At 40.2% G+C, this 57,671-nt stretch carries 56 protein-coding genes and 3 pseudogenes (1 of these 59 running past the window's edge); 12 read left to right on the top strand and 47 right to left on the bottom strand.

Features of this window, described 5'->3' with window-relative positions; translation table 11 throughout:
- The 5 genes in view from hisH to M3206_RS07490 are tightly spaced (each overlapping or abutting the next) and all read right to left on the bottom strand, a layout consistent with a single transcriptional unit that may run on beyond the window.
- Positions 1-406, bottom strand: partial view of an imidazole glycerol phosphate synthase subunit HisH gene (hisH, locus tag M3206_RS07510; protein ID WP_251311901.1) — the 5' portion only. The gene continues 236 nt to the left of window position 1, outside the view; 406 of the gene's 642 nt are visible here — the first part of the coding sequence; its start codon is at positions 404-406; its stop codon lies beyond the left edge, outside the window.
- Positions 407-1,000 (bottom strand): imidazoleglycerol-phosphate dehydratase HisB, encoded by a 594-nt coding sequence (hisB, locus tag M3206_RS07505; protein WP_251311900.1) that lies wholly within the window; start codon positions 998-1,000, stop codon positions 407-409.
- Positions 1,001-2,272 carry a histidinol dehydrogenase gene (gene hisD, locus M3206_RS07500; RefSeq protein WP_251311899.1) on the bottom strand — a complete coding sequence of 424 codons (1,272 nt, stop codon included), beginning with the start codon at positions 2,270-2,272 and terminating at the stop codon, positions 1,001-1,003.
- Entirely contained in the window at positions 2,269-2,913 is a 645-nt protein-coding gene (gene hisG / locus M3206_RS07495; RefSeq protein WP_251311898.1) for an ATP phosphoribosyltransferase, read from the bottom strand. The genes hisD and hisG overlap by 4 nt, the downstream gene beginning before the upstream one ends.
- Entirely contained in the window at positions 2,913-4,094 is a 1,182-nt protein-coding gene (locus M3206_RS07490) for an ATP phosphoribosyltransferase regulatory subunit (protein WP_251311897.1), read from the bottom strand. The genes hisG and M3206_RS07490 overlap by 1 nt, the downstream gene beginning before the upstream one ends.
- Before the next feature lie 256 nt (positions 4,095-4,350).
- On the opposite strand from M3206_RS07490, the gene cax reads away from it, so the two are divergent.
- Together cax and M3206_RS07480 are read left to right on the top strand one after the other, a co-directional pair.
- On the top strand, positions 4,351-5,406 hold the full coding sequence (gene cax / locus M3206_RS07485) for a calcium/proton exchanger (protein WP_251311896.1): 1,056 nt from the start codon (positions 4,351-4,353) through the stop codon (positions 5,404-5,406).
- Positions 5,407-5,529: 123 nt separating this feature from the next.
- Complete coding sequence (locus M3206_RS07480) at positions 5,530-6,552, top strand: peroxiredoxin family protein (protein WP_251311895.1); 1,023 nt, start codon at positions 5,530-5,532, stop codon at positions 6,550-6,552.
- A 418-nt stretch (positions 6,553-6,970) separates the two neighbouring features.
- Here the strand turns inward: M3206_RS07480 and M3206_RS07475 are convergent, their stop codons facing one another.
- The 16 genes and pseudogenes from M3206_RS07475 to M3206_RS07405 form a co-directional block, all read right to left on the bottom strand.
- Positions 6,971-7,279 carry a hypothetical protein gene (locus M3206_RS07475; protein WP_251311894.1) on the bottom strand — a complete coding sequence of 103 codons (309 nt, stop codon included), beginning with the start codon at positions 7,277-7,279 and terminating at the stop codon, positions 6,971-6,973.
- Positions 7,280-7,393: 114 nt separating this feature from the next.
- Positions 7,394-8,866, bottom strand: coding sequence for a sodium/proline symporter PutP (gene putP / locus M3206_RS07470; RefSeq protein ID WP_251311893.1), 1,473 nt, complete (start codon positions 8,864-8,866; stop codon positions 7,394-7,396).
- A gap of 249 nt (positions 8,867-9,115) precedes the next feature.
- Positions 9,116-9,706, bottom strand: coding sequence for a hypothetical protein (locus M3206_RS07465; RefSeq protein WP_251311892.1), 591 nt, complete (start codon positions 9,704-9,706; stop codon positions 9,116-9,118).
- An 86-nt stretch (positions 9,707-9,792) separates the two neighbouring features.
- Complete coding sequence (locus M3206_RS07460; protein ID WP_251311891.1) at positions 9,793-10,308, bottom strand: acyltransferase; 516 nt, start codon at positions 10,306-10,308, stop codon at positions 9,793-9,795.
- The gene (ppaX, locus tag M3206_RS07455) at positions 10,309-10,950 is read right to left on the bottom strand and encodes a pyrophosphatase PpaX (protein ID WP_251311890.1); all 642 of its coding nucleotides are present in this window, start codon (positions 10,948-10,950) and stop codon (positions 10,309-10,311) included. It abuts the gene before it with no gap.
- On the bottom strand, positions 10,925-11,893 hold the full coding sequence (locus M3206_RS07450) for a nucleoside recognition domain-containing protein (RefSeq protein WP_251311889.1): 969 nt from the start codon (positions 11,891-11,893) through the stop codon (positions 10,925-10,927). The genes ppaX and M3206_RS07450 overlap by 26 nt, the downstream gene beginning before the upstream one ends.
- 16 nt (positions 11,894-11,909) lie before the next feature.
- The gene (lgt, locus tag M3206_RS07445) at positions 11,910-12,725 is read right to left on the bottom strand and encodes a prolipoprotein diacylglyceryl transferase (protein ID WP_251311888.1); all 816 of its coding nucleotides are present in this window, start codon (positions 12,723-12,725) and stop codon (positions 11,910-11,912) included.
- A gap of 22 nt (positions 12,726-12,747) precedes the next feature.
- On the bottom strand, positions 12,748-13,683 hold the full coding sequence (gene hprK / locus M3206_RS07440) for an HPr(Ser) kinase/phosphatase (protein WP_251311887.1): 936 nt from the start codon (positions 13,681-13,683) through the stop codon (positions 12,748-12,750).
- 80 nt (positions 13,684-13,763) lie between these two features.
- A complete protein-coding gene (locus M3206_RS07435) occupies positions 13,764-14,267 on the bottom strand; it encodes a GNAT family N-acetyltransferase (RefSeq protein WP_251311886.1) in 504 nt (167 codons plus the stop codon).
- 59 nt (positions 14,268-14,326) lie between these two features.
- Positions 14,327-14,830 carry a cytoplasmic protein gene (locus M3206_RS07430; protein ID WP_251311885.1) on the bottom strand — a complete coding sequence of 168 codons (504 nt, stop codon included), beginning with the start codon at positions 14,828-14,830 and terminating at the stop codon, positions 14,327-14,329.
- Positions 14,831-15,183: 353 nt separating this feature from the next.
- Positions 15,184-15,630: a hypothetical protein gene (locus M3206_RS19070; protein WP_349774004.1), complete on the bottom strand. Its 447-nt coding sequence runs from the start codon at positions 15,628-15,630 to the stop codon at positions 15,184-15,186.
- Between the two features lie 117 nt (positions 15,631-15,747).
- Positions 15,748-17,486: pseudogene (locus tag M3206_RS07425) on the bottom strand (immune inhibitor A domain-containing protein); the annotation flags it as partial.
- Between the two features lie 291 nt (positions 17,487-17,777).
- Positions 17,778-18,152, bottom strand: coding sequence for a phage holin family protein (locus M3206_RS07420; protein WP_251311884.1), 375 nt, complete (start codon positions 18,150-18,152; stop codon positions 17,778-17,780).
- Position 18,153: 1 nt separating this feature from the next.
- Positions 18,154-18,345 carry a PspC domain-containing protein gene (locus M3206_RS07415; RefSeq protein ID WP_251311883.1) on the bottom strand — a complete coding sequence of 64 codons (192 nt, stop codon included), beginning with the start codon at positions 18,343-18,345 and terminating at the stop codon, positions 18,154-18,156.
- A gap of 15 nt (positions 18,346-18,360) precedes the next feature.
- On the bottom strand, positions 18,361-19,440 hold the full coding sequence (locus tag M3206_RS07410) for a DUF4097 family beta strand repeat-containing protein (RefSeq protein ID WP_251311882.1): 1,080 nt from the start codon (positions 19,438-19,440) through the stop codon (positions 18,361-18,363).
- An 84-nt stretch (positions 19,441-19,524) separates the two neighbouring features.
- The gene (locus tag M3206_RS07405) at positions 19,525-19,827 is read right to left on the bottom strand and encodes a hypothetical protein (protein WP_251311881.1); all 303 of its coding nucleotides are present in this window, start codon (positions 19,825-19,827) and stop codon (positions 19,525-19,527) included.
- A 229-nt stretch (positions 19,828-20,056) separates the two neighbouring features.
- On the opposite strand from M3206_RS07405, the gene M3206_RS07400 reads away from it, so the two are divergent.
- Complete coding sequence (locus M3206_RS07400) at positions 20,057-20,206, top strand: hypothetical protein (protein ID WP_251311880.1); 150 nt, start codon at positions 20,057-20,059, stop codon at positions 20,204-20,206.
- A 107-nt stretch (positions 20,207-20,313) separates the two neighbouring features.
- Positions 20,314-20,517 carry a hypothetical protein gene (locus M3206_RS07395; RefSeq protein ID WP_251311879.1) on the top strand — a complete coding sequence of 68 codons (204 nt, stop codon included), beginning with the start codon at positions 20,314-20,316 and terminating at the stop codon, positions 20,515-20,517.
- A 122-nt stretch (positions 20,518-20,639) separates the two neighbouring features.
- On the opposite strand, the gene uvrA is transcribed toward M3206_RS07395, so the two are convergent.
- Complete coding sequence (gene uvrA / locus M3206_RS07390; protein WP_251311878.1) at positions 20,640-23,513, bottom strand: excinuclease ABC subunit UvrA; 2,874 nt, start codon at positions 23,511-23,513, stop codon at positions 20,640-20,642.
- 6 nt (positions 23,514-23,519) lie between these two features.
- On the bottom strand, positions 23,520-25,511 hold the full coding sequence (gene uvrB / locus M3206_RS07385; RefSeq protein WP_251311877.1) for an excinuclease ABC subunit UvrB: 1,992 nt from the start codon (positions 25,509-25,511) through the stop codon (positions 23,520-23,522).
- Positions 25,512-25,754: 243 nt separating this feature from the next.
- On the opposite strand from uvrB, the gene M3206_RS07380 reads away from it, so the two are divergent.
- Positions 25,755-26,630: a sulfite exporter TauE/SafE family protein gene (locus M3206_RS07380; RefSeq protein ID WP_251311876.1), complete on the top strand. Its 876-nt coding sequence runs from the start codon at positions 25,755-25,757 to the stop codon at positions 26,628-26,630.
- A 15-nt stretch (positions 26,631-26,645) separates the two neighbouring features.
- On the opposite strand, the gene M3206_RS07375 is transcribed toward M3206_RS07380, so the two are convergent.
- The 10 genes from M3206_RS07375 to moaA form a co-directional block, all read right to left on the bottom strand.
- Positions 26,646-26,876 carry a DUF2198 family protein gene (locus tag M3206_RS07375; RefSeq protein ID WP_251311875.1) on the bottom strand — a complete coding sequence of 77 codons (231 nt, stop codon included), beginning with the start codon at positions 26,874-26,876 and terminating at the stop codon, positions 26,646-26,648.
- A gap of 194 nt (positions 26,877-27,070) precedes the next feature.
- The gene (locus M3206_RS07370) at positions 27,071-28,480 is read right to left on the bottom strand and encodes a DUF2254 domain-containing protein (protein WP_251311874.1); all 1,410 of its coding nucleotides are present in this window, start codon (positions 28,478-28,480) and stop codon (positions 27,071-27,073) included.
- A 246-nt stretch (positions 28,481-28,726) separates the two neighbouring features.
- Positions 28,727-29,044, bottom strand: coding sequence for an MGMT family protein (locus tag M3206_RS07365; RefSeq protein ID WP_349774003.1), 318 nt, complete (start codon positions 29,042-29,044; stop codon positions 28,727-28,729).
- Between the two features lie 71 nt (positions 29,045-29,115).
- Positions 29,116-30,735, bottom strand: coding sequence for an ABC-F family ATP-binding cassette domain-containing protein (locus tag M3206_RS07360; protein WP_251311873.1), 1,620 nt, complete (start codon positions 30,733-30,735; stop codon positions 29,116-29,118).
- Between the two features lie 165 nt (positions 30,736-30,900).
- Positions 30,901-31,335, bottom strand: coding sequence for a Dps family protein (locus M3206_RS07355; RefSeq protein WP_251311872.1), 435 nt, complete (start codon positions 31,333-31,335; stop codon positions 30,901-30,903).
- Positions 31,336-31,346: 11 nt separating this feature from the next.
- A complete protein-coding gene (locus tag M3206_RS07350) occupies positions 31,347-31,796 on the bottom strand; it encodes a TlpA family protein disulfide reductase (RefSeq protein ID WP_251311871.1) in 450 nt (149 codons plus the stop codon).
- Positions 31,797-31,879: 83 nt separating this feature from the next.
- Positions 31,880-32,422 carry a peroxiredoxin gene (locus M3206_RS07345; protein ID WP_251311870.1) on the bottom strand — a complete coding sequence of 181 codons (543 nt, stop codon included), beginning with the start codon at positions 32,420-32,422 and terminating at the stop codon, positions 31,880-31,882.
- Between the two features lie 296 nt (positions 32,423-32,718).
- Positions 32,719-33,393 (bottom strand): TVP38/TMEM64 family protein, encoded by a 675-nt coding sequence (locus tag M3206_RS07340; protein WP_251311869.1) that lies wholly within the window; start codon positions 33,391-33,393, stop codon positions 32,719-32,721.
- An 83-nt stretch (positions 33,394-33,476) separates the two neighbouring features.
- Positions 33,477-34,331: a VOC family protein gene (locus M3206_RS07335; RefSeq protein ID WP_251311868.1), complete on the bottom strand. Its 855-nt coding sequence runs from the start codon at positions 34,329-34,331 to the stop codon at positions 33,477-33,479.
- 100 nt (positions 34,332-34,431) lie between these two features.
- Positions 34,432-35,448: a GTP 3',8-cyclase MoaA gene (moaA, locus tag M3206_RS07330; protein WP_251311867.1), complete on the bottom strand. Its 1,017-nt coding sequence runs from the start codon at positions 35,446-35,448 to the stop codon at positions 34,432-34,434.
- A gap of 382 nt (positions 35,449-35,830) precedes the next feature.
- Here moaA and M3206_RS07325 point away from each other — a divergent pair, with 382 nt between their 5' ends.
- Positions 35,831-36,031, top strand: coding sequence for a cold-shock protein (locus tag M3206_RS07325; RefSeq protein WP_066292711.1), 201 nt, complete (start codon positions 35,831-35,833; stop codon positions 36,029-36,031).
- 216 nt (positions 36,032-36,247) lie between these two features.
- Positions 36,248-37,108: an STAS domain-containing protein gene (locus M3206_RS07320; RefSeq protein WP_251311866.1), complete on the top strand. Its 861-nt coding sequence runs from the start codon at positions 36,248-36,250 to the stop codon at positions 37,106-37,108.
- A 39-nt stretch (positions 37,109-37,147) separates the two neighbouring features.
- Here M3206_RS07320 and M3206_RS07315 read toward each other — a convergent pair whose 3' ends face one another.
- The 3 genes from M3206_RS07315 to M3206_RS07305 form a co-directional block, all read right to left on the bottom strand.
- The gene (locus M3206_RS07315) at positions 37,148-37,771 is read right to left on the bottom strand and encodes a methanogen output domain 1-containing protein (RefSeq protein WP_251311865.1); all 624 of its coding nucleotides are present in this window, start codon (positions 37,769-37,771) and stop codon (positions 37,148-37,150) included.
- A gap of 183 nt (positions 37,772-37,954) precedes the next feature.
- Positions 37,955-39,364 carry an amino acid transporter gene (locus M3206_RS07310; RefSeq protein WP_251311864.1) on the bottom strand — a complete coding sequence of 470 codons (1,410 nt, stop codon included), beginning with the start codon at positions 39,362-39,364 and terminating at the stop codon, positions 37,955-37,957.
- Between the two features lie 224 nt (positions 39,365-39,588).
- The gene (locus M3206_RS07305) at positions 39,589-40,512 is read right to left on the bottom strand and encodes a DMT family transporter (RefSeq protein WP_251311863.1); all 924 of its coding nucleotides are present in this window, start codon (positions 40,510-40,512) and stop codon (positions 39,589-39,591) included.
- Between the two features lie 210 nt (positions 40,513-40,722).
- On the opposite strand from M3206_RS07305, the gene M3206_RS07300 reads away from it, so the two are divergent.
- A complete protein-coding gene (locus M3206_RS07300) occupies positions 40,723-41,625 on the top strand; it encodes a LysR family transcriptional regulator (protein ID WP_251311862.1) in 903 nt (300 codons plus the stop codon).
- On the opposite strand, the gene M3206_RS19180 is transcribed toward M3206_RS07300, so the two are convergent.
- The 5 genes from M3206_RS19180 to M3206_RS07280 all read right to left on the bottom strand — a co-directional run bounded on the left by M3206_RS19180 (position 41,620) and on the right by M3206_RS07280 (position 47,031).
- Entirely contained in the window at positions 41,620-41,799 is a 180-nt protein-coding gene (locus M3206_RS19180) for an aspartyl-phosphate phosphatase Spo0E family protein (RefSeq protein WP_425590715.1), read from the bottom strand. The genes M3206_RS07300 and M3206_RS19180 overlap by 6 nt on opposite strands.
- Positions 41,800-42,269: 470 nt before the next feature.
- A complete protein-coding gene (locus M3206_RS07295) occupies positions 42,270-43,175 on the bottom strand; it encodes an AEC family transporter (RefSeq protein WP_251311861.1) in 906 nt (301 codons plus the stop codon).
- Between the two features lie 230 nt (positions 43,176-43,405).
- On the bottom strand, positions 43,406-44,674 hold the full coding sequence (locus tag M3206_RS07290) for a PTS ascorbate transporter subunit IIC (protein WP_251311860.1): 1,269 nt from the start codon (positions 44,672-44,674) through the stop codon (positions 43,406-43,408).
- A gap of 27 nt (positions 44,675-44,701) precedes the next feature.
- Complete coding sequence (locus M3206_RS07285) at positions 44,702-44,965, bottom strand: PTS sugar transporter subunit IIB (RefSeq protein ID WP_251311859.1); 264 nt, start codon at positions 44,963-44,965, stop codon at positions 44,702-44,704.
- Positions 44,962-47,031 carry a BglG family transcription antiterminator gene (locus tag M3206_RS07280; RefSeq protein ID WP_251311858.1) on the bottom strand — a complete coding sequence of 690 codons (2,070 nt, stop codon included), beginning with the start codon at positions 47,029-47,031 and terminating at the stop codon, positions 44,962-44,964. Before M3206_RS07280 ends, M3206_RS07285 begins: the two co-directional genes overlap by 4 nt.
- 378 nt (positions 47,032-47,409) lie before the next feature.
- On the opposite strand from M3206_RS07280, the gene M3206_RS07275 reads away from it, so the two are divergent.
- Positions 47,410-47,889: an NUDIX domain-containing protein gene (locus M3206_RS07275; RefSeq protein WP_251311857.1), complete on the top strand. Its 480-nt coding sequence runs from the start codon at positions 47,410-47,412 to the stop codon at positions 47,887-47,889.
- Positions 47,890-47,922: 33 nt separating this feature from the next.
- On the opposite strand, the gene M3206_RS07270 is transcribed toward M3206_RS07275, so the two are convergent.
- From M3206_RS07270 to M3206_RS07245, 6 genes are all read right to left on the bottom strand, one after another.
- Positions 47,923-49,209, bottom strand: a complete 1,287-nt coding sequence (locus M3206_RS07270; RefSeq protein WP_251311856.1) for an alpha/beta hydrolase — start codon at positions 49,207-49,209, stop codon at positions 47,923-47,925.
- 150 nt (positions 49,210-49,359) lie between these two features.
- Positions 49,360-50,598 (bottom strand): ATP-binding protein, encoded by a 1,239-nt coding sequence (locus M3206_RS07265; protein ID WP_251311855.1) that lies wholly within the window; start codon positions 50,596-50,598, stop codon positions 49,360-49,362.
- Positions 50,599-50,807: 209 nt separating this feature from the next.
- Complete coding sequence (locus tag M3206_RS07260) at positions 50,808-51,515, bottom strand: DNA alkylation repair protein (protein WP_251311854.1); 708 nt, start codon at positions 51,513-51,515, stop codon at positions 50,808-50,810.
- Positions 51,516-51,605: 90 nt separating this feature from the next.
- A complete protein-coding gene (locus tag M3206_RS07255; protein ID WP_251311853.1) occupies positions 51,606-52,031 on the bottom strand; it encodes an SRPBCC family protein in 426 nt (141 codons plus the stop codon).
- 193 nt (positions 52,032-52,224) lie between these two features.
- Positions 52,225-54,264 (bottom strand): molybdopterin-containing oxidoreductase family protein, encoded by a 2,040-nt coding sequence (locus M3206_RS07250; protein WP_251311852.1) that lies wholly within the window; start codon positions 54,262-54,264, stop codon positions 52,225-52,227.
- A 393-nt stretch (positions 54,265-54,657) separates the two neighbouring features.
- On the bottom strand, positions 54,658-55,344 hold the full coding sequence (locus M3206_RS07245) for an HAD family hydrolase (protein WP_251311851.1): 687 nt from the start codon (positions 55,342-55,344) through the stop codon (positions 54,658-54,660).
- Between the two features lie 370 nt (positions 55,345-55,714).
- Here M3206_RS07245 and M3206_RS07240 point away from each other — a divergent pair.
- The 3 genes and pseudogenes from M3206_RS07240 to M3206_RS07230 form a co-directional block, all read left to right on the top strand.
- Positions 55,715-56,764 (top strand): annotated as a pseudogene (locus M3206_RS07240) (IS1595 family transposase).
- A gap of 34 nt (positions 56,765-56,798) precedes the next feature.
- On the top strand, positions 56,799-57,344 hold the full coding sequence (locus M3206_RS07235) for a DUF4871 domain-containing protein (protein WP_251311850.1): 546 nt from the start codon (positions 56,799-56,801) through the stop codon (positions 57,342-57,344).
- A gap of 161 nt (positions 57,345-57,505) precedes the next feature.
- Positions 57,506-57,671, top strand: a pseudogene (locus tag M3206_RS07230) (IS5/IS1182 family transposase); the annotation flags it as partial.

The raw sequence follows: 57,671 nt of genomic DNA, 5'->3' as shown, positions 1-57,671 counted from the left end.
GCTGTTCCTTTTGTAAAAAATGTAGGTTGTTCCAGCCCATATGAGGCACTTTATACGTTTTTCCTTCAGCCGTTACACCATTAAAACGCTCAACTCTTCCGGGTAACAGTCCGAGTCCCTTCGTTAAACCGTTCTCTGTGCTTTCTTCAAAAAGAAGCTGCATGCCTAAACAGATCCCCATAAGTGTTTTTCCGTTCTCTGTCTCTTTTTTTATAAAATCAATAAGTCCTGTTTCTTGAAGTTCATTCATCGCGTCCTTAAACGATCCAACTCCAGGAAGAAGCAGTCCATCTGTTTCATGAAGTTCTTCTGGATTGCCGGAAAGAATGTACGGCTGGTCAATTCGTTTTAAGGCAGAACAGACAGAGTGAAGGTTGCCCATTCCATAATCAATAATTCCGATCATCTATAACATTCCTTTCGTGGAAGGCACTCCTTTAACACGCGGATCGATCTGTGTGGCTTCGTCCAGCGCTTTGGTAAAAGCTTTGAAAACTGCTTCGATCATATGATGTGTATTCGTTCCATAATGAACGATCACATGCAGGTTCATTCTTGCTTCTAAAGCCAATTTCCAGAAGAATTCATGTACGAGCTCTGTATCGAAAGAACCGACCTTCTGACTTGGAAACTCTGCTCGAAATTCCAAATGCGGACGGTTTGATAGATCAATTATCACTTGAGCCAATGTTTCATCCATCGGTACAAAAGCATTTCCGTAACGCTTGATCCCTCTTTTGTCGCCTAATGCGCCCTGTATCGCTTGTCCAAGACAGATTCCAACGTCTTCTGTCGTATGATGATCATCGATCTCAACATCTCCATCTGCGTTCACTGTTAAATCAAAGTGACCATGGCGAGCAATCGCATCAAGCATATGGTTTAAAAAGGGGACAGGCGTCTGGATGTCAGCTTGTCCTTCTCCATCGATATCGAGTGATAAGCTGATTTGTGTTTCTTTTGTGTTTCGTTCGATCGTATGCTGACGTCTTTTTTCCATTTATTTGTCCTCCAGTCTATAATCGATTGCCCTCGCGTGTGCTTCTAATCCTTCTAAACGTGCAAACGCTGATATTTTTCTGCCGTTTTCTTTTATCGCTTGTTCGCTATAGCGGATTACGCTCGATTTTTTCGTGAAATCATCTACGTTCAGCGGGCTTGAAAAACGTGCCGTCCCGCTTGTCGGAAGAACATGATTGCTGCCGGCAAAATAGTCTCCGACTGGTTCAGAACTGTATTCGCCAAGAAAGATCGCACCAGCATGCTTGATTTTACCGAGCAGGCTCATCGGATCCTTCGTCATGATCTCTAAGTGTTCCGGTGCGATCTGGTTGATCACTTCTGCACCTTGATTAAGTGAATCCACAATATAAATAGCTCCGTAATCTCTTACGGCTTGAGCAGCGATTTCTTTTCTTGGAAGGGACTCAAGCTGGCTTTTGACTTCTGATGCCACTTTTTCTGCTAGATCATTTGAAGTTGTAACTAAAAATGCTGCAGAACGAGGATCGTGTTCAGCTTGAGAAAGCAGGTCTGCTGCAATGTATTTAGCGTTTCCTGTTTCATCTGCAAGTACAGCGATCTCACTTGGTCCCGCGATCATATCGATATCACAAACGCCGAACACTTCACGTTTTGCGAGTGCGACAAAAATGTTTCCTGGACCTACGATCTTATCGGTTTTTGGTACGCTTTCCGTTCCGTATGCGAGCGCACCGATCGCTTGAGCACCGCCCATTTTAAACATCCTCTTAACACCCGCGAGAGATGCGGCTACTAAAACGGCTGCAGGAAGTTTACCGTCTTTTCCAGGCGGAGTCACAAGAACGATTTCTTTAACACCAGCAACAGCTGCAGGAATGACACCCATCAGTACAGAGGAAGGGTAGGCTGCTGTTCCACCAGGCACATATACGCCGACAGAGTCTAAAGGGGTAACTTTTTGTCCGAGCATCGTCCCGTCTTCTCTGGTAAAGAACCAAGACTGGCGCTTCTGCTTTTCGTGATACTCACGAATGTTTTGAGCGGCTTCTGTTATAATAGCGATCATCTCTTTGTCTAAAGAGGCTACAGCTTCATCCATTTCCTGTTTGGATACCTCAAGAGACTGCAGTGAAATACCATCAAATTTTTCCGTATAGTTTAAAAGGGCTTTGTCTCCTTCAAGTTTTACATTCTCTAAGATTTCTAATACTGCTTTTCGCTGTTTCTCTGTATTTTGTTCAACACTTCTCTCTAACGTCTTTAATTCAGATACGGGCTGGATTTTCACTGAACATCCCCCTTGTTTTCGACCAGTTTGCGCATACGTTCGACCAGTTCATTGATCCGCAACGCGTGTAGTCTGTAGCTTGCTGGATTTACGATAAGCCTTGAAGTAATATCCGCTATTTTCTCAAGCTCGACCAGGCCATTTTCTTTTAACGTCCGTCCGGTGGAAACAATATCTACAATGCGATCAGCTAGGCCGATTAACGGCGCAAGTTCAATAGATCCGTTCAGTTTGATCACTTCTACCTGCTGACCTTGTTCTCGAAAGTAATGAGAAGCAACGTTCGGATACTTTGAAGCAATTTTGGGTGCGACCTTTTGATAGTTTCCCTCAGGTAGACCAGCTACCGCTAAGTAACACTCGGAAATTTTAAGATCCAGCACCTCATAAACATCCCGCTCTTCTTCGAGCATGACATCCTTCCCTGCTATTCCGATATCTGCAACGCCATGTTCTACATATGTCGGTACATCCATCGGCTTTGCGAGAATGAAACGAAGTCCCGCTTCTGGTGCATCGATGATCAGTTTTCGTGATTCTTCAAATTCAGGAGGCAGCGGATAGCCTGCTTGTCTTAACAGGTCGACTGCTTCTTCAAATATTCTTCCTTTTGGCATCGCCATCGTTAAAACTGTGTTCATTACAAGTCCTCTCCTTGCTGACTTCCAATCAAATAATGAATTTCATCGAAACGTTTACTGAATTCATCTACATTTCTAACCCCAGACAAGTCTTGCATCACGATGATGCCGCCTTCTACCCTTTTAGACTTTGCTAACTTTAGCGCTTCTTTTCTGCGCTCTGATGTATACAAGATACATTCTTTTTTCGTTGAATCATTTTTGCTATTGAATGCATCTATAAAATAGTCCATTCGAATCGCAAAACCGATTGCTGGCGCTTTGCGGTCAAATCGGCTCAACAGGTCGTCGTATCTGCCGCCGCTTGCGATCGGAGCACCTATTCCTGCAGCATACCCTTCAAAAACAATGCCCGTGTAATAGCTCATATGGCTGAACAGTGTAAAATCAAAAACGATATTTTCTGCCGCACAATAGTCCTCTAACAATGTGTATAACGTGTTGAGTTCTTCTAACACTTGCTGCCCTTTCCTGTTTGGAGATAATGCAGCTGCTTCATCCAGCACTTCGATTCCGCCTCTTAATTCCAAAAGTTTTAATAAGCGCTGTGTATCGATAGAAGATAACGGAAGCTCTTTTACGTGAGACGTATACCCAACATAATTTTTTTCATTTAGGTAGCGAAGGAGGTCTGCTGCTCTGTTGTCGTTTCCTAGGATATCTGCCAAAAGTTCTTGAACGAAACCGATATGGCCGACTGCTATTGTATACGACTGAATCCCGCTCTTTTTGATGACTTCGGTCATTAAAGCTAGCGCTTCAGCCTCTGCACTGGATGTTCCTTCACCGATCAGTTCGATCCCTACCTGTTCAAATTCAGCCGGTCTTCCTCCTTCACGCTGTTGAGCGCGGAAAACAGGTGAACTATAGGCTAGACGAAGCGGATAAGCGACATTTTTCATACTAGAAGAAACGACACGTGCGATTGGAGCTGTCATATCTGGTCTCAATACGAGTGTTTTTCCTTCCATATCGAGAAGTTTAAACAGCTGCTGATCTAAAATGGCTGATGCTTCCCCAACCGTTTCGTGATATTCCAATGTCGGTGTCTGAATGAACTGATAGCCCCAAGATTCCATCTCTTTTTTTATTGTATTTTTAATATCTTCATTTTTTTGATAAAAAGCAGGAAGTGTATCTCTCATGCCTGCAGGTTTTTCAAAAACAAACGGTTTAGACATTTTCTTCATCCTTTTATATGTGAAGTTGTTTTTTCGCTTGTACTCATTCTAACGGCAATCTCCAATGAAGGATCATTGCGCCTTCAACATGATGCTTTAATTCGCTAATGTACTACCAAGATAAAGATTTAGTAGTTAGTCTACACTTCCCCTCGAAACATGTCAACTCATATACGAAAAAAATCGGTAGTTAAGAAAATAAATTTCAGGGAATAGTATGTAAAAAATACATACAGAAGAAAGGATGGTATGCGTCTTGTTTAATCGCATCTTTTTTCTTGCCATCATTATAGGTGTGCCGCTGTCTGTTTTCGGCAGCATGCAGCATTGGCCCGACCTTATCTTATTTGTGATCTATTGTGCTACCATCGTTGCACTTGCGGGTTACATGGGACGCGCGACAGAAAGCTTAGCAATCGTTGCAGGACCTCGAATCGGCGGACTCTTAAACGCTACTTTTGGAAATGCGGTCGAACTTATTATTTCTATTTTCGCATTAAAAGCTGGACTCATAAGCGTAGTATTAGCATCTTTAACTGGTTCCGTACTAGGAAACCTTTTACTCGTAGGAGGGCTTTCCTTTTTTGTGGGAGGCTTAAAGTACAAACAACAAAAGTTCAGTGTGTATGACGCCCGTCATAATGCTGGACTGCTTATATTCGGGGTTGTAGTCGCTTTTGTTTTCCCTGAGGTGTTCTCTTATAAACTGAACGATGCTGAATCACTCACCTTGAGCGTTTGGGTCTCAATCATCATGATCATTTTGTACATTGCCGCACTTCTGTTTAAACTTGTAACGCACAGAGGGGTCTATCAGTCAGAACATGATGAGGGACATGAAGAAGAAACGGCTGAGTGGAGTAAGATGAAAGCCCTTATTATCCTAGCTCTATCTACGGTTGCTGTAGCTTATGTATCTGAAAAGTTAGTTCATACGTTCGAAGAGGTTGGAGAAACACTCGGCTGGAGTGAAGTGTTCATAGGGGTCATCATCGTTGCGATCGTAGGGAATGCGGCAGAACACGCATCCGCAATCATCATGGCTTATAAAAACAAGATGGGCGTAGCTGTCGAAATCGCGATCGGATCAACGCTTCAGATCGCCATGTTTGTTGCTCCTGTTCTCGTTTTGATCTCTCTTTTCTTTGAGAAATCGATGTCACTCGTGTTTACACTACCTGAACTGGTCGCGATGGTTCTCGCCGTATTCTTAACCATCTCTTTAACGAACGATGGAGATACGAACTGGTTTGAAGGACTGACATTATTAGCAGCCTACCTCATTATGGGCGTTGGATTTTACCTCTTATAAAAATTAAAAGAGGCGGTGAAGATTTTATATCTTCACCGTTTTTCTTTTGAGCAAAATTAGGAATAAAAAGAAGGCAAGTTTGATAAAGTTTAGAATAAGGACAAGTTGAGGGATGGTGTGATAATGGAGAACTTCATTTCAATTGGGTCTTTTCCTGTAAAAATGGTGTGGCTTTCTATTCTAGGGTCTGCTTTGATCGCGTATGGGATGCTGTCATTAAAATTAAGAAAAGAACCTGATAAAAAGCAGATTCTCGACGTTTTAACGAATGCCATCGTCATCTGCTGGTTGGTATGGAAAGTCAGTTACTTGCTCCTGCACCCGGTTCTCGCATTTAAACATCCCTCTCATCTTTTGTATTTTAACGGCGGGGAAACAGGTATCGTTCTTGGCGTGATTGGAGCTGTACTTTATTTATTGAGAGCCGCAGGAAAAAGAGAGCTTGAACGGAACCGCATTTTTTATAGCGGTATTTTAGGTCTCTCGATATTCTTTGCCATCTATTATGGCGCCCATTTTGCATCTGAAAAAGTATCAGCAGATGGTCTCATCTCATTATTTTTTACGATTCTCTCTTTTTACCTATACACATATGGATCCTTTCAACTCAAAAAAACGGTTCTTTCCATGCTTGTGACAGCCCTATTCTTTTCCGTCATCAACAATACCCCGCTTGGCGGCAAAAAAGAAGACGCTGCAGCAGTTGAGACTGTAGCTACGGGTATTAAGCCAGGAAACAAGGCACCTGACTTTGATCTTAAAACGAGCGATGGTGAATCGATAAGTTTGTCCGATTTAAAAGGAAATGTCGTCTTTATTAACCTCTGGGCAACCTGGTGTCCGCCATGCCGAGCAGAAATGCCGGAGATGGTACGTTTCTATAATGAGCACTCCTCTGAAAAAATCGAGATTCTCGCAGTAAACCTGACTAGTAGCGATTCGGAAAAAGAAGTGAAAAAGTTTGCTGATGAATATAAGATTAACTTTCCTATCCTGCTGGATATGGAAGGCAAAGTCGGAGATCTATACAAAACCGTATCCATTCCGACCACCTTTATTGTAGATAAAAAAGGAATTATCCGCGAAAAACACATCGGCCCGATGAGCTACGAGATGATGGAAGAGTTTGTGAAAGCTGCGCAATAAAAAAGCGATTAAATAGGAGCGTTTGTGAACAAACGTTACATTTTTTTAATAAAGAAAGCTGGTCCCCTATCGCCTCTGTAAGGTGAATGAACTAGCTTTTTTCCTTTTAATGTTTCACTGTGGACTTACGAAATTTCAACTCGTGAATCCCACGTTAAATGAAATAATCCCTCGCTTAGCAACATTTTTTCCTTGCTTAATTGTAAAAATCCCACGCTCATTTCAAAATAATCACGAGTCGACATTTCTCGACAAAACTTCATCCCTACCTTCTACCTCTTCTCAAACAAATAAAGCTTCGCGTTCCACCTACTGCTCTTTCCTTAGTATGGGAAGTAGTTTCCGTATGTACGGCTATGTTTCTAGCAAGATCAAAAACAAACACCCCACAACGTGAGGTGCTGTACATTCCTATCGTTTAATTATTCAACGCGTAAAAAGAAATACCTTTATTCCTATGATTGTTGAAGAACGTGATGAGATCGGGGAGTGTGAAATAGCTGCGATAATCTTCATGTACTCCAAATGCATCTTTTACGTAAACGACGCCTAGTTCCTCTTGTTCCTCGAACAATATCAGTCCATAGCCGTCTCTCATTCTAAATGCAACTGGGCAGCCAAGCTTCAGAGTCTGCATAAACTGTTCTCGGTCTTCGATTGGTCTCAATGACTCCTCGGTATAAGACGGCCCCAAAAACCACTGCTTCACTTTCTCTTTTATACCCATGTCATCCACCCCGCTTATTTCATCATATGCGGGCGTTTCTGAATGTTACTTTCGGGTTAGCTTAGCAATCAAACAAAAAAGAACCTCCCTTATAAAAAGAGAGATTCCTATTTTTTATTGGTTTACTAGTCTTTTCGCTTCTTCAAATTCGCGCTGAATCGCTGTATTAGGTTCTTTCGTCATAAGACTGACAATCACGATCGCGATCGTACATGCAATGAATCCTGGAATGATCTCATACACATCTGCAAATGCCGGGATCAGTTCCCACACGATCACGGTAACCGCACCTACGATAATACCCGCAAATGCTGCCCATTTTGTCATGCGTTTCCAATATAGACTCAATAATACGACCGGTCCGAATGCGGCTCCAAAGCCTGCCCATGCATAACCTACTAGATTTAAGATTGTTTCACTCGGATTGATCGCCAATACAAAAGCGATGACGGCAATGACTAATACACATAAACGTCCGATAAAAACAAGCTCTTTATCAGATGCAGAACGTTTAAAGAACGCTTTATACACGTCTTCTGTCAACGCACTCGACGTCACGAGTAACTGTGAAGAGATCGTACTCATAACCGCCGCTAGGATTGCTGCTAATAAGAACCCTGTGATGATTGGATGGAACAGTACATCCGCTAATAAAATAAAGACTGTTTCCGCTGTAGACTCATCGAGTGGTGCATTTGTCTGATTGAAATAAGCGATTCCAACCAGACCGGTAAACATCGCACCTACGATCGAGAAGATCATCCACCCCATACCGATTCGCCTCGCACTTTTCATTTCTTTAACAGAAGTGATCGCCATAAAACGGACGATGATATGAGGCTGTCCAAAGTATCCAAGCCCCCATGCAAGCAAGGAGATGATGCCGATCAAACTTGTCCCTTTAAAAGCATCCAGTAAAGAAGGACTAACACTTTCTATTTCGTTAAATGTCGTACTCCAGCCGCCTACTTCTAAAATCGCAACAATAGGAACAAGAATGAGCGCAAGGAACATGATCGCGCCTTGTACAAAATCTGTGTAACTAACTGCTAAAAAGCCGCCGAATAACGTATAAAGGATAACGACACCAGCGGTAATGATCATTCCCCACAGGTAGCCCGTTTCAAAAGAGGTTTCAAAAAGCTGTCCGCCGGCAACCATTCCTGATGAAGTGTAAAAAGTAAAAAAGATAATGATTACAAATGCTGAAGTGATTCTTAAAATGCGAGAAGTATCTTTGAAACGATTTTCAAAATAATCAGGAATCGTAATTGAATTGTTCGAAACTTCTGTGTACGTTCTTAATCGTGGTGCAACATATAACCAGTTTAAGTATGCACCTGCAGATAAACCTACTACAATCCAGCCTGCACTTAAACCAGACACATACATAGCACCAGGTAATCCCATCAAGAGCCATCCGCTCATATCTGAAGCTCCTGCACTCAGAGCCGTAACCGCTGGACCAAGGTCCCTGCCCCCAAGCATGTAATCGGTCAGGTTTGAAGTTCTTTTATACGCATACCATCCGATAAGCAGCATGCCTATCATGTACACGCAAATTGAAAAAATAACGCCATACTCCATTTTTTTTTCCCTCCTGTACGTCCTAGTTGTGAAAATGCTTTAAATTTTTGAAAAATTAAAAATTGGAACCTTTTTATTATAAATACATTTTTCGACAAAAGGAATAACATTTTTTATGGAAATGGATTACATTAGGCTTCCATCGGTTCAAGAAGTATCGATTTACTGCGAAATTCTCAATCTGTTTACACACAAAAAAACGGCACCCGCTATAAGGCTTTGGGGCACCAGTCTTCTTCAAGGTTTGTATTATAGCTTTTTACGTCTTAAGCGTTTTACTTTAACAAATTGATTCGTAAACTGATCCAGCTCTTGATCACGATAGATGTAGAAGAAACGATGATGATGGCCATCCTTCATTTCAGTGAGTTGGCAGTTCATGTATTGATCCATTTCCTGTCGGGTCAGCTCAACGGTATATAATTTGCCGTGACTTGGTACATCAAGTTGGATCTCGTTTAAAAAATGGAGTTCTTTAAATAAATAAATAGAAGTATCAAGGAGAAATTCACAGATTAAGTCTTCTGAGCCAAAGTAGTGTTGAAAATGTTCGCGTGTAAGCGATGTATGGGGTACGTAACGTTTGCAGGTAGAATAATCGCCGTAAAAAACCAGCTTTGCACGTGTGCTTTGAAGTTCATAATGCTTAAGAAGGCCGCTGCCTTTCATTTTGGAAACAGCCGTGCGGAAACGATACGTATCACGGGCTGCTAATTGTTCGGCCTTGTTTTGTGGATATGCTGCTTTCGGTGCATGCTGAGACTGGCAGTTGTCTTCTACTAGGTGTCCAATCTTAAATGAATTCTTCAAATAAACGATCGAGAATGATTTCCTTCTCATAGTATGCGCCTCCAGCTTTCGCTTTTTTGCTAATTAAAGTATACGATGAAATTTTAGAAAACCCAAGAGGGGAACATCCGACAAATTTAGATGTTTTCCGCTTCCCTCTTGGATCGCTCGTCTTTAGTATAGATCACTCGCATCGGATTGCCTCCGACGAATGAACCTTCAGGTACGCTTTTATGAACGAGCGTACCGGCCGATACAATAGCCCCATCCCCGATTGTGATACCTGGAAGGATCGTTGAATTAGCACCGATCATCACTTCGTCGCCGATGATCACATCTCCAAGACGATACTCCTTAATTAAGTACTCATGAGCAAGAATCGTAGTATTATAGCCGATTACACAGTTCTTCCCGACCGTGATCCGCTCAGGGTACATGATGTCCGGCATCACCATTAAGGCAAAAGCAGTCCCCTCTCCGACTTTCATTTTTAAAAAAGTACGGTACAGCCAATTTTTAACCGGCAAGAATGGGGTATATCTAGCAACTTGAATCGCAATAAAATTTTTAACAACTTTCCAAAATGGAACCGTGTCATATACCTGATATAACGAGTTCTTTCCTTTTACAGGATAACGCTCTGTATCACGCACTTATCTCTCCCCTAAAACATCCAGTAAATCCGTCATTTCATTCAGCATATAATCCGGATTAAACTGCTGCAAATAATCCTTGCCTCGAATCGTCCAAGTTACTCCTGCAGTCTGCGTTCCAGCATTCTGGCCAGCTAGAATATCATACTTGCTGTCACCTACCATGATGGCACGGTCTGGAGTGGACTGAAGCAAGGCTAACGCTTTTTGCACTGGTTCTGGATCTGGTTTTGCTTTTTCAACATCATCCAGTGTAACGATCGTTTGAAAAAACTTATCGAGTCCTGTTAGTTTTAAGCCCATCACAACGGTGTTTCTCATTTTAGTTGTTACAATGCCCAATTTATAGCCCTTTTTATACAATTCTTCTACGGTTTCAAAAACTCCTTTAAACTCAGTGACAAGTTCATCATGATGTGCGATGTTATGCTCTCTGTATGTTTGAACAAGATCTTGAACACGTTCTTTATCAAATTGTTCCATCGTTTCAACTAGCGGAGTTCCCATCAAGGGCAGGATGTGCTCTCGGTTGTATTGTTCAGGAAAATATTTATCAAGCGTATATAGAAAAGAAGCGATGATCAGTTCATTTGTGTTGATCAGCGTTCCATCCAGATCAAATAGTATGGTGTCTCGTTTCATGGTGTAGTTCCTCTTTTCTTAAACTATTTTTCCGTTCTAGTTTGTTCCAAACAAAAGCGACTAAAATGGTAAGGACAACAGCGGTTACAACCCGGATAATCAGTAGCGGTAACACCGGGATACCAAGCGGAACGAAAACCAACGTATCCTCAACGACAGCATGACAGCTTACTAGAAATATAAAGGCGAGATAGAGGTCTTTTTTCGAAACACCATCTTCTTTTGCCGCTTGCATCATGACGCCTGCTCCATAAGCCAGCCCGATTGTAAGCCCTGCAGCCATCGTCATGGATGTGTTTTCTTTCATCCCTAAAAGTTTCATAGCAGGAGCCATCCAGTTTGAGAACTTGTTCAGCCAACCTTTGTCTTTTAGATATTGCATGATGATCATAAGCGGAATCACGATAAGTGCTAACTGAAGAATACCAAGTGACGCTTTTTCAAGCGCAGTAAGCATGATCTCTCCCCATCCGTTTGGTGTTGCTTCTGGTTTTGAGATAAAACCATACTGTGCTTTTTCTGTTCCGCCATCCCATAAAAGGTTGATCATGAATGCCGAAAATAGTGCCAATCCGACACGGACAAGCAGGATGACCCACAATTTAATGCCAACACTCGCTGCAACACCTGATTCGATAAAAAGGTTATGAGAGAATGAAAGCATAACAGCCAAGATAAACACATCCTGAACCGTTAACGTATCAAGGGTTAGTATACCCCCGATACCTGCATAGAGATTGAGGAAATTCCCGAGTACGAGGGGAATCGCTGCTTCACCCGGCAACCCGATCCATTTCATCGCCGGTGCGATGGCTGAAATGAGCCAATCCAGCACAGGTGTATGGCTTAATAATGTGATGATCAATGTAACAGGGAAAATGATTTTCCCTAGCGTCCAAGTGGTTTTCAAGCCCGCAAGTATGCCTTTTTTTAATGTCTCCACTTTTCATTCGCCTCCCTTAACTCTCTAAATATCTTTTTTCAGCCAAACCTGCTTTTCTTCTATAGATCCAGATGATGACTGCAGCCACAATCCAGGTCAAACTCATGACTTGAGCGATTCGAAGAGAAGTGTCCCAGACGATCAAACTGTCCGTACGCAATCCTTCCACAAAGAAACGGCCGACTGAGTACCAGATGATATAGGTTAAGAACAGTTCTCCTCTATGAAGATTCACTCTGCGTAAATAAAGAAGTAGGAGCACTCCGATAAAGCTCCAAAGAGATTCATATAAAAAAGTAGGGTGATAGTACGTACCATCAATGTACATTTGATTAATGATAAAATCAGGCAGCATCAATGACTCAAGAAAATCTCTTGTAACCGGTCCACCGTGTGCTTCCTGGTTCATGAAGTTCCCCCAGCGGCCAATCGCCTGACCGAGCAGGATACTAGGTGCCGCGATATCAACAAGCTTCCAAAACGAGATTCCTTTCTTTTTAGAAAAAATAAGTGCAGTTAAGAAGGAACCGATCAAGGCACCATGGATGGCGATTCCGCCTTCCCACACGGCCAGGATCTTTCCAGGGTTATCTTTGTAGAAATCCCATTCAAACGCAACATAATAGAGTCTTGCACATAGAATCGCCACAGGAACAGCAATCATGACCACATCTACAAACGTGTCTTTCGCCAGCCCCCGGCGCTCTGATTCTCTTACAGCGAGCCATAGTCCGAGCATCGCACCTAAACCAATGATTAGTCCGTACCAATAGATCGTAATAGGGCCTAACTCCAGCGCTACACGGTCCAACGGCTGAATCGTTTGTTCCAAAGTCTCCACTTCCTTTTAGTTCTTATAGATCGTCATCGTCTCCCGCTTCGATTACATCTGTCAGTCTCTCAGAAAATTGCTGAGCAGCGTTCATTCCCATTCTTTTCAGTCGGAAGTTCATAGCTGCAACTTCAATGATTACCGCTAAGTTCCGTCCAGGACGTACAGGGATCGTCAGGATTGGTATCTCGGTATCGATGATTTTGGTTGTTTCCTCTTCCAATCCTAGTCGGTCATACACTTTTTTAGGATCCCACGCTTCTAAATTCATAACGATGGAGATTTTTTTATAGTTGCGGATCGCTCCAGCACCGAACAGTGTCATGACATTGATGATTCCAAGACCTCTGATTTCTAAAAGATGCTGAATCAGTTCAGGCGCACTTCCAATCAACGTATCTTCATCTTCCTGACGGATCTCTACGGAGTCATCGGCAACAAGTCTGTGACCACGCTTAACAAGTTCAAGCGCCGTTTCACTCTTCCCGACTCCTGAGTTACCGGTAATCAAGACACCAATCCCATAAATATCGACAAGCACACCATGCTTAGCAGTCGTTGGTGCGAGACGGCTCTCTAGGTAGTTCGTGATACGGCTGGAAAGACGTGTCGTCGTCACAGGTGAGCGCATGATCGGCACACCCGTTTTGTGTGAAGCCTTTAATAACTCTTTTGGTACCTCAATATCCCGTGAAACGATGATTCCAGGTGTTTCATCTGTACATAGCCGGCTTAAGCGATCCATACGTGTTTCAGGGTCCAACTCAGCAATGAACGAGAGCTCTGTTTTTCCTAATAACTGAAGGCGCTCTCCCGGATAATAAGTAAAATACCCAGCCATCTCAAGACCAGGACGTGAAATATCGCTCGTACGAATCGTGCGGTGGATGCCTTCCTCACCACTGACAAGCTCTAGTTGAAACTTTTTGATTAATTCATGAATATGTACCTTCGCCATAGGGTCCTCCTTGACATTTTTCCAATGATTCTATTGTATCACTTCACAAACGTATTAACCAAAGGCAAGTGTCTCGAAATTCATTGATCAGACGACCATGCATACACATTTACAGGAATCGTATTAAATCTCGTGTTTTTCTCATGTTTCATCCCAAGCTTTAAAGCAACATTAATCGACCTTTTGTTTGCCTGCTGAATCAGGCAAATGAGTCTTTTTAATCCTAATTGTTGAGAAGCGTATTGTTTTAAAAAAGCTGCCGCTTCTGTTGCATACCCGTTTCCCCAATATTCTTTGGCGATCCAATACCCAATCTCAAATTCCTTCTTGCCATCTACAGCTTGCTGAACAACACCAGCATGCCCGATCGGCTGCCCAGTTTCTTTATGTAGGACAAGATAAAGCCCTCTTCCCTCCCGATAGCCTGGCAGAATCCATTCCTGAAAACTTTTTTGAGCTTCCTCTGTTGATCTTGTTACACCTTTTCCAATGAATTGGACAACCTCAGGATCTCCCCATAATGAGGCGAAAAACGGAAAATCATCATTCGTATAGCACCTGAACTGAAGACGTTCTGTTTTCAATTGGCTTGCCCCCTCCAAGAACGAAGACCGTTTGGCATGCAAACGGTCCGATCTGTTATTTATTTTTTTATAGATATTGAAATTTTATCATAAACCGATAGCTTTTGACTTGGTTTCGTTACACCATCATTTAAAAGGATACTGCCGCTTTTGATCTTATGAACAATTTCACTTCGGCTCCATCCTTCAATATGATCCGCAAGTGTACGGTCTAACCGGAAGCTGCCCTCAACTCCAGTAATGTGAATTTCAAACGATTCGCCGCTTGATGCTTGTAGCGGTATTTTTCCGCCTTTTTCTACTGGCTTAAACTCAGAAGGTACGAGTGTCTCCGGATCAACATGATTGGTAAATGACTTATAAATCGTAAGCTTTTTGTTCCAGGTATGATTCTTCGGACATTTATAGATAGCAAACTGATAAATGTTTTTACCATTCGCGTTATGTCTCCGTATTGTCGTATCTGTAAAAGTAGTGACCTTCCTGCACATTTTGCATTGTTTTTTAACCGTATCGGCTACTGTTTTTTTATGAAGCACTAAAGAGTATTGTTGTGTTTGCATATTCATTTCACCTCGTCTAATAGCGAGGGAATACAACTTCTATTTGAAATCTTGCAGAACGAAAAAAAGCCCCCTTTAACAAGGAGGAATAAGAACGCATCGTTAATAGAAGAAACGGACTGCAGTTCGTTGTATTACCTCTGTAATGGGATTTAGACAGACTTCTCCCGTGTTCAAAAACGCAGTGTTTTTTAACAGTTGAGAAGCGATCTGATTGTTTTCCATTACAGATTAAATGTTGGCATACAGGTCACTGAGTTCCTTTCTTTCAAATAGATTACTTGCAGTTTACCACAATTTAACTAAAATGGATATAAAAAATACCCCCCGCTTTTTGCGAGAGGTATCAAAAATTATTTGTAGATAACTACAGATCCTACAGACTTGTCTTTTGCTTGTCCGACCACTTTCACTTTCAAACCGAATTTAGAAATGTTGCGGCCAGCGTCAGGCATATAAGGGTTTGCAAACGACTGGCTGTCATCAAATAACGGAGCGGCCTTCTGGCTTGCAAGTTTTAATGTTTGTACACCAGGATAGTCGAGATTTAATCCAGATGTTTTGTTCAAACCAAATGCAGCATCTGCAATATGGTAACGTGTGCTTGCCTGAGCTTTTGTTCCATCAGCAAAGTTCCATTGCAGGTCTGTATTTACGTGAGAATCAACCACTCCTACAAAGCCATCTCCTGGATGAATGCCTGTCCAGTTATCCGTGTAGGAAGGATCTACATACCAAACGACTAAGCCTCCATCGTAACTCATAAGAGATGCACCGCGTCTAATATTTTTAAGACCCATATCTACGCCAGAATGATTTCTCCACTCAAGTAGATAGTAGTGATCGCTGTATTTGTTGCCGTCATTCTTTTCAAAGCCCTTGAATGTAAATGGTGAAGTTCCTTCAGCACCATCTTCAATTAATGTTTGTCCATCTGCTACAACTTTAAGATTGTCCGCCATGAATCCAACGTGGCTAGTTCCCCAATCCGTCGCATAACGCAGACGAAGCTGGATTTCCTTACCTGCATATTGGGAAAGATCAAATGTTTGTTCTTGCCAGCCATTCGAATTTCCTGTAAACCCTGGCATTGAGTCGATAATTGTAGGATAACCTTGTGATGTTACATCAGAACGAGTATTTGCATTTTCAAGCGACTTCCAAGTAGCACCTTTATCTTCTGACACTTGAACAAAGGCGAAATCCCATTGCTCTTCAATATCATACCAAGCATCAAACGTTAATGTCGCAGATGACTTTCCTGTTAAGTTAACATTCGTTACCATGCTATTATCGATTTCATCTTGTTGTCCGCCCCAATATTGGTATGAACCTGTCTTAGGAGCAACAATAGGTGTTGTCTTTTGTGGAAGATTTACTTTTACAGCCTGTTCGTTTTCTCCGTTTGGAGAATTGGCTTGATCAAGTAAGAAATGCTTCCCTGTTGAATTAACATCCTTTAAATCGATCTCAGCCGGTGTTGTCCAGTTTCCACCCATAGTAGATTGGAAATACGTTTTTGCTAGCGGAGAGAAACCAGTTGGTTCTGTTCCTCCGATCTTACCAGCCCATGAACCGCTCGCCATGATCGACCAGTAGCCTACAGCTTCACCAGTTCCAGAATAAATAGTGTCATACTCATCCGGAATCCCAGGTCATGACCGTATTCGTGAGCAAACACACCCGTAGCGCCATCTTCTGGCATCATTGTATAGTCATAGAACCCAGGTTTTCCTTGTCCAAGCCCATCATTATCAATAAACTTTGCGGAGCGATGAGACCAGATTGCATCATTTCCTAAAGAACCCCCACCTGCTTCTTGTCCAACACCTGAATGAATGATCATTAAGTGATCGACCAAGCCATCTGGCTCAAGAACATTGCCATCCCCATCTAGGTCATGTGGATCTTCTAAATCGTAATCTTCAAGAGGGATACCTGCAGCCAATGCAGCATTGTAAGTATCAACAACCAGCTGTTTTGATCCTCCCGGTGCTACATTATCATGTCCTGTTGTCGCATCTGCTCCATAAAAAGCAGCGGTTCCAGGTACCTTTAACCATCCATAAGCTTTTCCTTGTACGGAATATGTACCTCCCGATTGCTGCTCATAGAACTGTTTCATAGAAACAAATTTTTCACCATTCGGCCCTTTCACACCTTTATCACCAAAAATCATATCTTCATAGTGTGATAGAGGATAATCTGAATAGTAGTTGTCCGTTTCAGATGGTTTGATATTGTTATGTGCAAAATCTGAGTACTCTACTGCTAAAACAAGCACTTTATCTTTTCGAACGTCACCTTTGTATTTCTTTTCTTTTACTGGTTTTGGATCCTTAATCTTAGGACCATCTTTTTTCTTACCTTTATGATCTTTAAATTTTTTCTGTTTTTTAGCATCTGCTGCTTTCACTTTAGCGGCAATCGGATCTTTTCCTAGTTGATTACTAGATTCCTTTCCTTTTATCTCTAAATAATGACCGAGTGCTGCCTGTTTCTGTTTGGTTGAAGCATTCTTAGAAACTACCCCTTGCTTAATGAGTGATTCTAGTAATCTGTCTTCATTTACAATACCTAGATCGAGACTTGAATTCGAATGAGTTTGTTTCCCTTTTACCACCTCATCCAAAGCCGTTTGTGCTTTAGCATCCATAGTCCCAGCAAATAAAGATGACGAAGCTAGTCCAAGCGATAAACTGGTAGCTAACAGCGTCTTACCCCATTTCTTTTTACCTATCCCCATGATGTACCCTCCCGTTAAAAGAATCTTCAGAATTTTGTTGCTTTTAAAATGTATCATATCTCCTAAATTTTGAAACTAGCCTTTGGAACTAAGAAAAGACAAAATTGTTATTTTTTGATAGTTCCAAATACTTAGTTTTAACGTAAAACAGTTCTTTTCCCCCAAAATAAAAACACCTCTTTTGTAGAGAGGTGTCGAAAACTATCTTCTTTTCTTTTTATTCTTTTTTAAAGGTTCTAAAATGAAATTAGTGAGGAACATATTGAGTAAGGAGATAATAACTGCGGCCAGTAGTGCCATGCTAAATCCATCAATATTAAACGAATCACCCATCAATTCAGCTGTGAGCGATAAGAGCGCAGCATTAATGACGATTAGAAATAAACCTAGTGAAAAAATCGTGACCGGCAGCGTTAACAACACCAGGATCGGTTTCAAAAAAACGTTAAACAGTGACAATAAAACGCTTGCTAATAGGGCAGCACCGATACTTTCGACATGAAAGGCTTCGAAATATCCCGCTACTACCATTAAAGCGATCGTATTGATCAGTAAGGAGACGATCCAACTTTTCATGTTATATGTCACTTTCTTCAGGCATGATTGCCATTGCAATTAAATAAGATACTCCAACAGGAATGACCGCTGTAAAAATAGCAAGAGCTACGACTCCAAGACGGACAACAGTCGGATCAACATTCATATATTCAGCAAGCCCGCCGCATACTCCAGCGATTTTCGAATCATTCGACCGCTTCAACTTTTTCATATACTAACATCACCTCTATTTTGCTTTTAGCACCGCAACTGAACCTGTTTTGGCTTCAGCTTCAAGCTTGAACTGCGGCCATGTTGTTCCTTGATTCGCGATAAAGGAGAGGAACTTACGTGTGACTTCCTTCTTCTCTTCTCTGACTTCTACGTTTTCTAAGTCACAAATAAACCCACCAACAATCGTTTTCAGCACGGCATCAAGTTCTAAGGTTTCTGGGAATTCGGTTTCTATTTTTCCCGTCACGGTTTTAAAAGATGCATACCCTTCAACAGGTGAAGCAAAACGACAGTAGATCGATCCGTTAATGGTTTCAGAACGTACCTGTGAGGCGTCGACCGTCAACCTGACAGGACCGTTCATCGTGTCTGCTTCAACATCTGTATACGCACAATCATTAAGTGTTAAAGAACCATTAGCAGCTGTTGCTTTGATTGTTTCTCCCGAGCAATGATTGATTGCAATAGCCCCAACGGTTGTTTTTACAGTTAACGCTTTCGCCTGGCAATCACTGATCTTAACTGGACCATTAAACGTTGTAACCTTGATTAATTCATACGAATCTCTTGGAACAGAGATCACCGCATTTACTTTTTGATGTTTGTTTCTGGAATAAAAGCGCATTTTTGTAGCGTCACAATCATAGAAGGTCTCATTCCTGAACTTCGTTTTTGCAGAAGATCCTTCAGGCACCTTATAAACATGCGCGTCACATTCCACTTGAACATCTTTTCGATCCCACGGGACAATCGTAACTGATCCATTATAGACTTCGATATCCATCTCCTGAAACATCACATGACTATCTTGAAAAACATAGTGTACGGGTTCAGACGGTCCAAAGTTTAAGTCAAAATCGACGGTCTTAATCCGCTTCACCACACGATCAAAGAACTTCGCCACTTTATAACCGGATGACGGTAGTTTAACGGCAGTAGCCCCGTTCACGGCTTTCTTTTTTAGGCTGATCGGACTAAGAGAGCTGATCTGCAATTTTTTCTTATCATTTAAAGCATATAGTAATTTTTCAGCCTCTTCCGCTGAAATTTTCCCTTCATTTAACATATTTAAAATCATTTTCCGTTCTTCCATGCATTGACGCCTCCCTTTTGGATTCCGTCACCGGCGCCGGCTGATTCTAAGATGTCTGAATTGATCCGGTATTACTTGTACGATTTATGAGAGAATTACCTTTATCCCTTTAACAATATTCCAAACCATCACAATTAATGTCAACGTACCAAAAATAAGAGCACTGATAATGATTGCAGCTAAATGATATTGCGTTTCGAAAATAATAATAATGCCAAGTGGCACTGCGATAATGGGCAGTAAATGAGACAAAAATGACTTTTTGGCATGACCCACTACTTCTGAATCATCCACGACTAAGTAGACAATAATCGGAAAGAGAAATGGGGCAAAAAATAAGCTGAAATAGCAAATAGCAGAAACTGCTTTTTTCGTGCTTTCCTTCATAACATGACCTCCTGCTCTATATAAAAAACGAAAATCGAACATGAATGCAAGCAAAAGGCATGCGCCTTTTTTTACTTCGACCTCATGAAACAAACTTCCTTTTTCCCTATACCCATTCGACATAACTTCTAAAATTCCGTATGATAATGACAAAAATCCTCAAGGGAGCGTCTTTCAATTGAAAAATATTAAAACCTTAAAGGTCCTATTTATAGTATTAACCATGCTTATGATCACTAGCATCTTAATTGGTGTTATAACGCAGAGTGATGGGAATTTAGATGTATGGGATCGAATCTTAGCCGGTACTATCGGCTCCATTATTGCTTTAGCCATTAATTATGTAATCTACAAGCTTCTTTCTAAGATTTGGCAATAATTCACTCTTCCTATTTTATATGAAAATGGCTGATTTGAGGAGAAATTGTTTGAAATCCCCGTAAAAAAGGAAATGTTAACTATAAACAACTATAGGGGTGATGTCTAGTGTCTGAAGAAAAGAAAAAGCAAAAAGGAAAAATGGACAATCCTGAACAATTTAAGACCGATAAGGAAAGCCTTCTCGATAAATTTGAGAGTGAACAAAATGTGGATTCTATTCCGCTGGAGGATTTGAAACAAGAGAAGCGAGAAGAAAAAGATAAAACCGGGACGAAGGATTCATCCTCGAGTGAGAAGAAATACAAGTAATACAAAAACAGTGTCCCTAGTTGGGGGCACTGTTTTTTGCTTGAAAAATTCTTCCGCTAGTTCTCCCTAGGCGTGCAATATAAAAAAGAGAGCAAACCACTTTTAAGGTTTGCTCTTCCGTTCTATTTAGCTAATTTTTCTTTTTCTTTGATTTTACCGGTCATGCGTTTTTTATCTCGTTTTAAGATAGGTGCGAGATATCTTCCGGTGTGGGAATCTTCGATCTCAGCAAGTTGTTCTGGAGTACCTGCTCCAACAAGAGTACCACCTTTATCTCCGCCTTCTGGTCCTAGGTCGATTAGGTGATCGCACTGTTTGATGACATCGAGATTATGCTCAATGACTAGTACGGAATCACCGTTATCAACTAGACGCTGCAGGACAACGAGCAAACGTGAAATATCATCTACATGAAGTCCTGTAGTAGCCTCATCGAGAATATAAATGGTTTTTCCAGTTGACCGTTTATGAAGTTGTGAAGCCAATTTCACACGCTGTGCTTCCCCACCGGATAATGTGGTTGCCGACTGGCCAAGTTTGATATAGCCGAGTCCAACATCAAGAATGGTTTGCAGCTTTCGTTTGATCTTAGGAATATTCGCAAAGAACTCGACAGCATCCTCAACTGTCATATCTAGAATGTCGGCGATGTTTTTCCCTTTATATTTTACCTCCAGGGTTTCACGGTTATACCGTTTACCATGACACACTTCACAGGGTACATACACATCTGGTAAAAAGTGCATCTCGATTTTAATGATTCCGTCCCCACGGCAAGCTTCACAACGACCGCCTTTTACATTGAAAGAAAACCGGCCTTTTTTATATCCGCGCACTTTGGCTTCATTCGTGGATGAAAACACATCACGAATATCATCAAAAACGCCTGTGTAGGTTGCCGGATTTGAACGAGGTGTACGTCCGATTGGTGACTGATCGATATCAATGACTTTATCGACATGTTCCAGCCCTTTGATCTCTTTGTGTGCACCTGGTTTATCTTTTGCACGATGAAGTTTTTGAGCTAGTGCTTTATGCAAGATCTCATTAACGAGTGTACTTTTCCCAGAGCCAGAAACACCAGTAACGCCAGTGAACAAGCCTAAAGGAATTTTAGCTGATACGTTCTTCAGGTTGTTTTCTGTAGCACCTTTCACCTCGATGTAACGCCCATCTGGTTTCCTTCTTTTCTTTGGAAGAGGTATAAACTTTTTGCCAGACAGATATTGACCAGTTAGTGATTCAGAGTTTTCCATAATCTCCTGAGGAGTTCCTTGAGCCGTGATCACACCACCATGAGCACCTGCACCTGGGCCGATATCAATGATGTAATCCCCTGCTAACATCGTATCCTCATCATGCTCAACGACGATAAGCGTGTTTCCAAGTGACCGCATTTCTTCTAATGTTCGGATCAGCCTGTCGTTGTCACGTTGATGAAGCCCAATAGAAGGCTCATCAAGAATATAAAGAACGCCCATGAGACGTGAGCCCACCTGTGTAGCAAGACGAATACGCTGTGCTTCTCCACCAGATAGGGTTCCCGCTGATCGGCTGAGTGTCAGATAATCAAGTCCAACATTGATCAGGAAACCTGAACGGTCCACGATTTCTCGCAAAATTAGTTTTGCGATAGCTTGTTCCTTTTCTGTAAGTTCGAGGTTATCGAAAAATTGTTTAGCTTCTGTGATCGAAAGAGAAGTCGTTTCTCCGATGTGTCTTCCGTTGATCTTGACTGCTAAGGCTTCTTTCTTCAGACGGTGTCCTTTACAAGTCGGACACGGCTTTTGTGCCATGTAGCCTTCCATCTGTTCACGAATGTAATCAGAGCTCGTTTCTCTATAACGGCGCTCAATATTACCTAAAACACCTTCAAATTGAATCTCATTCTTACGGACTTGCCCAAAATCGTTTTTATAACGGAAAGTAAGATATTCCTTGCTTCCTTTTAATATCTTATCTATCTGATCTTTTGGCAGGTTTTCTACCGGCACATCCATATCAATACCGAAATGGTTACAGATGCTTTCTAAAAGCTGAGGATAATATTGCGAGCTGATCGGTTCCCATGGTGCAATCGCATTTTCACGCAATGTACGACTCCAATCTGGGATAACAAGCTCAGGATCCACTTCAAGCTTAACGCCTAACCCGTCACATGAGGAACAAGCGCCGAACGGACTGTTAAAGGAGAACAGGCGTGGTTCAAGTTCACCGATCGAAAAGCCGCAATGCGGACAGGCATGATTTTGAGAGAATAGAAGTTCTTCTTCTCCTATCACATCAACAACTACACTTCCTCCTCCTAAATTCAAGGCAGCTTCTAAAGAGTCGGCTAAACGAGTCGCGATCCCCTCTTTAACTACAATTCGGTCGATGACGATTTCAATCGTATGTTTTTTATTTTTTTCAAGTTTAATTTCTTCAGAGATTTCCCGCATTTCTCCATCAACACGGACACGAACATAGCCTTGCTTTTTAATATCTTCCAGGGCTTTTACGTGTTCACCTTTACGTCCGGAAACGACTGGAGATAGAATCTGCAGCTTCGTTCGTTCCGGATATTCTAGTATACGGTCTACCATTTGTTCGATAGTTTGAGAAGTGATCTCTACATTATGAACAGGACAAACCGGACGTCCGATTCGTGCGAATAGGAGACGCAGATAATCGTAGATTTCAGTAACGGTTCCCACCGTTGAACGCGGATTTCGGCTCGTTGTTTTTTGGTCGATCGAGATCGCTGGTGAAAGACCTTCTATAGAATCTACATCTGGCTTATCCATCTGTCCGAGGAATTGTCGTGCATACGCAGACAAAGATTCCACATAGCGACGCTGACCTTCTGCATAGATCGTATCAAAGGCCAATGAAGATTTTCCCGAACCAGATAAGCCGGTTAGAACAACCAGCTTATCACGTGGGATCGTAATATCTATATTCTTTAAATTATGGGCTCTTGCACCCTTAACAATTATGTTTTGATTGGTTGCCAACTGCAATCATCCTTCCGCTTTTAACTCAAGAATGAGGTCACGAAGCTCTGCAGCACGTTCGAACTGAAGATTCTTGGCCGCATCCTTCATCTCTTTTTCCATACGCTCGATAAAAGCTTCGCGCTCTTTCTTGCTCATCTTTTGCTTAGGAGCTTGTGCACCTGTATAGGTTTCTGTTTCTTCAGCAGCTTGTGTTGCCCGGATCACATCCCGAACTTCTTTTTTAATTGTAGTCGGTGTGATGCCGTGTTTTTCATTGTATTCCATCTGTTTTTGTCGACGGCGCTGCGTCTCATCGATCGCGATCTGCATGGATTTTGTTATCTTATCTCCATACATGATAACGTGCCCGTTTGAGTTACGGGCTGCACGTCCGATCGTCTGAATGAGTGACCGTTCTGAACGCAGGAAGCCTTCCTTATCCGCATCTAAGATGGCAACAAGTGAGACTTCAGGAATATCAAGACCTTCCCTTAAAAGGTTGATTCCGACTAGAACGTCGAACACGCCAAGCCGCAGGTCCCGGATGATCTGAATCCGTTCAAGTGTTTTGATTTCTGAGTGCAGATAACGGACCTTTATGCCGAGTTCTACAAAATAATCGGTTAAGTCCTCTGACATCTTTTTCGTTAATGTAGTGACAAGTACTCTTTCATTATTAGCGATTCTTTCATTTATTTCACCGAGTAAATCATCAATCTGTCCTTTAATCGGGCGTACTTCTAATGTAGGATCAAGCAATCCGGTAGGACGAATAATCTGCTCAACAGGTTCTGGTGTATGTTCGAGCTCATAAGGTCCTGGTGTTGCTGAAACATAGATGTGCTGAAACTTCGTATACTTCTCAAATTCCTCAAAGGTTAACGGACGGTTGTCTTTTGCTGAAGGCAGACGGAAACCGTGGTCAACTAGGACACTTTTTCTCGCCTGGTCACCATTAAACATTCCACGAATCTGCGGGAGTGTAACATGAGACTCGTCGATAACGATTAAAGAATCATCTGGGAAGTAATCAAGCAACGTGTAAGGAGTCGATCCTAAAGGACGAAGTGTAAGGTGTACAGAATAGTTCTCGATTCCAGAACAGAATCCCATTTCCGCCATCATCTCAAGATCGTAGCGCGTACGCTGTTCGAGCCTTTGTGCTTCGAGCAGTTTGCCTGCTTCATTCAGTTCTTTCAGCCGGTCCTCAAGCTCAGCTTCGATCCTTTTGATCGCAAGCTTCATCTTTTCTTCACGAGTTACGAAGTGGGACGCCGGAAAGATAGCGACGTGTTTACGTTCGCCTAAAATTTCGCCGGTTAGTGAATCGACCTCCGTAATCCGGTCGATCTCATCACCAAAAAACTCCACTCGTAAACAATGCTCGTCACGTGAAGCTGGGAAGATTTCCACTACATCACCACGAACACGGAACGTCCCGCGCGTGAAATTGATATCGTTTCGGTTGTACTGAATATCTACAAGATCTCGTAAAAGCTGGTCACGGTCTTTTTCCATTCCTTCTCTGAGCGAAATAACCATGTCACGGTATTCATCTGGAGAACCTAGACCATAAATACATGAGACACTGGCAACAATAATAACGTCTTTTCGTTCAAAAAGAGCAGAGGTTGCGGAGTGACGGAGCTTATCGATCTCATCATTGATGCTTGCATCTTTTTCAATGTACGTGTCTGAATGTGCGATGTAAGCTTCCGGCTGATAATAATCGTAGTAGGATACAAAATATTCGACTGCATTGTTCGGAAAAAATTCCTTCAACTCACTATATAGCTGGCCGGCGAGCGTTTTGTTGTGAGCGATGACAAGGGTCGGTTTGTTCACTTCCTGAATGACATTCGATACGGTGAACGTCTTTCCTGTTCCGGTCGCACCAAGCAATGTCATCTTCTTTTTTCCTGCTTTAATATTCTCCACAAGATGTTTGATCGCTGCGGGCTGATCCCCTTGTGGCTGATAATCAGATCTGATTTCAAACGTTTGACTTTGACTCACAAAACCGAACCTCCGTTCCTAATTTCTGGTTACCCAAATTATAGCACAACACCGATCCAAAAACCTAATAATTACGAACAAATATTCGCAGAAGTTTCTGGAAGGAATTTAAAGTGGTATACTAAAAGCTCAGTGTTAATTGGGAAATAAATTGTTTGGGGTCTGACCCCATTTCCCATCAACTATATCAACGGTTTAGGGGAAATTGTAGCAGGTGTGTCCCCAGAAGGAGATGCTGTTCATTTGGAATTTTTCTACATACTACTTGGCTTATGCATTGGGATTTTTTCGGGTTTCTTCGGTATTGGCGGAGGCTTTATCCTGACACCTGTTCTTATTTTATTTGGAATTCCTCCCCTATCTGCGATCGGGACAAGTTTGATGTATTCGATCGGAACGAGTGTATCAGGAGTTGCGGCTCACCTGCGATTTAAAAATATCATTTGGAAAACCGCTGCTGTTATTGGGTTTGTTGGTGTTCTGGCAACTCAGGTAGCACATCCGCTTGTTGTTTGGCTCGAAAAAATGGGATATGACGATACCATCATTCCTGTTTTCTATATCTTGCTTCTTGCATACTTTGCACTTTCCCTGCTTTATAAACAATCAAAACACAACAAAAGTAATGAATCTGATGCAAGCCCAATTACTTTTTCTTATGTGAGAGCAGGTATGATCGGATTTGCCGGGGGTTTTATCTCTACGACCCTTGGTGTTGGCGGAGGTTTCGTGATGGTGCCTTTGTTGATCTCGATGATGAACTTTCCTTCCAGAAAAGCAGTAGGTACAAGCTTAGTCAGTGTTTTCTTGATCGTAACCGCTGGGTTTATTACGTACGCAACCACCATTCAGCTTGATTATAAACTGGGCATTCTCCTGATCTTAGGAGCATTAGTGGGCACACAGTTAGGAGCTAAACTAACTACAATCTATTCAAACGAACAGATTCAAAAATATTTAGGTGCTTTATACATCACGATACTAACTTCCGTTGTTTTGAAGCTTTTACACTTTGATAAAGCAGGACTGGGAGTAATCGTACTTTATGTGCTGACCCTTCTCGTTCTCTTTATGAAAGAAACGATCTCACATACAAAAAGAAAGACGTCTACCTCTTAAAGGTGACGTCTTTTTCTATTTCACTTTTCTCTTTTGCTTTTCGTAAATTTTCAATCCTAGGAAGAAGCCTATGATTGTAGAAATCCCAGCTATGATTTGGAGCGGCAGCGGCTGATGCAGACCATCCAATCCGAAGAATAAAATTAATAGGGTGATTCCTAACGGCAGAAACTTTGAAAATAACACTCTGTTAAATAACAGCAGCAAGAATATTGGAAACAAAGCCGCAAAAACATACTCCAACATGAAACAACTGACCCCTCTCATCTGGACGCTCAAAAACCCAACTTTCGTAAACGTCCATCTATACCTCTCTAAATTTAACCAAACCTCCTATACAAAAACAAGGAAATTGTTAAGGGAAATAAATTGTTTGGGGTCAGACCCCTTTTCCCAACGCATCCCTTAATCCAACTATAAAAAAGACAAAAGCTCGGATCTTATTTTTCCGAGCCTTTTTTATTGGACTGAAATTGATTTTGTTTCTCTTTTTCCAAGAACTCTTCATATTCTTTTTCATGTTTTGTCGTAACCGCTAAGTTGTGCATCGCTCGGTGAAATTGCTGATAATCTAAAGTGAATAGAAAAAGATCTTCAAAACCGCTTGCCGTGAATACTCCAAATTTCCATACAGCCTCATAATCACGCTCATTAACCGATTTTGCCATCAGATCCAGCACTTTGAGGATCTCCGTGCAGATGATGATATTATCTTTCGCATAGTGCCTGATATAACCGAAAGCATTATAAAGATAATGGCTAAAGTCTCTTTCTTGTAAAACTACACGCAGATTATTCTCTTTATCCACTAAATACTTTGAGAAGAGGGAATTCCGCGAAATGGAAGCTAGTACTTCTCCAAGCTGGTAGATCGCATTGATTGTCGTTTTTGGATCGTAATTCCCTAGAGATCGAATGGCCACCTCCACCAGTTTATTGATACTGAATTCGATATCCTGAACTTCCGTCTGTCTTCTTCCGATACTCACAAGAGACAAATATTTTTCTTCATTTATCTCTTTATCCTCTTTCGTCCAATAAGTGATATATGGTGTTGAAGCATACACATAGCTTCCGATCGAATATTCCAATTGGATCACGATATCATCCTTTTTGGCCTCTTGCATAATGGAATTAAAGTCTACCAATTGAATGAAACCTGATTTCCTTGCCATGATCATGGTTCCTGCGTTTTCGCAAATATCATTATTGACTTCACTTAGATCATCTACCTTATATGGATCCACTTCATTCTCTAACGTATTTTTCACAATAGATAACGCTTCTTTTTTCATATCATAGGTCATCTGGTTGACTTGTAACCAGGCGACGGCATGATTGATAAAAAAGATAAACGTTCCCATTGAGAATGCTGCAATGATTGCCGCGAACAAAGGAACAGCAAAGTAGTATTCCGCCAACCTTTTATTCAAGAGAAGAAAGCTTAAAAGCATATAGATAAAACTCGATGTGAAGATACCGAGTACGCGCTGTGTTGATTTACTAGCTATAAAGTTTTTAAGCATCCGAGGTGAAAACTGTCCAGAAAACGTGGTAAAAACAACTAAGATCAAGTTAAACGTAAAGGTTGTCAGCGTTAAGATCGCAGCGGTAAGTGTCCCCACCAGATTTCGTGTGAGATCATAATCTACCGCAAAAAAAGGACGCATCTGGTTTCCTAAATCATACTTGAGATCTGTCGTTAGGGTCGCAGTTACTAATAAAGAAGAAAAAATTACATAGAGTACGGGAGTAAACCATAGGTTAGACTGGACCGAATGTGATAATTCCCTCTCAGACATTTTTGTGTATTTTTTTAAATACTTATCGAGTATATTCATTCTAAACATCTTTCGTCCTCCCTTGATTGCCTGCTATTTCTCCGCTCCAATCGAAGAGTAGCTCTCTTATAACAAGCATCTTTTTAGAATGAGCCATAAATAATAATGACATTAACTCCTACCATATTGTGCCCTATTAACAGAAAGTAAAACTTCTACTCCTTTAACTCAACATAAAAAGGGGGTCCTCCGCAAAGGACCACCCCTATCCTGACAGAGTCATTTTCTTAAATGACACTTTTTCTTCTAGTTTATCTATTCATCTTCAATCGACTGGTATCTGTATTTTTCAAGATCGATTCTGTTTCTCCCTTTAATTTTCACGCCTTCCCCTTCAAGCAGTGTTTTTTGTGTAAAAAATAATTCTTCATCCTGAATACCGATTTCACCTTTTGAATTGATTACCCTATGCCAAGGCAAGCTATGTTTTCTGCTCATCGCATGTAAGATCCGAACGACCTGTCTTGCACCTCTCGGACTTCCTGCCGCTTTGGCGATTTGGCCATATGACATGACTTTTCCTGCTGGTATACGTTTAATGATCTGAATCACCGTTTCAGTAAAACGTTCCACACGTTTTTCTCCCTAAACAAAAAAGAAGTGCTAAATCTTTTTACGGACTTAACACTCCTTTTACATGAAAATTATTGATACATCAATTGACGCTGTTTCTTTAGTTCTTCATTTGCCAGATATTCATCATAAGGCATTTCCTTATCGATGATTCCTTTTGGTGTGATTTCAATGATACGATTTGCGATCGTTTGAACGAACTGATGGTCATGAGAGGTGAACATCAATGAACCTTTGTAGTTAATCAGACCGTTGTTTAACGCTGTGATTGATTCAAGATCCAAGTGGTTCGTAGGGTCATCTAGGATCAATACGTTCGATCCGCTTAACATCATCTTAGAAAGCATACAACGTACTTTCTCTCCACCGGAAAGTACGGATGGCTTCTTCATTACTTCTTCGCCAGAGAAGAGCATACGGCCAAGGAATCCACGAAGGAAGCTTTCCGTTTGGTCTTCTGGAGAATATTGACGCAGCCACTCAACAAGTGTTGGTTCGTTGCCTTCGAAATACTTAGAGTTATCGCGTGGGAAGTATGCCTGTGATGTGGTTACACCCCACTTGTATGTGCCGCTATCCGCTTCCATCTCACCCATTAGAATCTTAAACAATGTGGTGATCGCGATTTCTTCTTTACCGACAAAAGCAATCTTGTCGTCTTTATTCATAACAAAGCTAACGTTATCAAGAACTTTAACGCCGTCGATCGTTTTGGTTAACCCTTCGACTCGAAGAAGGTCGTTTCCGATCTCACGGTTGATGCCAAATTGTACGTAAGGATACTTACGTGAAGAAGGCTTGATATCATCAAGAGAGATCTTTTCAAGAAGCTTCTTACGGGAAGTCGCCTGCTTTGATTTAGAAGCATTGGCACTAAAACGGGCAACAAACGCTTGAAGTTCTTTAATCTTCTCTTCTTTTTTCTTGTTTTGGTCTTGTGCCATTCTAAGAGCCAATTGAGAAGACTCATACCAGAAATCATAGTTTCCGACATAGATCGTAATTTTACCGAAATCAAGGTCAGCCATGTGTGTACAAACTTTGTTTAAGAAGTGACGGTCATGGGACACAACGATAACGGTGTTCTCAAAGTTGATCAAGAACTCTTCCAACCATTGAATCGCTTGAAGATCCAAGTTGTTTGTAGGCTCATCCAGTAACAGGACATCTGGCTTTCCAAAAAGAGCTTGTGCCAATAATACTTTTACTTTATCGGAACCCGTCAGTTCAGCTAGCTTCTTCGTGTGAAGCTCCTCTTTAATACCGAGGCCTTTTAAGAGGATCGCCGCTTCAGATTCTGCTTCCCAACCGTTAAGCTCAGCGAACTCACCTTCAAGTTCAGCAGCACGCATACCATCTGCGTCAGAAAAATCAGCTTTCATGTAGATCGCATCTTTCTCCTGCATCACTTCATATAGACGTGCATGTCCCATGATAACGGTCTGCATGACTTCTTGATCTTCATATTCGAAGTGGTTCTGCTTTAAAACGGCTAGACGCTCACCTGGTGTCATGTGTACGTCACCAGTCTGTGCTTCGATCTCTCCTGATAAGATTTTTAAGAAAGTTGATTTTCCCGCACCGTTCGCACCGATCAAACCATAACAATTTCCTGGTGTGAACTTTATATTAACGTCTTCAAACAGCTTGCGATCGCCATAGCGAAGACCTACGTTAGTAACTGTAATCATTTAGTTCTCTCCTTTATAAAAACACATTCCCAACGATTGTAACATAAATGCACAACCTTCAACTTTACAATCTTGTACTCTAAGTGAATTATTTAAACGCACAGGCATGAAAAAAAGCCCAAATGCCGAAGCATTCGAGCTTGTTCGTCTTTATAGAGCTGGTAACTAACTCACAAAAGCTTTTAGCATCCAGTTATGTTTTGCCAGGCTCTCACGTATGGAAAGCAACATATCATGTGTAACTTCATCACCTTCACGTTCGGTTACATCCATGCCTTCTTTAATCTCAGAGATCAACTGCTCAAAATCATTGATGACGTTATGAACCATCTCATCTGCTGTTTCTCCGCCTTTTGCTTCTTCAACAGTTGCCATCTCTAAATAGTCTTTCATCGTTGCGACCGGTGTACCTTTTAGAACAAGCAAGCGTTCTGCAAGCTCATCTATGTTCGTTGCAGCTTCATTATATAGTTCCTCAAAATTCTCATGAAGTGTGAAGAAGTGAGGACCTTTAACATACCAATGATAATTATGCAGTTTTACAAAAAGTACGTTCCAGTTCGCAACCTGTTTGTTGAGTACTTCTTGAATAGAATTCATAAAAGAACCTCCTATTTTGTTTCTTCGTTTAAAACACGATTCAATCGTTTGCGAAGCATGTCCATTCCGCTTCCGCCTGCTTGGAAATGACGCAGTTTGCCTTCTTTATCAAACACATAATAAGCGGGAACATATTTGTTTTCAAAAGCATCTGTCAGCTTATGTTCACTATCTACATAGATCGGCTGTGAAATATCATGACCCATAGCCATTTGTTCAATCACGCTCATATCCAGATCGTTTTCAGATCGAGGCATATGAACAGCTACTACGTTTAGTTCATCTTCATACTCGTCACGAAGCTCATTTACGTCAGGCATCGCTTCCTTACAAAGGCCGCAGCTAACTGACCAAAAATGGATCAATGTTGGTTTTTCACCTACAAGATCTTCTTTCCTAACTTCATCGTTCAACCAAGCTGTTGCACCGTCTAATTCAGGCATCTGTTCTCGTAACTTCATCTCTTATAACCTCCATGAGTATAAATAGTTTTTTGACTTTTTTCGTATGATTTTTATTTGGGAAACATCCAGTAAAGATAGGATTATAGTGTTTTCTGACCTGGCTTCCAGTTTGCCGGGCAAAGGCCGCCAGTTTGAAGAGCTTGTAAGACACGCAATGTTTCGTCAGAATCTCGTCCGATATTGTTATGGAAAACAACTTGGTACATCATTTCACCTTCAGGATTAATGATGAATAGGCCGCGTAATGCCACACCTTCTTCTTCGATCAAGACGCCGTAATCCCGGGAAACTTTATGATTGGTATCTGCAGCTAGCGGGTAATTGAGGTCTCCCAGCCCGTTATCTTCACGGTTTGTGTTAATCCAGGCTAAATGCGTGTGGACTGTATCCGTTGACACTCCGATCACTTCTGCGTCTAAGTCTTGGAACTCATCGTATCGATCTGACAATGCCGTGATCTCTGTTGGGCATACATGGGTAAAGTCCATCGGATAAAAGAAAAGAACCGTCCATTTTCCGTTTTTCATGTTCTCTTCTAAACTTATTTTTTTCGTCTCTTTATTCGGCATAATCGCTTCCATCTCAAAGCGAGGTGCTTGTTTTCCTACCATTCTTTCTGCCATGATTACTTCCACTCCTTTTATTTTTAAATGATAATGAATATCATTATCATGTTTACTCACAATCTTAATTATACTGATTGCTTGTTTGAAGTCAATACTAATTTATAATAATTATTAAAAAGGAATAAGTATTGTGCTTATACTTGTAGTCTTAAGCGTAATGACAACGTGTTTTGTTCGATAATGCCACGTTACTTCCATTTATTCCTCGCTTAATCGAATTAGCCAATATAACCACGAGTCGACAAATCTTAGAAAACCACAAAAAAAACCTTACTCCATTTGAGCAAGGTGATTTAAGCGTTATCTTCTTTTCGAATCGGGATCTGCCCGGGCACGAGACTTTTATTCTTCATAAAAATGGGAATACTAGCGGCTAAAATAACGAGACAAACGGCAATTCCAATGAAGGTTCCGTTACCTTTTATAAAACTATCCCCCAGCAAGTTAGACGCCAGTGTGCCTGGCAGTACACCGAGGATGGTTGCAAAAATATAGGACCGGAGCCTTAAACGAGATACGCCAGCTACATAACTTACAAGATCAAAATTCAAAATCGGAATGATTCTGAGGAGAAAGATATAAAAGAATCCTTTTTCTTTCAGCTGTCTCTGCCATTTTTCAATCTTTGACGGTGCATCTGTTGTTCTTTTCAGCCAGCGAGCACCCAAATGTTTAGCAACATAAAATGAAATAACAGCACCAAGGGTTGAACTGAAAACCGTATACACCGTTCCCCAAAACACTCCAAAAGCAAGTCCTCCTGCAACGGAAAGGACAGTTATCGGAAAAAGCGTAAAAGGACGGATCACATTGATAAAGACATAGATAACAGGTGCCACCATTCCATATGACAGCACCCAATCACGTAAAGACAAGGGGGTAAGTTTGAAAACAAAGTGATTGAGGGCGAGTAAAAGAATAACAGCAACAAATAGGACTGTTACCTTCACCCAAGTTTTTTTCTTCATAAAGACCCCTTCTTTAATGACAGATTTAAAATTGACCCGTTTATGAACCATTCCCTTTTATTTACTTTATCTAACAAGCTTTTCTAACTATTTTTAATTACAATGCCATTTCCAGCAGGATCTTTCACAAAAATACGGTTAGATTCAGCGCGATAAGGGATATCATGTTCCTCGAATGAATGTTTCAAGTCCACGAACACCTCAGCGCTCGGCACTACAATTTCGTAATGCAAAAGACCAGTCGCATCCATTGGGGTAGGAATCGCGTCCGGACCGTTCCAAATATTCAAAGCGATATGATGATGGTATCCTCCAGCTGAAATAAATAGAGCATGATGAGCCATTCTAGTTTGCTCTTCAAATCCGAGCACATTCATATAGAACGCTTCTGCTTCAGGAATGTTGGTTACATTTAAATGAACATGTCCCATTACCGTTCTTTCTGGGAGACCCTTCCACTTTTTGTTGTCCGATTCATGTAATAGACTTTGTAAATCTAATGGTTCGCTAATCGCAGGCAGTTTTCCTTTTTCATCACGAACCCAATCTTTTCGATCCACATCACGATAAATTTCGATCCCGTTGTTTTCTGGATCTTGCAGATAAATAGCTTCACTAAATTGATGGTTGGATGCACCCGCCAAACGAGTTCCTGCTTGAATAAAATACTGAAGGACATTTGCAAGGTCTTTCCTTGTAGGCACCAGCAATGCTAAATGATATAAGCCAGCACTACGAACCGGACGTTGTTTAAGCGTTGGATCACCTTCTAAAGTCAACAGCGGCGTTTTACCATCCGCTGTTAACTGTGCAGCTGAATTTGTTCGAGTCAGTAGTTTTAATCCGATCGTCTCTGTATAGAACTGAATAAGTTTCTCAAGATCCCTTACCTTAAGGGTGACATTACCGATATGTGTATCTTTATGAATAGGTTTCATATAAGTTGCCTTCTTTCGAATATTTTAATTACTTTATGTAAGTTATTATAAAATAGTTATTAACAAACTTCAAGCGCAATAAAAAAGGAGCTGATTTGTATCAGCCCCCGATGTAAGACATTTCTATTTTTTTTCGTTCTTCGGCACTCTTTTCTCTTCTTTCATCTGAATAGCGATCTTTTCGATTGCTCCATGTATTTACAATGCGCTCATAGATCTGTTGATCTGAAGCACCATTACGGGTAAAGTGTTTAAAATCCGTACCGGCAGATGCAAACAAACAGGTATATACTTTACCATCTGCAGAAAGACGGGCTCTCGTACATGTGGAACAAAAGGTATCACTAATCGAAGAAATGATGCCAATCTCCCCAGTTCCATCTTTGTATCGATACCTTTTGGCAACCTCACCATAATAATGGCCCGGAAATGGTTCAAGAGGAAGTTCATCCCCGATGAGCTTTAGAATTTGATCTTTTGAAACAACGTCATCCCAATTCCATCCGTTTGATGTTCCCACATCCATGTATTCAATAAAACGAAGTACATAAGGTGTGTTCTTAAAATAACGGGCCATCGGCAAAATCTCCTGGTCATTGATTCCTTTTTTGACCATCATGTTAATTTTTACGTGAAGACCGGCTTGATGGGCAGCTTCTATTCCTTTTAGTATGGGCTGAACGCCTACTCCTCGTCCGTTGATCCTTCCAAAAAGATGATCATCTAGTGTATCCAGACTCACGGTCACTCGGTCCATACCTGCTTCTTTTATCTCAGCTGCAAGTTTAGGCAGCAGCACACCATTTGTTGTTAAAGCTATATCTTTAATTCCTTCAATAGAACGGAGTCTTCTTAAAAGATCCGGCAACCCTTTACGTAATAAAGGTTCGCCTCCTGTAATACGAATTTTCTCAACGCCAGAACGTGCGAATTGAGCGGCAATTCGTACGATCTCATCAAAGGATAATAACTCTTCATTCTCTAGAAATGGGTAATCAGGTCCAAAAATTTCTTTAGGCATACAATACGTACAGCGAAAGTTACATTGATCAGTAACTGATATCCGTAAATCACGGAGAGGACGCTGCCATTGGTCGATTACTTTCTTTTTATCCATAATATCACGCCATTATTTTTAGTCTTTGTCTAAATGTACCATGAATATAAGGAAGTTAAAACCAGGAGGCATTTTCAGGATTATTAATTAGTCGAAGGAAAATGATTCTAGTCATTAATGACTAATCGGCTAATATTAAACCATTTATATGCATCGATTTTACCAAATTTTTATAAATTATTTATTCCAATCCCTTGATATATCGGGTTTTTTAGACGATACTGTATGTGTATTTTGCTACATGCTCTTGTGCATTAAGTATGAAAGTGTTACGATGAGAAAGAATTATTTTTGTTCGATGGTAACAGGTAAACGATTATCTTGATATTTTTGAGCAAGGATAGTATTATTGTGCGAAACGGCACGACAGGAGGCAACAAACATGGAACAAGGTAAAGTTAAATGGTTTAACGCAGAAAAAGGTTTCGGATTCATCGAGCGCGAAGGTGGAGACGACGTATTCGTACATTTCTCAGCTATCCAATCAGAAGGATTCAAGTCATTAGATGAAGGTCAAGACGTGACTTTCGAAGTTGAACAAGGTCAACGCGGACCTCAAGCGACTAACGTACGTAAGGCGTAATAGCCTAAATAGATAAACAGGACTCTCTCGTAGAGTCCTGTTTTTTTTGCCTCTAATTATATATCGACATTCTTTTCCAGTGTTTCATATCTATTTAAATCATTTCATATTTCTCTTTATTATTTCATAATTTTAAATATTTTTCTGTATTTTCAAACATACCTATATTGTTTTTGCTACAATACAATTAACGTCTTAAAACATTAGGAGTAGCAAATGGATCTTCATAAGAAACAAAAGGCAGATCAGATTGAAATCGGTAATAAAATCAAGGAAAATGCCGAATATATTGCAAAGAAAATCACCAAAATGATTACAGATAATGAAATGTATGTTTCACTTCATAAGATCGATCAAAAGCAGGATGAACTAGAAGCATCCATTACTTTTATCCAATTAATCGGAGACGCAATTTCTGAAAAAATCATGGATCCGAAAAAGACGATCGCTGAGTGGGGTGAAAAGGTTGGGGAAGCTGCTGTTCATTCAGGACAGCCGTTAAATCAATCCTTAGAGAATACTTCTTATTATCGCCAATGCATTTGGGATTTTATAAAAGAAGAAGGTTCTGTTAAGTCCATGTCAGCAGAGACGGTTTTACATATCTCCACCACGATGAATCCGATGATTGATTTTGCGGTACAAGCGTTCAGTAAGTCCTATGTAAACAATTATCGTGAGATCGCTGAAAAGTTTCACTTAACCCTTCAGGAGCTTTCCGTTCCCGTCGTTCCGTTATTCCCTGGCGTAGCTGTACTCCCGGTTATAGGTGAAGTAGATACAAACCGCGCAAAGATTTTATTGGATACCACTTTGCAGCAATGTGTGGATAACGAGATCACTTCATTGGTTATTGATTTATCAGGGGTAAGCTATATTGATACAATGGTCGCTCACCGTATCTTTCAGCTTGTTTCATCATTAAAACTTCTAGGAGTGAAAACAACACTAACCGGTTTAAGTCCTGAAATTGCTCAAACTTCTATTAGTTTAGATTTAGATTTTGAAGAGATCACGATAAAAGGTAATCTGCTTCAAGCATTAGCTGATTATGGATATGGCAAAATTGATAGATAAAAAGAACAGACTCCTGCCAAGGCCTGTTCTTTTTATTTTTTATGATCGTTTGCTCTTTAGTTCTTCCAATTCCTCTAAAAGACTCATAACCATTTCATCACTTTTTTTCAGTTCATAATTAAGCATGGTAATGGTCTCTTCTTCCCAAGCAAAGGGATCACCGTGTTCTGGTGTAATCGAGATATTTTGATAGATATCGCCTTCTTCTTTTTCATCTGGCTCAAAGTAAATAGCTATTTCACAGTTCGGCTCTCCAAGTGCAATTCTCTTACGCAGCGAGACTTTTCCATAACCGAAATTTCGTGCTGCAATGCCACCAAATACGCTTGAGGTCATTTTGCATAGATGAGGAGCATCCATGACTAACTCCCCGAAAGGACACTCTTTTGCACGAACTACTACATGGTCAGAACTCACACTGACAATTTCAAAATGCCCGCCGATTGAATTTTTCAAATCCACAATAACATGAACATAGTGCTCAACCGTCCAGTGCAGAGGATCTTCATAAAAATTTTCGATCCATTCACCAGTTCGTAGCCCTAGCTGTTCGATATATTTTTCAGCAGCGGGGCCGATTGTTTTTTTATGAATGAAGGCATATTGAGTAATAAGTTTTGCCAAAAAAGTGTGTCCATTTAATTCACCTTTTGAAAGGCGCATAACACATCTACCCTTTCTTTTATGAATTACATGCTGTTCTCTCATAGACTGTTCTCATAGATTGGAAAGATATGGACAACACTCTTTGGATACCCGATTTCCAGATATTAAAACCATAACTTTTTAACCATTTCATAAAATATAAAAAAGAGACTTACTAGAAGTCTTTTTTTTAATACCTTATTAATCAATATCTTTTTCAAGCTTGGAATGTCTCTTTGAATAGATGAAATAAACTACAGAACCGATCAATAACCAGATAAGAAATCGTACCCAAGTAGCTCCATCAAGCTGGAACATTAAGAATCCGCAAAACAAGATCGCAAGTAAAGGAATCCAAGGTACACCAGGACATCTGAACGCACGAGGCAGATCAGGCTGAGTTCTTCTAAGGACAAGTACGGCCATAGAAACCAGCATAAATGCAGACAACGTACCGATATTAACGAGTTTTGCTAGTTCATCAAGCGGAATCAATGCACCCATTAGTGCAGCGACGATTCCAAAGAACCATGTAGAACCGTATGGTGTACGGTACTTTTTATGAACGGTTCTAAAAAATTTCGGCAATAGTCCGTCACGTGACATCGCATAGGATACACGAGTCTGGCCGTAAAGCATAACGAGCATAACCGTTGTCATACCCAAGATTGCACCTACATCTACTACACCTGCTACCCAATTTTGCCCTGCCACCTGAAGAACTAGTGAAATCGGATGATCTTCGTTTCCTTTAAAATCAGGGAACGGTACAACCCCCGTCATGATACCGGTTACAATAACATAAAGGAACGTACAAATAAGAAGCGAATAAATAATTCCTTTTGGAAGATCTTTATTTGGATTCTTCGTTTCTTCAGCTGCTGATGCAATCGCATCAAACCCAATGAATGCAAAGAATACCAATGCTGCTGCAGCAAAGATTCCTTCCATACCGAATGGCGTAAATGGCGTCCAGTTCGCAGGTTTCACATAAACAACAGCTACCGCAATAAACAATAATACAACCGCAACTTTGATTACAACCATGATGTTGTTTACTCGTTTTGACTGCTTAACACCTATTGAAAGTAAGAATGTAATCAGCATAACAATTAAAAATGCAGGAAGATTAAAATAGGATGTTAGATCTGGAACTGCACCAGGTGCTGCACTGAGAGAATCCGGAATGTGAATGCCAAAACCTTTTAATAGTGATTGGAAATAACCTGACCATCCAACAGAAACGGCACTAACGGCCAGTAAATATTCAAGAATTAAGTCCCATCCAATGATCCATGCCAAGAATTCTCCCATCGTTGCATACGTATACGTATATACGGATCCCGAAACAGGCACTGTCGAGGCAAATTCAGCATAAGACAATGCTGCAAACAAACAGGCCAAAGCGGCAATAATGAACGAAAGAATTAGGGCAGGTCCAGCTGTTAACGCCCCTGCACCAGTAAGGACGAAGATCCCGGTTCCAATGATTGCCCCAATACCAAGCATGGTTAAATCCCAAGTTCCGAGTTCTTTATTTAGTGTAGTTCCTGTTTTAGAGGCTACTACTAAATCAGAAATACTCTTTTTACGAAAAATACCATTTTTCATAAAAACCTCCATAAAAATGTTTTTAGATTTGTTTGTAAATTCGCGCAAATCATACAATATTTTTCGTTAACTTTCGACACTTTTTGGAGCGATAGAAAAAATTGCTAACTTACTCGCTCATTTTTACAAATATGCCCATGTTCATATATCGTTAAACGAAACCATCTTATAAAAAAAGATGATTCCACTAAACCGAAATCACCTTTTTGCGTTTTATTTTATTTTCAAGAAAACTTCTCTTTCATCGCTGATGTTTCCTTTTCAGGAATCGCCAGGAAAATAACAGCCATCACAATAAACGCTCCGCCTAAGAGCTGATACATGCCAAACGATTCATTCAACCATGTGATGGATAGAATCGCAGCTACAAGCGGTTCAATGCTTGACAGCAGGCTAGTTTCCACAGCGGACAAGTATTTTAAGCTTCCAATATAAAGAACAAAAGAGATTGTGCCGCTTAGGATGATCAACAAAAGCATGAAAGATATTTGGAGCGTGAATGAACCTGATATTTCTGACAGATTAAATCCTGGATTTGCAACATAGAGGACAATCCCGCCAATCAGCATTCCCCACCCTACCACAATCGACGTACCCCATCTCTTAATGAGTGAAGCTGGATGCAGTGTGTAAAACATAAACCCGAGCGCCGTTAATCCTCCAAACAAGATGGCTTTCTTGGATAAGACAATGTCCTGTACAGATCCATCCGTAATTAAATAATAAACACCCGCTAGTGCTGCAAATAAAGCCATAAACTGCATAGATGATGGCCATTTTCTGTTAAGTGTTGCAACCCACACCATGATAAGAACAGGACCAAGAAACTGAAACAACGTAGCGGTTACAGCATTACTTATGTACACTGTCTCGATAAACGCATATTGCGCCCCGAGCATACCCAGGACCGAAAAGATAATGAGTTGGAACGCTTGACCTGGATGTTTCCAAATCGTAAAGACATCGTGTTTTGATAAAAATAAAAAACTTAAAAGAATGATTCCCGCTACTATTAACCGAATAACGAGATAGTCAGCAGATGTTAGACTCGTTTTTTGAAAAAGCCACTGAATCATAGGACCAGAGATCCCCCAAAGCGTGGCACCACTAATGATCATCATTAAGCCGATTTGTCGAGACCGTTTCATGAAGCATACCCCCTAGCTGCAACTTACCTGTATCTTACGAGAGATTGATAGATATAGAGGTTATTATAATGAAGTTCTGATTCGATAGAAAGTATTTTCTATCTGAAATCATTTTGGTCACATTTCCCATTTCCTATAAAACTAGTTTTTAAGCTAGAATGAATATAGAAGCTTTTTCATTAACGTCTGCTTAACTAAAGGAGAAATGATATGAATTTGGAACAGATTAAATACATTGTAGAGGTCGCAAAGGAAAGCTCAATCACAAAAGCTGCTGACAAGCTTCATCTGTCTCCTTCTGCGATCAGTCAATCAATCACTCAACTTGAAAAAGAGTTTGGTGTCTCGATCTTTACGCGTTCCAGACATGGCACACTCCCTACCGCAGAAGGAAAGGTTATCGTATCTAAGGCGTATGAGATTCTGCATAAGATGGATGAGTTGCAAAAAGAGCTTTCAATGAAACAAAAAGCGGATAGATTATCATTAAAAGTAGGCTGTGCACCGGCACTCACCTATATTGTGTATGATGCTTTTATTCTATTTCATGAGCAGTTTCCTGAGGTTAATGTGATGATCAAAGAAATCGATCAGGAACAGATTTTAGAAGAATTAAAGAACGGGACGATCGATATTGGATTGAGTTCTTTTACAGAGTATGAGTTATCTTCTATGGAGCATAAGAAAGGAATTGGCTCGGAGCCTCTCTACACGGGTTATGTTTGTGTTTGTGTGGGAAAAAAATCTCCTCTTTACTATAAGGAATATGTATCACCTGATGAACTGGATGATCAAAAGATCGTTATTTACAATTCAAAAGGCGGAACAACTTTTAATGATACGTATTTCAATCATAATCAAATTCTCTTTTCATCAAACAATGTTGAAGTATTGCGATCCGCTATTCTAGACGGACATGCGTTTTCTTTCGTATTGAATTTTACCTTTAAAAAGAACGCAGATGTACTTAATGGAAATCTAGCTCTTATCCCATTTAAGAATCCAGATTTGATCTTACAAGATTTTTGGGCGCTCTATCCTCTTACTAAAGGATTCACAACAGAAGCAAAAGAATTTGATAGAATCGTGAGGTATTTACTTGATCAATCATAAACAGCTAGGGGGCATCGTTTTCTTCTTTAATGTGCTCTTTTGATAATACAAGATTAACTTATCCAACATCTGACTTTGTCTTACAAAATCATGGTTCGAAAAATCATTTGTGCTTGGTCTCAATTCATACATCTTTTGACGGCATCTTTTGATTTCTTGCAAAAGTAATTGCATCTCATAGTCCATAAAAGCAATCCCTTTCTAACATACTTAGTTATTCCATTTTCTGTTTATAGTACAAGAATAGACCGCATCCCAATTTATGTAAATTTAATCTTTTTTAATAGTCTTTCAGTATTTGTGAAGCTATGTAAATATAGCGGTTTATTGAGTGAGTTCTCCTTTCTGTCTTAAATTTCCGCTTCCTCACCCATTAATGTCCAAACCCTTGAGACAAGCCTGCATAAGATATAGAGAAGGAGGATGTATGGTATATTCTCCTTCCTAGTTTCAAAATAGGGGGGTGTCTATTTTGATTCGAATCAGCCTACTTGAAGGTTTTTTTGCAAATAAAAAACAATCGAAAAGCAAGAAGACTAGCAAAAAACAGAGTGCAAATTAATTAACTTATGTTATAAAAGAGCTGACCGGAGGGTCAGCTCTTTTATATGTATATTGTGGTCCTGTGTATTTTAAAACGTTCATTATAAGAGGATAGCGAGTAGAACAGGCAACGTTATTAGAGAAAGTAACGTGCTCACTAATGTTGCACTGGATACGAATTCTGGTTCTGTCCCGAATTGAAGTGCATACATGGTAGTATTTGCCGCCGATGGCATGGCCGCCATTAAAATCATGATGGCTTTTAGCATCGGATCGATGGGTAAAAAGAGAGTGATACCAAATGCAATCAATGGTGACACGAACAACTTTAACAAGAGTGAGTATGTCAGCTTTTCCACTTGAACATGCCGCAATGAAATTTTCGCAAGCTGCATCCCTAAAATGATCATGATGGTCGGAATTGCAGAGTCAGCAACGAGATCAAGAGCTTCTGCAACAGAGCCTTCTATTTTAATACCCAACTGTTGAAAAATAACTCCAGCTACCGCTCCATATACGATCGGCATTCTGACTACGGCCCTTAGTGCAGACGAAATGCCATCATTTTCCGGACTTCCCTTAGCGGCGTAGTAAATGCCTACTGTGCACATTACCAGCTGTTGAATGACCATGAGAACAACGGCATAATCAAGACCTGCAGCACCAAAAGCAAAAAGAGCTACCGGCGTGCCGTAGTTACCGTTGTTCATGAAAGCAGACGCGAGAATCATCCCGCATGTCTCGCGTGTGTTATATTTTTTGAGGAAGCATACCACATAAACCAATGCAATAAGTGTGAAACAAAGAACAAGCGTATAAATAAGCATATATCCATATGTACTCGTTAACGTCGTTTCGTAAAACGTGCGGAATACGAGGAAAGGAGACATAAGATAGAGCGCCATAGTGGAGAGCGATGGTGTATCAAAGCCGATTACCTTTTGCCCAATAAACCCAATAGAAAAGATTGCAAAAACCGGCAAGACGATACTCAGCAGTTCTAACATGAATAAACCTTCTTTCTTTTTCACTTCTTCAATTTACTTGTTTTATCGTAACATACCGCGAATAAAGAACGATTAGAATGAGCTCAGGTTCATAATACCGAGAATATAAGCAAGATAAAGATTAACGATATACCATATATTTTTTAGCAAAATCCATAAATCAAAAAAGCATCCGTTCATTTAAAACGGCTGCTTTTTTTTACTTCTCTACTTATGATTATTCTATTGCTTTAGGCTAATCCGAATAGTTTCATAATACTTAAAATCAATACTCCAATTATACCGAAATCTGAATCTCCAAATGTCGTTCCTTCAAAACCGACATCCCCTAGTAACACCAATAAAATCGCAGGCAAGAAACTAATGATAAGGCCATTCGCAAATGAGCCGAACATCGCACCTCTTCTTCCACCTGTGGCATTTCCAAAAACACCAGCAGCAGCACCAGTAAAGAAATGTGGAACTAACCCTGGGACAATTACTTTCAAACCAACAAGTGGAAGAATAAACATTGAGATCATACCGGCGATAAAACTAAAGAGGAAACCAATAATAACTGCGTTTGGTGCGAATGGAAATACGGTTGGACAATCAAGGGCTGGTTTTGTATTAGGAGCGACTTTGTCAGCAATCCCCTTAAAGGCAGGGACTATTTCAGCAATCAACATACGTACTCCCGTTAATATAATGTATACTCCAGCCGCAAAAGTAATGGCTTGCATGAAGGAAAATACAATAAAATTAGAACCATCTGATAGTTTTGTCTCAATAAAACTCTGTCCGGCAAATAAGGCTACAACAACGAAAAATATGGTCATGGTAAGCGAAACGGCTACAGATGTGTCACGTAAGAATCCAAAGGATTTTGGTACTTTTATCTCTTCAGTCGTTTTCTCTTTATTCCCAAACCATTCTCCAACTTTTGCAGAGATATAATAGCCAATGGTTCCAAAATGACCAATTGCAAAATCATCGCCTCCTGTTATTTTTCTAACATAAGGCTGAAGTAAAGCTGGAAAACCAACCATACAAATTCCTAATATGATTGAGCCGGTAATAACGAGAGGAATACCATTCATTCCTCCTACAGAGAGAGAAACTGCAATCAAACATGCCATGAATAAGGTATGATGTCCTGTTAAAAAGATATATTTTAGCGGAGTAAAACGAGCGAATATGATATTGACGATCATACCAAAAACCATGATTAGTGCCGTTGAAGTTCCAAACTTACTTTGTGCTGCAGCTACTATAGCCTCATTATTTGGGATAACCCCTTGTACATGAAAGGCATGATCAAACATTTGGCTAAATACATCAAGCGCTCCGATTAAAACTGTAGCTCCTGCACCTATGATGATGAAACCCATCACTGTTTTCAATGTACCTGATACTACATCTGCAGCAGATTTACGCTGCAGGAGTAAGCCAAGGAGAGCAAAGAGCCCAACTAGAATAGAAGGTGTACCTAAAATATCTTTCATAATTAAATCTAGCATCTTTTCCCGCTCCCTTCATCACATTCCTTAAATATGTTTTTCTAACTTTGTTTTGATTTCTGAGATATTCATCATATTTTCTAATGTAACGATCGTTCGATCTCCATCGTCTAGCTGTCCAACAATGTCAGCAGCTCCTATATAAATATCTGCTGGAACCGTTTTTGCTGAAGCCAAGTCCGTATGATCTACCTCCGCTGTTTTCCCCATTTCTGTTAAGGCTTTCTTCACATTTAGCTCCATGATAAAGCTGCTTCCTAATCCATTTCCGCATACAACCATGATCTTCATTTTGTTTCCTCCTTTGAATACTTTTGAATGTAATTTAATAGAACGGATTTATCTTTACTTTGTAAAATATCCTCAATGTTCGCTGGATCCCCTAATAATGTCGTCAACTGAACAAGTGCACGCAGGTGTGATTCACTATCAGCGGCCGCTAAAACAATAATGAGGCGGACAGGCTTGCCAGGTGCAAATTCTACCGCTTCATCCAGTTTTAATAGACTCATTGATAGGGAGCGAACGCCTTCCTCAGGGCGTGCATGTGGTATAGCGACTCCTGGTGTTATGACGACATATGGTCCGTTTGCCTCAATCGATTCAATCATTGACTCTACATAACTTTCTTCTATTGTTCCTAGCTCTAATAGTGGTTTTGAAGCAGTACGTATACCTTCTTTCCAATCAGTAACTTTTGCTGCTAATTGGATCGTTTGTGTTGTTAGTAACTCCTCTAGCACCGGCTTCTCTTCCTCCCCAAACTGAAGTTTCGTATTTTTCTGTGCGAATGTATACATATGTGTTTGTATAGCTTTTTCTAGATCACTTTGATTATGGATCGTTGTATATTGTCCAATTAGTTCGATCAACGAATTCACGTCTAAGTTCTGCAAGGTATATCCATATAGCCTCTGCATTACATGTTGACGCAGTTTATGCTTGTCCTGCACCTCTAGAATCGGAGGTACAACAAAGAGGAGTGCTTCTGTTCTGAGGTGAACCGTCGAAAATACGAGATCATAGGACAATGGATAATCTGCTGCATCCCTGACAGACAAGACATCTAAGAACAATATATCGGGGAACAATTCTCGCAAGGTATATACCAAAATATTACTTATGCCGATCCCATTTGGACATACAACAATCGCACGCTTTCTTTCATCAAGAGTTGTTCCTTGTTTGCGAAGCCATCCTCCGAAATGAATGGTAAAATAGGCAATTTCATCATCAGAAACCGGATATCCTATCACATTTTCGATTGGTGATAACGACTTTTTCGTAACATGATAGAGTTCTGGATACACTCTTTGAATTCGCTTTGTCATATTATTAATAAGGGTTACACGGTACTTCAATCGATAGTAAGCAGGTTTAAAATGTACGAATAATTGATCGTAAAATTGTTCCTTATCATGCATGTGCACAAATGCTAACCTCTCAAATTCTTGAACTACTTTCTTTAGTAGATCTCGAAGGTCTTCATTACTTTCTTGTAGAGGAGATGCATCTTTTGTCCGATTCATACTCATCAGGTGTACAGTAGCGTACAATTTCTCACTTTGACTCCATTCCGCTATAAAGGTATTGGATTGAGTCATTTCTTCGACAAATCGGTACTCTTTCGTAGAGGTAAGCTGTTCCCAATGATCTATTGAATGAATGGTTTCTCCTCTAGCGATTAGGTGGTCAGTGGATAAGAATAGATAAACGAGTTCCTGCAAGCGTTCATCACTAAATGTTATTCCCGATTGACGCTCAAACATCATCAGCTGTTTCTGAATATCGTGCATTCTTTCCTCATGCTCTCTCCATACACACTGTGTGATAAGAGAAACATTTCCGCTATTCAAAACATCACGAATGAGCTGCTCAACAACATACCTTTTTTGATTGCTGTCCCCTTCAATTACATAACCAATTTGCTTAGAATATTTAATTTTCAAGCCACTCTTTTGAGCAACTTCCTTAAGACGCTGCAGATCTTTTATGACGGTGTTACGAGAAACACCTGAAATAGATTGAAAGTGATAAACGGACAAGAGTTCCTGACTAAGTAGAAGGATAAGATAAAAAACAGTTTGCCTGTCTTCTTCCGAAAAAACATAAGTCCGTTTCGTGAGCTTTATGTCTAAGGAGTCAACTGCAACTTGATCTTGCAAATAATAACCTGCATTTTGATCATAGACGATTGGACGATATCCATGAGATTCAAGCCAATCGTTTGTTTTTCCAATTCCATATTGGAGCTGTCTTCGCGTCAGACCAGTCTGTGCTATTAGTTCGTTCATTTTAAGGTGGGTTGATCGTTGTAATAATCTTATTAAAATGGCACTGCGTTCATCTAACAGCATTCAATTATCCTCCTTGTTATTACTGTAACGAGTTTTTTATGAGATTTATATCCTTTTACAGACCCTTTATTGTCAATGCGCCTGCACAATAATAGCCTCTACTATTCTTTGAAATATCCTAGGCACATTTTGAAGGTTTTATTGCAGTATAAAGCCAAACAAAGAGGTGCTGTTTATCAGCACCTAGCATTAGGTTTTTAGTAATGAATATTTACATTAGTCTCATTTTATAAAGGTATTACTTTATTATAAACCAAGGTTAGATTTACTTTTTATGGTATCCTATTTACAGTAACTTTTAGTAGAACGAGCTAGATAGTTGAACATCATTCTATCATCATTCTAAAGTAAACATTTTGATTGGAAGAAGGTAAAAAAATGTCTGGTCATATCCGAGTAAGAGCTGGTGCAATCATTATTAAAAATAATAAGATTTTATTAACTGAATTCAATGACCCCTATAGAGGAGTTTTTTATGATTTGCCTGCTGGTGGAACTGAACCAAAAGAATCAATTATTGAGGCCGTAATAAGAGAAGCAAAAGAAGAAGCTAATATTGATATTGAAGTTGGTCCATTAGCATTTGTATATGAGTACGCACCGCATTTGAACAACGAAAAGTATGGAAAGACCCACACTTTAGTTATGATGTTTGAGTGTACCTTGAAAAAAGGGTCTATACCCAGACTCCCTGACAAACCTGACCCTAATCAAACTGGCGTAAAATGGATACCTATATCCGAATTAGAGAATGTAGAACTTTACGCTAAAATAGGAAAACAAATCAAAGAATACATAATAAATAAAAGAAATATAGATCTGCTCGAAGAACATAAACTTTTACAAAAAACGATATAAAGTAAAACAGCTGCCTGTTTCGGCAGCTGTTCTTCATTTTTTCGGTTCAATGCGTACAGATAACTGATCTCCAGCTTTACGCGACGAGAAGTTGAGTTCAAGATGGAGTCTTCCGTTTTTATCAGCAAACGCTTGAATCACTTTCTTGCCCTTCGCCCCACTGATCTTTACTTTATGACGGGCACCCGGCTTAAACCATGGTGCTGTTGTGATACTTGCTTTTCCAGATCCGATGAGTTCAAATCCTTTTGGTGAAACATTGGAAAGCTTTGCAAATGCCATTTCTTCTCTTTGAAACGCCACTTGCCATTCATAGATGGTAAATGAATCTTCGGCTGATTTATAAGAAAAAGGAATGGGTGCTGGCTTCGGGTTATTAAAGATGTCCATTAACCGAGGAAGTGTTTGATGCAGATCTCGCTGCCAATACCCCCACGTATGTGATCCAGGACCATAACTGTCCCAAATGTGTGGAATCTTCAGTTCATCTAATCGATCATGAAGGCTTGTTGACATCGCGAAACACGTTCTTTCAACCGGAGATTCCAAACCTTCATCTAAAGGACCTCCCGCTTCGCCATTTCCTGTGTGAATGGCAAGATCTACATCTTCAAGATTCTCAGCGAGATCCCACGGGTTATGGCTTCTCCAGATAATCTCATGTGTTTCTCGATTACCCCAAACGGTACCTGGAGGAACTTTTTCTTGATCTTGAAAAATCGTCTTTTCTAAAAAATCCGGATCTAAATTCGTATCAAGGACTCCTGAGAACGAAGCGGCTGCTGCAAAGAGATCAGGGTGACGGGCCGCATAAGACATCGCTCCAAAGCCTCCCATGGATAAACCAGCCACTGCTCTACCGTCTCTCGTACCCTTCGCACGATAATGGTGTTCAATGAAAGGAATTAACTCTTTCAAATGATATTCCTCCCATTTTGGAGGTCCATAAGCTCCCTGGTTGTACCAATCCGAATAGCTTGCTCCTCTGCCCGCATCAGGCATCACTACAATCATCGGCAGGTCTTCGGTTACCTGTTCAACATCCGTACGGGCTGTCCATGCTTTATAATCCCCGCAACAACCGTGCAGCAAATAAAGAACCGGGTACGTTTCATCGGACTCTTCATACCCCGATGGCAGCAAGATCTGAAGTGAAGTATCTTTTCCCAGTGCCGGACTTTCAAGGGTAAGCTCGTGAAGCCGGTCACTGAGTGGAATGTCGGAGATTAATTTCACTTCTGCTCCTACTGCTGGACCGCTTGGAGAGAGTCCAAAGATTAATAAAACCACCAGCATACATTTAGCGATCATCCTAATCATGTCGTGTTCTCCTCTCACTATTTTTTTCCGTAGATCACCTTATTCACGAATAAGATTACAGTCAAAATACGAGATAGACAATGAGACGAAATACTCGACATTCAGAGAAAGTGGATTGGGTATTTCTAACTGATTCTGTAAAAATATGATTTATTTAGAAGGAAGATTGATAGTAAAACACGTTCCTTTTTGTAATTCACTTTTGATTGTTATGTGCCCACCCATCTGCTTTATGATTTGGTGGCAAACGGTTAACCCCAATCCTGTTCCTTTTTCTTTGGTAGAGTAATAGGGGCTTCCTAGTTTTTTGATCTGGTCTTGCGTTAATCCCACACCGTTATCTTTAATCTGAATGGATATGAAACCTTTGGCATTTTTTGCGGCGGATATCCAGATCTCCCCTTCGCTTTTTATCGCTTCAATCGCATTTTTTATGATATTGATTAACACCTGCTGAATTTCTAATTTAAGTCCCTCGATTTTGAGAGAGGGTTCGACGTCCTGTGAAATATGTATACTGTTTAAAATGGCATACGAATGCATGACGTCGATGGATTGCTTAATGACAGAAGTCAAATCTATCGTTTCATATTGATCGGTCTGAGGCTTTGCAAGAGCTAAATATTGATTAATGATTTCTTGAGCTCGGTCTAGTTCCTCAATGGAGATGCTAATGTATAATTGCTGTTCCTTCGTTAGATTTTCTTTTTGCATCAATTGCATAAAGCCCCTTACAGAAGTCATCGGATTGCGAATTTCATGTGCAACAGAGGCCGCAAGCTGGCTGACGACATTCAATTTTTCAGCTTTAATCAACTCTTGTCTCATTTCTATTTGCTCATTCATGTTTTCAATTAAATAGATGATCGCAATCAGAGTAGCCAAAATAATAAGGGATGAGCTTAATTCAAAAAAAGTTTCTCGGTCATCTCCTCTCAGCTGAAGAAAAACCGCTCTTGTGACCGGGATCGTTAAATAAAACAAACTGACCACGATGACTTTTCCTTTCAGCCGATATTTATGGAACCATTTGGAAACAGGGAGCAACAATAAACAAAAAATTAGATAATTGCCCAATAAAACGAATATCTTCTGGTCTGTAAAATAACCAGTGATGAGGAGGGCTAAAAATGAAGCAAAACCTGCTCTTTTACCTCCGTATAAGAAAGATAAGATGATAACGACTGCTTTAAAATCATACTTATAAATTTCAAAATGATGAACAGGTTGGCTCATTGTGAAAGTGAGTATAATCAGCATGAATAGAAAAAATTTAGATTTAATCTTCTTACGCCTCTCTTCTCTTTCATTGAAGAAGACCTGATAAATAAGGATGGTAAAAAGAATGAAGACCACATGCAAACACATGCTTTGAATTGACTCCCACATAATGTTCCCTACTCCCTCGTTTTACGTTCTTTTGTTTTTCGACAAAATGTAGGAAATTCCTTTTATATAAAGGTGAATTTTAGGTATTTATGTCTAAGTTTTTAATAGTAATTAAAGGCTAGTAATTAAAAAAAAACAGGTATGCTCACTAGCGTACCTGTTTTTTAATACGTATATAAGCGACTAAATAACCAAAAAAGATGAGGTGTTTAACATCTCACATATTTACGTTTGAAACCAATTCTCCCTTTATCAATATCTTTTTGAATACTTTCGAAAGCATTTAGAAAACTACTCTTTTTCTTTTCCCTTTTAACTTCTACAGGTCCTACTGCTTCAGCGGTCTCAAGAGCTTTTTCATGGAGTGGTATATAGGAAACTCCTACTGTATAAATAAAATTATTCATTGCAGATTTTGTGCGTTCAGGTGAATCGTGGATTTTCTCTTTTACTTGATCAAGCATACTAGCAATCTTGTCTGGATTAAATTCCGTATCCGGACGATTCCCCAACAGCCAGCAGTAGCAGCTCCAGCCCCCTGACATGCGCAACTCTTCGCCGCTTGCAATCCATTTATCAGCAACTTCTTGTGCGATGTCTGATTCAGATAGAGTTACCGCAACCACATAATCAGACAACATATAAAAATAGGCGTCATCCATCCAACGATCAAAATCTGACTCTGTCATTGCTTTTGGATCCGCAATAATTCCTGCAAAGTACATCGCGTCATAATTTCCTGTAGCATATAGCTCTTCAGCCAAAGCTTGATCTTTTTTGATTTTTTTGGCGATCGGCTTCATTTGTCCCGTAGCTACACCAAAAAGCGGCTCGCGTGCACCGTTTGATATGTATATCTTCTTGGTGCGTTCTTTACGGAGAGCTTCAAGCTCTTGCATCACTTCTTGTACATTCATCTTGTATCCCTACTCCCTTTTAATCATTTAATAGTTTTCATTAAAAATGCATTTCTTCTCCTTGAAGAAGAAATGCACGATCTAATAGAATTAGAGGTTTTCGCTATACGTTTTAAAATTGTCCAGAATCGCCTGCCAACCTGCTTCTTGCATTTCGGTCGGATTGCTTCCTTCTGCCTCAAACTTTTCGATTACTTTCGTGTTGTTTTCATTGTTGATAAATGTAATTTCAACTTTTCTTCCATCATCAATCGTGTAAGAAATATATTCATGAATTTTCACTTCGTCATAAACTCCGCTAAAATCAAATCCGAAGCTGCCATCTTTCGCTTCCATTCTTGTTAGAAACCTTCCGCCTACCCTTAAATCGTTCTCCGCTTTAGGCGCATGCCAATCATCAGAAGCAAAATTCCACTTTGTGGTATGCTGGGGTTCCGTCCAATATTTCCAAACTTTCGCAACTGGCTTTTGGACTGTCGTTTCAACTGTTATGGTAACTTTATTACTTGTTTCCATATGAATACCCACCTCTCCATAATAGGATACATTCTAATAGAATTCTAGTAAGAACGGACAAAGGATCTAGTTGAATGTTGTATTCCATATGGATGAGGAAATCTCCTCCTCTATCTTTCTCAATAAAAAAAATGCATTTCTCCTTTTAGAAGAAATGCATGCTTTTATTCACTGACTGCTAATGAGTGAAATCCTATAACCTTTCGATCGATACTCTCCCCGAGAAAAAGGTAGCACCACCGCCCATATCGGAAATCCGATCAGGTGTGAGTTTGTTTACAAGATGTTTTGTATCATCTTCTGCTCCCCAGAGACCTTGCGTAACAGCTACACCTGGTAAAACAGTGTCTCCAACACTCGCCTTGAGAACACATTCTCCTTGTTCATTCCAAACTCGAACCTGCTCTCCATCAACTACGTTCAATTTCTCAGCATCTTTACCATTCATCACCACGACAGGCTCTTTTTCCAATTTCACATGTTTTTTCTGGTTTGCAAATGTGGAATTCAAAAAGTTATGGTTCGGCGCTGCAATAAACTGAAACGGATGATCGGAGTCTTTTATTAAAGGCACATAGGTTGGTAATGGAGGATAACCGTCTTGTTTCATCTTTTCAGAATACAGTTCAATCTTTCCGCTCGGTGTAGGGAGTCTTTCTGGAAATTTCACGTCTGCCTTAAGGTACTGATGTTTCGTTAAGGCCACGTAATTGATCTTCTTCATATAAGGATTCATCGGCTTTTCTAATGATTGAGCGATTAATTCTTCATCCCTCTCATCAAAAGCCTCCTCAGAAAACCCCATTCCCTTCGCCAAGAGCCTGAACACTTCCATGTTTGATTTCGATTCCTCAAATGGTTCAATTACAGGTTGCTGTAAATGAATATAGTGATGCCAATACGATGTATAAAAATCTGTGTTTTCAAAAGAAGAAGTTGCAGGCAATACAAGATCTGCATACTTTGCCGTTTCTGTTAAAAAGAGATCATGAACGACCGTAAACAAATCATCCCGTTCTAATCCTCTCTGAACTTTATTGGCAGCTGGCGCAACGACAGCAGGATTAGACCCATAAACATATAGGGATTTAACGGGCGGATCATCTAAAGAAACCAATGCCTCTCCCAGCAAATTCATATTAACCACACGTGTTTTTTTATTTTTTAACAAGTCAGGCCGTTGCAATTTATTTGTATCGTAGGAAAGGTAAGCCGAATTCCCTTTGATCGCCCCTCCACCTTTTACGAGCCATTGCCCTGTTAAAGCTGGCAGGCAGGCGACCGTTCTGACAAACATACCGCCATTGTCATGATGCTGCGGACCATTTCCAATGCGGATAAAAGCAGGCGAAGTTTTTCCGTACATTCGTGCAAGCTTTATAATATCCTCCACCGGTACGCCTGTTAGGTTCGATACGGTTACAGGATCATACTGCAAAACATGTTCACGCAATTCTTCATGTCCGACGGTGAACTGCTCCAAAAATGAGGCATCCACCATACCTTCAGCAAACAAAACATGCATCAGACCTAACGCGAGAGCTGTATCCGTTCCAGGTAGAATAGGAATGAACCAATCAGCCAATCGAGCCGTTTTGTTTTTATGGACATCGATCACAACAATTTTAGCGTCATGCTGTTTTCGTGCTTGTTGAGCAAGAGTGGCTTGATGCATGTTCGTACTAACCGCATTTACTCCCCAAAAAATAAACAGCTTCGTATGGATCGTCTCTTCAGGATCTATTCCATAACTGCCACCCATCGTATACTTGTAGCCTTCAGAACCCGCAGAGTTACAGATACTTCTGTCAAGTTGAGAAGCTCCCAGTCGATGAAAAAAACGGCGGTCCATACTTTCAGCAACAAGCTTTCCCATATTTCCGTAGAAGCTGTATGGAAGAATACTTTCCGGACCGTCGCTTTTCAGCAGCTCCTTCCAGTGGGTCGTAATCGTATCTATCGCTTCTTCCCAGCTGATTCGGACAAACTTTCCTTCTCCTTTTGAACCAATTCGCTTCATCGGATATTTCAGCCGCTTTTCATCATAGATCCGCTCTGTCATATTTCGAACTTTGTTGCAAATAAACCCCTTTGTTACAGGATGATCGGGGTCCCCCTCAACCTTCGTGATCCTTCCATCCTTTTTATGAAGAAGCAGCCCGCATTGATCCGGACAATCTAGTGAGCATACAGAAGGAAAAATTCCGTTAGGGCTATCTATAAAAGAAGACATAGACCGTTCCTTTCTATTGGTGTCACGCAAACAATTTGTTGGGACAATTTATACTTACCAATCTTGGATTTGTTGTTATATCTTACTGTCGAATATTTCAGACTTTATATAAGGTTAACAAATGATACCCATGGCCTCAAGAAACAGTTTATAACTTCAATCTTAAATAACCTGTCATCCCATTAAGTTTGGTAAATAATAATATCTACATATAAAATAACTACCTATAAATAAGGCCGCTAATAAAAAGAAGATAATGGCTAATGATTTATTCAATGAGGATCATCCCTCCTCATATTAATTAATCCTTATTGCGTTCCATTACATTCATTAAAAAGGAGTACTTCTCCTTCATAGAGAAATACTCCTTTTTCATGTTGGACTTATAATGACTTATATAGAACGTTGTACAGCCTTTTCCATAGTTTCGATGATCAGCTTCAACTCGGACAGGTCATCTATGGAGTATTCAGCTGCTTCAGCTTTATCCCAGTGAGGGCTTGTTTTCCATACGGCTACCATTCCAGTATCTCTCGCAGCTTCTACATCATTTTTGGGGTGATCACCTACGAACATGCACTCTGTCGTTTTAACGTTCAATCGCTCTGCAGCTCTCTCGAACACGATAGGATCGGGCTTCCTCACACCTTCCATCTCCGAGATCAAGATATCATCAAAGTATTCCTTTATTCCTAATGCTTTAATGGTGTCATTTTGAAACACACCGTATCCGTTCGTGACCAATCCAACTTTCAAGCCTTTTTTCTTTAATTCTTCAAGCGTGCTAACAAGGTTTGGAAAAGGAGTACAATGATGTTTGAACTGTGTCATGTAGTCATCAAGCATTTCGCCCGGCGGCATTCTCCTTACAGCCAGTTCTTCGGCTAGCTTCAGATACACTTTATCCTTATACACATGTCCGTTCTGTTCCAGCTCGATAAATTTATCTGCAAATACTTTTTTCGGAATATGGGAAAGCACCGATGACAATCGGGTATGCTGATCCTCTATAAACTTTTTCACCGATGTCTCACGGTCCAACAAGGTGCCATCCAAATCAAACAATACAGCTTTTATCAATTTAACACTCTCCTATCCTTTTAATCACTTTATAAAGGATAGGTACCCTAATTTACGACTCTGCACGCTTCTTATAGCCTATTTAACGGTAAAAATATAAAACTAAGCCATGTAGGCATCAAAGATCCGTAGAGAATTTTCTCGATTCGTATTTTATTATTCTGTTACACGTTCGCGCAGGACTACCTCATTTTCGCGCAAACTTGGAGATTTAGGTCCTCCTAAGAAACGTAAAACGGCTCAAGATGGTGGTGTTGATTCATCAAAACGTCCTTTTTTCTTTTTTGATAGGCTATGTTAAAGGTCATTGTTGATATTTGCATAATTCGAACAAATGTTCTATAATGTAGTCATCAAACATAAGATGGTGATGACTTTGAGAGCAACCGATATCCTTAAAGCTATTTAAAAACTTAATCCAGCGGAAAAACACCGATTACGGGAGTATTTAATTGGTGCTCTTACTGCATCATCCTCAACAGGAACGGTACTGCAAGAAATCTCTGAACGTAAGAATAAGGAAGGCTATCGCTGTCCTAATTGTGAGTCAGAGCATATTGTACGATTTGGAAAATATTCTACTATCGTGGATGGTGAAGAGGTGAAAAAACAGCGTTATCGCTGTAAAGCTTGTAGTATGACGTTTACAGACCTCACCAATACGGCATTATACCGAACTCGTCACCTCAATCGTTGGCTTAAATTCATTGAATGTATGATTGAAGGTTATTCTCTTCGCAAATCAGCAGAGTTGATTGGTAATGTTTCTCACGTCACCTTGTTCTACGGGAGGCACAAGCTTTTATGTTCGTTAAAACAAATTGAAATATCAAATTTCGAAGGTATCGTTGAAATGGACGAGACCTATTTCCTGTACTCTGAAAAAGGACAAAGAAAGATTAAAGACAGAAAGCCTCGTAAACGAGGAGGTTCCGCTAAGAAACGCGGAATAAGTAATGAACAGGTATGTGTTTTGGTCGCAAGAGACCGAGACAAAGTGACTTTCTCGCAGACGTTAGGAATGGGTAGATTGACAAAGGAACAATTAGACAGAGCTATCGGGAATAAACTCTCAAATGAAAATGTGTTATGTACCGATGCTTGGCGTGCATTTAAAACCTATGCTAGTGAAAAAGGTATGCCTATTTATCAATTCAAGTCTGATGGGAAAGTTCGTACAAAGGGTCTCTATCACATCCAGAACGTCAATAACTACCATCGAAGACTCAAAGGATGGATACAGCGATTTAACGGTGTGGCGACCAAGTATTTAAACAATTACCTCGCTTGGTTTCAAGTGTTAGAGGGCATTCATCATCAGCGAAATGAAGTCACGATGAATGATATGATGATAAAAGGGAATTTAATTCCAAGTGTCGAAACATATGATACGCTTAGGTTATCTAGATTTACGATTTAATAGAAGTTAGATGAATCGTGGAGGAGTGTTCTATGTGAAAAAAAAGCTTCTAGCTTTATCTCTGTTTCTAACGATAGGTATAATGGCTGCTTGTACTCCTAGTAGTAAAACTGCAAAAGACTTAGAAAAACCAAAGGAAAAAAATGAGGCTCAAGAAAGTACAAATGAGATTAAAGAGATAACGTCTGAAGGGAACTGGGATTTGTCATTAACATTTGACCATTCAGTTGTATATGAAAGTGGTGAAAAAGGTTCTTACGAGATTGTTGGAAATAAAGACACAGTTGGCTTTACTGGACCATTTCCGATTAAAGAAAAAGATTCACAGAAATATTTTTGGTTTTATTTCGGAAAGGAAAACGTCTATGATAAGCCAGTAAAAGTAAAAGCCATTAAAAAAGGTACAAAGGAACTTGTTGATATACTTTCAGGACCAAGCACCTTTTATGAGAGTGCTGAGGTAAGCCCTGATAGCGTAAATATGCCCTCACATTTAAGATTTCCATCAGCAGGGGTATGGAAAGTCCTCATATACATTGACGAGAAACTTTATGAAGATATTGTTGTAGAAGTTGTATAGAAAATTATCTCCTTGAGGAATAGGTACGTAAGCAAAATAAGAAAGTTATAAAAAAATAGAACTTCCTCGGAAGTTCTATCAGCTTGTAGACAAAGTATCATGTCTACAAGCTTTTTTTATTGTACAATTAACTTAGATAATGTTTGAGGGGAGAAATATACATGTTATCTAAGCATTCTACTGAAGGGCGTCACCAAGTTACTCTAGCAGCTCTTGACGAGCTTGTACCAGAAGACCATCTAGTGCGAAAAATCGATCAAGTCATGGATTTTGACTTTATTTATGATGCGGTAAAACATACATATTCTTTGGATAATGGCAGACCAA

This window comes from Fictibacillus phosphorivorans (assembly GCF_023715845.1).
In the GTDB taxonomy this organism is placed as follows: domain Bacteria; phylum Bacillota; class Bacilli; order Bacillales; family Fictibacillaceae; genus Fictibacillus; species Fictibacillus phosphorivorans_D.
Note: the sequence above shows the minus strand (reverse complement) of the source record. Positions and strands in the feature narration are given on the sequence as shown.

Coding starts and splice junctions, on each gene's coding strand:
- hisG (WP_251311898.1), bottom strand. CDS start 2,913: ATGAACACAGTTTTAACGATGGCGATGCCAAAAGGAAGAATATTTGAA.
- M3206_RS07320 (WP_251311866.1), top strand. CDS start 36,248: ATGGATCTTCATAAGAAACAAAAGGCAGATCAGATTGAAATCGGTAAT.
- M3206_RS07350 (WP_251311871.1), bottom strand. CDS start 31,796: ATGAAGTTACGAGAACAGATGCCTGAATTAGACGGTGCAACAGCTTGG.
- M3206_RS07295 (WP_251311861.1), bottom strand. CDS start 43,175: ATGTTAGAACTGCTGAGTATCGTCTTGCCGGTTTTTGCAATCTTTTCT.
- M3206_RS07370 (WP_251311874.1), bottom strand. CDS start 28,480: ATGTTTAGAATGAATATACTCGATAAGTATTTAAAAAAATACACAAAA.
- M3206_RS07475 (WP_251311894.1), bottom strand. CDS start 7,279: ATGGGTATAAAAGAGAAAGTGAAGCAGTGGTTTTTGGGGCCGTCTTAT.
- putP (WP_251311893.1), bottom strand. CDS start 8,866: ATGGAGTATGGCGTTATTTTTTCAATTTGCGTGTACATGATAGGCATG.
- M3206_RS07410 (WP_251311882.1), bottom strand. CDS start 19,440: ATGGAAGAACGGAAAATGATTTTAAATATGTTAAATGAAGGGAAAATT.
- M3206_RS07465 (WP_251311892.1), bottom strand. CDS start 9,706: ATGAGAAGGAAATCATTCTCGATCGTTTATTTGAAGAATTCATTTAAG.
- M3206_RS07335 (WP_251311868.1), bottom strand. CDS start 34,331: ATGAAACCTATTCATAAAGATACACATATCGGTAATGTCACCCTTAAG.
- hprK (WP_251311887.1), bottom strand. CDS start 13,683: ATGGCGAAGGTACATATTCATGAATTAATCAAAAAGTTTCAACTAGAG.
- M3206_RS07305 (WP_251311863.1), bottom strand. CDS start 40,512: ATGAAACGGTCTCGACAAATCGGCTTAATGATGATCATTAGTGGTGCC.
- M3206_RS07355 (WP_251311872.1), bottom strand. CDS start 31,335: ATGAATTCTATTCAAGAAGTACTCAACAAACAGGTTGCGAACTGGAAC.
- ppaX (WP_251311890.1), bottom strand. CDS start 10,950: ATGAAACGAGACACCATACTATTTGATCTGGATGGAACGCTGATCAAC.
- M3206_RS07490 (WP_251311897.1), bottom strand. CDS start 4,094: ATGTCTAAACCGTTTGTTTTTGAAAAACCTGCAGGCATGAGAGATACA.
- M3206_RS07325 (WP_066292711.1), top strand. CDS start 35,831: ATGGAACAAGGTAAAGTTAAATGGTTTAACGCAGAAAAAGGTTTCGGA.
- M3206_RS07405 (WP_251311881.1), bottom strand. CDS start 19,827: ATGAAGGAAAGCACGAAAAAAGCAGTTTCTGCTATTTGCTATTTCAGC.
- M3206_RS19180 (WP_425590715.1), bottom strand. CDS start 41,799: ATGCAATTACTTTTGCAAGAAATCAAAAGATGCCGTCAAAAGATGTAT.
- hisB (WP_251311900.1), bottom strand. CDS start 1,000: ATGGAAAAAAGACGTCAGCATACGATCGAACGAAACACAAAAGAAACA.
- M3206_RS07375 (WP_251311875.1), bottom strand. CDS start 26,876: ATGTTGGAGTATGTTTTTGCGGCTTTGTTTCCAATATTCTTGCTGCTG.
- M3206_RS07270 (WP_251311856.1), bottom strand. CDS start 49,209: ATGATTAGGATGATCGCTAAATGTATGCTGGTGGTTTTATTAATCTTT.
- M3206_RS07480 (WP_251311895.1), top strand. CDS start 5,530: ATGGAGAACTTCATTTCAATTGGGTCTTTTCCTGTAAAAATGGTGTGG.
- M3206_RS07300 (WP_251311862.1), top strand. CDS start 40,723: ATGAATTTGGAACAGATTAAATACATTGTAGAGGTCGCAAAGGAAAGC.
- M3206_RS07345 (WP_251311870.1), bottom strand. CDS start 32,422: ATGGCAGAAAGAATGGTAGGAAAACAAGCACCTCGCTTTGAGATGGAA.
- M3206_RS07430 (WP_251311885.1), bottom strand. CDS start 14,830: ATGCAAACACAACAATACTCTTTAGTGCTTCATAAAAAAACAGTAGCC.
- M3206_RS07315 (WP_251311865.1), bottom strand. CDS start 37,771: ATGCGCCTTTCAAAAGGTGAATTAAATGGACACACTTTTTTGGCAAAA.
- moaA (WP_251311867.1), bottom strand. CDS start 35,448: ATGGATAAAAAGAAAGTAATCGACCAATGGCAGCGTCCTCTCCGTGAT.
- M3206_RS07280 (WP_251311858.1), bottom strand. CDS start 47,031: ATGCTGTTAGATGAACGCAGTGCCATTTTAATAAGATTATTACAACGA.
- M3206_RS07275 (WP_251311857.1), top strand. CDS start 47,410: ATGTCTGGTCATATCCGAGTAAGAGCTGGTGCAATCATTATTAAAAAT.
- M3206_RS07260 (WP_251311854.1), bottom strand. CDS start 51,515: ATGAATGTACAAGAAGTGATGCAAGAGCTTGAAGCTCTCCGTAAAGAA.
- M3206_RS07340 (WP_251311869.1), bottom strand. CDS start 33,393: ATGAAGAAAAAAACTTGGGTGAAGGTAACAGTCCTATTTGTTGCTGTT.
- M3206_RS07290 (WP_251311860.1), bottom strand. CDS start 44,674: ATGCTAGATTTAATTATGAAAGATATTTTAGGTACACCTTCTATTCTA.
- M3206_RS07415 (WP_251311883.1), bottom strand. CDS start 18,345: ATGAAAAAGTTGAAGCGGTCGAATGATTCGAAAATCGCTGGAGTATGC.
- M3206_RS07285 (WP_251311859.1), bottom strand. CDS start 44,965: ATGAAGATCATGGTTGTATGCGGAAATGGATTAGGAAGCAGCTTTATC.
- M3206_RS07360 (WP_251311873.1), bottom strand. CDS start 30,735: ATGATTACAGTTACTAACGTAGGTCTTCGCTATGGCGATCGCAAGCTG.
- M3206_RS07250 (WP_251311852.1), bottom strand. CDS start 54,264: ATGTCTTCTTTTATAGATAGCCCTAACGGAATTTTTCCTTCTGTATGC.
- M3206_RS07310 (WP_251311864.1), bottom strand. CDS start 39,364: ATGAAAAATGGTATTTTTCGTAAAAAGAGTATTTCTGATTTAGTAGTA.
- M3206_RS07265 (WP_251311855.1), bottom strand. CDS start 50,598: ATGTGGGAGTCAATTCAAAGCATGTGTTTGCATGTGGTCTTCATTCTT.
- M3206_RS07255 (WP_251311853.1), bottom strand. CDS start 52,031: ATGGAAACAAGTAATAAAGTTACCATAACAGTTGAAACGACAGTCCAA.
- M3206_RS07400 (WP_251311880.1), top strand. CDS start 20,057: ATGATCACTAGCATCTTAATTGGTGTTATAACGCAGAGTGATGGGAAT.
- M3206_RS07420 (WP_251311884.1), bottom strand. CDS start 18,152: ATGAAAAGTTGGATCGTCTCCTTACTGATCAATACGATCGCTTTAATG.
- M3206_RS19070 (WP_349774004.1), bottom strand. CDS start 15,630: ATGGGTCTTAAAAATATTAGACGCGGTGCATCTCTTATGAGTTACGAT.